Annotated in this window: 50 protein-coding genes, 1 pseudogene and 1 other annotated feature; of the genes and pseudogenes, 16 read left to right on the forward strand and 35 right to left on the reverse strand. The window is 33.9% G+C overall.

Annotated elements, in window-relative coordinates; all coding sequences use genetic code 11:
* Positions 1–48: 48 nt before the first annotated feature.
* The 3 genes from DES36_RS12530 to DES36_RS12540 all read right to left on the reverse strand — a co-directional run bounded on the left by DES36_RS12530 (position 49) and on the right by DES36_RS12540 (position 3,524).
* Entirely contained in the window at positions 49–1,080 is a 1,032-nt protein-coding gene (locus tag DES36_RS12530) for an ABC transporter substrate-binding protein (RefSeq protein WP_113921554.1), read from the reverse strand.
* A 274-nt stretch (positions 1,081–1,354) separates the two neighbouring features.
* Positions 1,355–1,600: a binding site (T-box leader), on the reverse strand.
* A gap of 96 nt (positions 1,601–1,696) precedes the next feature.
* A complete protein-coding gene (locus DES36_RS12535) occupies positions 1,697–3,043 on the reverse strand; it encodes a citrate synthase (RefSeq protein ID WP_113921598.1) in 1,347 nt (448 codons plus the stop codon).
* Positions 3,044–3,047: 4 nt separating this feature from the next.
* Entirely contained in the window at positions 3,048–3,524 is a 477-nt protein-coding gene (locus tag DES36_RS12540; protein ID WP_113921555.1) for a MarR family winged helix-turn-helix transcriptional regulator, read from the reverse strand.
* Positions 3,525–3,786: 262 nt separating this feature from the next.
* Here DES36_RS12540 and DES36_RS12545 point away from each other — a divergent pair, with 262 nt between their 5' ends.
* Positions 3,787–4,527: an SDR family NAD(P)-dependent oxidoreductase gene (locus DES36_RS12545; protein WP_113921556.1), complete on the forward strand. Its 741-nt coding sequence runs from the start codon at positions 3,787–3,789 to the stop codon at positions 4,525–4,527.
* Between the two features lie 143 nt (positions 4,528–4,670).
* On the opposite strand, the gene abc-f is transcribed toward DES36_RS12545, so the two are convergent.
* The 5 genes from abc-f to DES36_RS12570 all read right to left on the reverse strand — a co-directional run bounded on the left by abc-f (position 4,671) and on the right by DES36_RS12570 (position 12,377).
* On the reverse strand, positions 4,671–6,311 hold the full coding sequence (gene abc-f, locus DES36_RS12550; protein ID WP_113921557.1) for a ribosomal protection-like ABC-F family protein: 1,641 nt from the start codon (positions 6,309–6,311) through the stop codon (positions 4,671–4,673).
* A gap of 531 nt (positions 6,312–6,842) precedes the next feature.
* Positions 6,843–8,537 carry a methyl-accepting chemotaxis protein gene (locus tag DES36_RS12555; protein ID WP_170128299.1) on the reverse strand — a complete coding sequence of 565 codons (1,695 nt, stop codon included), beginning with the start codon at positions 8,535–8,537 and terminating at the stop codon, positions 6,843–6,845.
* Positions 8,538–8,805: 268 nt separating this feature from the next.
* Positions 8,806–9,444: a DUF3786 domain-containing protein gene (locus tag DES36_RS12560; RefSeq protein WP_113921559.1), complete on the reverse strand. Its 639-nt coding sequence runs from the start codon at positions 9,442–9,444 to the stop codon at positions 8,806–8,808.
* 148 nt (positions 9,445–9,592) lie between these two features.
* On the reverse strand, positions 9,593–10,603 hold the full coding sequence (locus DES36_RS12565; protein ID WP_113921560.1) for an aldo/keto reductase: 1,011 nt from the start codon (positions 10,601–10,603) through the stop codon (positions 9,593–9,595).
* A gap of 301 nt (positions 10,604–10,904) precedes the next feature.
* On the reverse strand, positions 10,905–12,377 hold the full coding sequence (locus DES36_RS12570; protein ID WP_423230763.1) for a protein adenylyltransferase SelO: 1,473 nt from the start codon (positions 12,375–12,377) through the stop codon (positions 10,905–10,907).
* Positions 12,378–12,670: 293 nt separating this feature from the next.
* Between DES36_RS12570 and DES36_RS12575 the strand changes: the two genes are divergently transcribed.
* Entirely contained in the window at positions 12,671–14,050 is a 1,380-nt protein-coding gene (locus tag DES36_RS12575) for a PhoH family protein (RefSeq protein WP_113921562.1), read from the forward strand.
* A 135-nt stretch (positions 14,051–14,185) separates the two neighbouring features.
* Here DES36_RS12575 and DES36_RS12580 read toward each other — a convergent pair whose 3' ends face one another.
* Entirely contained in the window at positions 14,186–15,589 is a 1,404-nt protein-coding gene (locus tag DES36_RS12580) for an MATE family efflux transporter (protein WP_113921599.1), read from the reverse strand.
* A gap of 289 nt (positions 15,590–15,878) precedes the next feature.
* On the opposite strand from DES36_RS12580, the gene DES36_RS12585 reads away from it, so the two are divergent.
* Complete coding sequence (locus tag DES36_RS12585; RefSeq protein ID WP_113921563.1) at positions 15,879–16,271, forward strand: pyridoxamine 5'-phosphate oxidase family protein; 393 nt, start codon at positions 15,879–15,881, stop codon at positions 16,269–16,271.
* A 259-nt stretch (positions 16,272–16,530) separates the two neighbouring features.
* The gene (locus DES36_RS14930) at positions 16,531–16,686 is read left to right on the forward strand and encodes a hypothetical protein (RefSeq protein ID WP_170128300.1); all 156 of its coding nucleotides are present in this window, start codon (positions 16,531–16,533) and stop codon (positions 16,684–16,686) included.
* A gap of 209 nt (positions 16,687–16,895) precedes the next feature.
* On the opposite strand, the gene DES36_RS12590 is transcribed toward DES36_RS14930, so the two are convergent.
* The 4 genes from DES36_RS12590 to DES36_RS12605 form a co-directional block, all read right to left on the reverse strand.
* A complete protein-coding gene (locus DES36_RS12590; protein WP_113921564.1) occupies positions 16,896–18,269 on the reverse strand; it encodes an MATE family efflux transporter in 1,374 nt (457 codons plus the stop codon).
* A 169-nt stretch (positions 18,270–18,438) separates the two neighbouring features.
* Positions 18,439–19,806: a SpoVR family protein gene (locus tag DES36_RS12595; RefSeq protein WP_113921565.1), complete on the reverse strand. Its 1,368-nt coding sequence runs from the start codon at positions 19,804–19,806 to the stop codon at positions 18,439–18,441.
* Between the two features lie 3 nt (positions 19,807–19,809).
* A complete protein-coding gene (gene yhbH / locus DES36_RS12600) occupies positions 19,810–20,982 on the reverse strand; it encodes a sporulation protein YhbH (protein WP_113921566.1) in 1,173 nt (390 codons plus the stop codon).
* A gap of 4 nt (positions 20,983–20,986) precedes the next feature.
* Positions 20,987–22,909: a PrkA family serine protein kinase gene (locus DES36_RS12605; RefSeq protein ID WP_113921567.1), complete on the reverse strand. Its 1,923-nt coding sequence runs from the start codon at positions 22,907–22,909 to the stop codon at positions 20,987–20,989.
* Between the two features lie 163 nt (positions 22,910–23,072).
* Between DES36_RS12605 and uvsE the strand changes: the two genes are divergently transcribed.
* Complete coding sequence (uvsE, locus tag DES36_RS12610; RefSeq protein WP_113921568.1) at positions 23,073–24,029, forward strand: UV DNA damage repair endonuclease UvsE; 957 nt, start codon at positions 23,073–23,075, stop codon at positions 24,027–24,029.
* A 119-nt stretch (positions 24,030–24,148) separates the two neighbouring features.
* On the forward strand, positions 24,149–24,625 hold the full coding sequence (locus DES36_RS12615) for a GyrI-like domain-containing protein (protein ID WP_113921569.1): 477 nt from the start codon (positions 24,149–24,151) through the stop codon (positions 24,623–24,625).
* Between the two features lie 86 nt (positions 24,626–24,711).
* Here the strand turns inward: DES36_RS12615 and DES36_RS12620 are convergent, their stop codons facing one another.
* Entirely contained in the window at positions 24,712–25,233 is a 522-nt protein-coding gene (locus DES36_RS12620) for a 3-isopropylmalate dehydratase small subunit (protein WP_113921570.1), read from the reverse strand.
* 16 nt (positions 25,234–25,249) lie between these two features.
* Positions 25,250–26,536 (reverse strand): 3-isopropylmalate dehydratase large subunit, encoded by a 1,287-nt coding sequence (locus tag DES36_RS12625; RefSeq protein ID WP_113921600.1) that lies wholly within the window; start codon positions 26,534–26,536, stop codon positions 25,250–25,252.
* 261 nt (positions 26,537–26,797) lie between these two features.
* Here DES36_RS12625 and DES36_RS12630 point away from each other — a divergent pair, with 261 nt between their 5' ends.
* Entirely contained in the window at positions 26,798–27,448 is a 651-nt protein-coding gene (locus tag DES36_RS12630; RefSeq protein ID WP_242981771.1) for a Crp/Fnr family transcriptional regulator, read from the forward strand.
* Between the two features lie 150 nt (positions 27,449–27,598).
* Complete coding sequence (locus tag DES36_RS12635; RefSeq protein WP_113921571.1) at positions 27,599–27,910, forward strand: DUF4491 family protein; 312 nt, start codon at positions 27,599–27,601, stop codon at positions 27,908–27,910.
* A 130-nt stretch (positions 27,911–28,040) separates the two neighbouring features.
* On the opposite strand, the gene DES36_RS12640 is transcribed toward DES36_RS12635, so the two are convergent.
* From DES36_RS12640 to DES36_RS12675, 8 genes are all read right to left on the reverse strand, one after another.
* The gene (locus DES36_RS12640; RefSeq protein ID WP_113921572.1) at positions 28,041–28,220 is read right to left on the reverse strand and encodes a hypothetical protein; all 180 of its coding nucleotides are present in this window, start codon (positions 28,218–28,220) and stop codon (positions 28,041–28,043) included.
* A 52-nt stretch (positions 28,221–28,272) separates the two neighbouring features.
* Positions 28,273–28,467 (reverse strand): hypothetical protein, encoded by a 195-nt coding sequence (locus tag DES36_RS12645; protein ID WP_113921573.1) that lies wholly within the window; start codon positions 28,465–28,467, stop codon positions 28,273–28,275.
* Positions 28,468–28,664: 197 nt separating this feature from the next.
* Complete coding sequence (locus tag DES36_RS12650; protein WP_170128301.1) at positions 28,665–28,964, reverse strand: late competence development ComFB family protein; 300 nt, start codon at positions 28,962–28,964, stop codon at positions 28,665–28,667.
* 119 nt (positions 28,965–29,083) lie between these two features.
* Positions 29,084–29,290, reverse strand: a complete 207-nt coding sequence (locus tag DES36_RS12655; protein ID WP_113921575.1) for a helix-turn-helix domain-containing protein — start codon at positions 29,288–29,290, stop codon at positions 29,084–29,086.
* 10 nt (positions 29,291–29,300) lie between these two features.
* Positions 29,301–29,780 (reverse strand): DUF2975 domain-containing protein, encoded by a 480-nt coding sequence (locus tag DES36_RS12660; RefSeq protein WP_170128302.1) that lies wholly within the window; start codon positions 29,778–29,780, stop codon positions 29,301–29,303.
* 11 nt (positions 29,781–29,791) lie between these two features.
* Positions 29,792–30,268 (reverse strand): DUF2975 domain-containing protein, encoded by a 477-nt coding sequence (locus tag DES36_RS12665; RefSeq protein WP_113921577.1) that lies wholly within the window; start codon positions 30,266–30,268, stop codon positions 29,792–29,794.
* A gap of 201 nt (positions 30,269–30,469) precedes the next feature.
* Positions 30,470–30,856 (reverse strand): bacteriohemerythrin, encoded by a 387-nt coding sequence (locus tag DES36_RS12670; RefSeq protein WP_113921578.1) that lies wholly within the window; start codon positions 30,854–30,856, stop codon positions 30,470–30,472.
* 166 nt (positions 30,857–31,022) lie between these two features.
* On the reverse strand, positions 31,023–31,607 hold the full coding sequence (locus tag DES36_RS12675) for a hypothetical protein (RefSeq protein ID WP_113921579.1): 585 nt from the start codon (positions 31,605–31,607) through the stop codon (positions 31,023–31,025).
* Positions 31,608–32,755: 1,148 nt separating this feature from the next.
* Between DES36_RS12675 and DES36_RS12680 the strand changes: the two genes are divergently transcribed.
* A complete protein-coding gene (locus tag DES36_RS12680; RefSeq protein WP_113921580.1) occupies positions 32,756–33,049 on the forward strand; it encodes a DUF3892 domain-containing protein in 294 nt (97 codons plus the stop codon).
* 167 nt (positions 33,050–33,216) lie between these two features.
* Here the strand turns inward: DES36_RS12680 and DES36_RS12685 are convergent, their stop codons facing one another.
* Together DES36_RS12685 and DES36_RS12690 are read right to left on the reverse strand one after the other, a co-directional pair.
* Positions 33,217–34,551, reverse strand: a complete 1,335-nt coding sequence (locus DES36_RS12685) for a S41 family peptidase (protein ID WP_170128303.1) — start codon at positions 34,549–34,551, stop codon at positions 33,217–33,219.
* 509 nt (positions 34,552–35,060) lie between these two features.
* Positions 35,061–36,638, reverse strand: a complete 1,578-nt coding sequence (locus DES36_RS12690) for an MAC/perforin domain-containing protein (RefSeq protein WP_170128304.1) — start codon at positions 36,636–36,638, stop codon at positions 35,061–35,063.
* A 170-nt stretch (positions 36,639–36,808) separates the two neighbouring features.
* Between DES36_RS12690 and DES36_RS12695 the strand changes: the two genes are divergently transcribed.
* Positions 36,809–37,459: a TetR/AcrR family transcriptional regulator gene (locus DES36_RS12695; RefSeq protein ID WP_113921583.1), complete on the forward strand. Its 651-nt coding sequence runs from the start codon at positions 36,809–36,811 to the stop codon at positions 37,457–37,459.
* A 148-nt stretch (positions 37,460–37,607) separates the two neighbouring features.
* The gene (locus DES36_RS12700; RefSeq protein WP_207657470.1) at positions 37,608–37,802 is read left to right on the forward strand and encodes a hypothetical protein; all 195 of its coding nucleotides are present in this window, start codon (positions 37,608–37,610) and stop codon (positions 37,800–37,802) included.
* Positions 37,803–37,941: 139 nt separating this feature from the next.
* On the opposite strand, the gene rbr is transcribed toward DES36_RS12700, so the two are convergent.
* The 8 genes from rbr to DES36_RS12740 form a co-directional block, all read right to left on the reverse strand.
* Positions 37,942–38,604, reverse strand: a complete 663-nt coding sequence (gene rbr, locus DES36_RS12705) for a rubrerythrin (RefSeq protein ID WP_113921585.1) — start codon at positions 38,602–38,604, stop codon at positions 37,942–37,944.
* 178 nt (positions 38,605–38,782) lie between these two features.
* Positions 38,783–40,336, reverse strand: a complete 1,554-nt coding sequence (locus tag DES36_RS12710) for an ABC-F family ATP-binding cassette domain-containing protein (protein WP_113921586.1) — start codon at positions 40,334–40,336, stop codon at positions 38,783–38,785.
* Positions 40,337–40,494: 158 nt separating this feature from the next.
* A complete protein-coding gene (locus DES36_RS12715; RefSeq protein ID WP_113921602.1) occupies positions 40,495–41,358 on the reverse strand; it encodes an AAA family ATPase in 864 nt (287 codons plus the stop codon).
* Between the two features lie 147 nt (positions 41,359–41,505).
* Positions 41,506–41,856, reverse strand: a complete 351-nt coding sequence (locus DES36_RS12720) for a DUF2200 domain-containing protein (RefSeq protein WP_113921587.1) — start codon at positions 41,854–41,856, stop codon at positions 41,506–41,508.
* 305 nt (positions 41,857–42,161) lie between these two features.
* Positions 42,162–43,247, reverse strand: a complete 1,086-nt coding sequence (gene rsgA, locus DES36_RS12725) for a ribosome small subunit-dependent GTPase A (protein WP_113921588.1) — start codon at positions 43,245–43,247, stop codon at positions 42,162–42,164.
* A gap of 385 nt (positions 43,248–43,632) precedes the next feature.
* Complete coding sequence (locus tag DES36_RS12730) at positions 43,633–44,229, reverse strand: ATP-binding cassette domain-containing protein (protein WP_113921589.1); 597 nt, start codon at positions 44,227–44,229, stop codon at positions 43,633–43,635.
* On the reverse strand, positions 44,213–44,974 hold the full coding sequence (locus DES36_RS12735; RefSeq protein ID WP_113921590.1) for an ABC transporter permease: 762 nt from the start codon (positions 44,972–44,974) through the stop codon (positions 44,213–44,215). Before DES36_RS12735 ends, DES36_RS12730 begins: the two co-directional genes overlap by 17 nt.
* On the reverse strand, positions 44,961–45,983 hold the full coding sequence (locus DES36_RS12740) for an ABC transporter substrate-binding protein (protein ID WP_113921591.1): 1,023 nt from the start codon (positions 45,981–45,983) through the stop codon (positions 44,961–44,963). Before DES36_RS12740 ends, DES36_RS12735 begins: the two co-directional genes overlap by 14 nt.
* Positions 45,984–46,204: 221 nt before the next feature.
* Between DES36_RS12740 and DES36_RS12745 the strand changes: the two genes are divergently transcribed.
* The 4 genes from DES36_RS12745 (at position 46,205) to DES36_RS12760 (ending at position 50,354) form a co-directional block, all read left to right on the forward strand.
* On the forward strand, positions 46,205–47,017 hold the full coding sequence (locus DES36_RS12745) for an alpha/beta fold hydrolase (RefSeq protein ID WP_113921592.1): 813 nt from the start codon (positions 46,205–46,207) through the stop codon (positions 47,015–47,017).
* A 650-nt stretch (positions 47,018–47,667) separates the two neighbouring features.
* Positions 47,668–48,033, forward strand: a complete 366-nt coding sequence (locus DES36_RS12750) for an iron-sulfur cluster assembly scaffold protein (RefSeq protein ID WP_113921593.1) — start codon at positions 47,668–47,670, stop codon at positions 48,031–48,033.
* A gap of 4 nt (positions 48,034–48,037) precedes the next feature.
* Positions 48,038–49,471: a HesA/MoeB/ThiF family protein gene (locus tag DES36_RS12755; RefSeq protein ID WP_113921594.1), complete on the forward strand. Its 1,434-nt coding sequence runs from the start codon at positions 48,038–48,040 to the stop codon at positions 49,469–49,471.
* Positions 49,472–49,856: 385 nt separating this feature from the next.
* A complete protein-coding gene (locus tag DES36_RS12760; RefSeq protein WP_113921595.1) occupies positions 49,857–50,354 on the forward strand; it encodes a hypothetical protein in 498 nt (165 codons plus the stop codon).
* Between the two features lie 97 nt (positions 50,355–50,451).
* Here the strand turns inward: DES36_RS12760 and DES36_RS12765 are convergent, their stop codons facing one another.
* Complete coding sequence (locus DES36_RS12765; protein WP_170128305.1) at positions 50,452–51,465, reverse strand: GGDEF domain-containing protein; 1,014 nt, start codon at positions 51,463–51,465, stop codon at positions 50,452–50,454.
* 588 nt (positions 51,466–52,053) lie between these two features.
* Here DES36_RS12765 and DES36_RS12770 point away from each other — a divergent pair.
* Positions 52,054–53,112 carry a GGDEF domain-containing protein gene (locus tag DES36_RS12770; RefSeq protein WP_170128306.1) on the forward strand — a complete coding sequence of 353 codons (1,059 nt, stop codon included), beginning with the start codon at positions 52,054–52,056 and terminating at the stop codon, positions 53,110–53,112.
* 143 nt (positions 53,113–53,255) lie between these two features.
* Here DES36_RS12770 and DES36_RS12775 read toward each other — a convergent pair.
* Positions 53,256–53,372, reverse strand: a pseudogene (locus DES36_RS12775) (phosphomethylpyrimidine synthase ThiC); the annotation flags it as partial.
* Between the last annotated feature and the right edge of the window lie 481 nt (positions 53,373–53,853).

Genomic DNA, 53,853 nt, shown 5'->3' on the forward strand with positions numbered 1-53,853 from the left:
AAACAACCTAAAATGCTGTGCATAACACTTTATTTTTAGGTGAAAGTATTATGTTGCAATGGATTTATGCCATTTATGATGTGCGAAGTTTGAGTTAATAATATATTTTTGCAAATCTTCAGGAATTTTTATACCTATTTCTTCTGCAATTTCACCATTTATAGCAAAATTAAACTGTGTTGATTTTTCAACAGGCATACTAGCAGCCTCTGCTTCCCCTTTTAAGACTTTAACGGCCATTTGTCCTGTTTGGTATCCCAAATCATAGTAACTGATTCCTAATGTCGCTAATCCTCCATTTTGAAGCATAGCTTCTTCACCACAAATAACAGGAGTCTTTGACTTCGTAGTGATTCCACTAACTACAGGCATTGCAGAAGAGAAAACATTATCTGTAGGAATATAGATCGCATCGCATTTATCTACTATAGCCTGAGTAGCTTGTTGTACATCATTAGAATTGGTTACTGTTACTTCCTCATATTTAAGACCTGCTGCTTCAATAGCTTCTTTTGCCATATTAGCTTGTAAAATAGAATTGTCTTCACTAGAAGTATATAAAACACCTACGGTTTTTGCCTCAGGTACAAGATCGATCAAAAGATCAATTTGTTCTTTTATAGGATTCATATCTGAGGTTCCTGTTACATTTCCTCCTGGTGTATCATTTGAATCGACTAATCTAGCTGATTCAAAATCCGTTACTGCAGTAGCGAGTATTGGAATCTCTGTAGTCTTACCTGCGATGGCTTGAGCTGCTGGCGTAGCAATAGCTAATACCAAATCTACCTTATTGCTTACAAAGCGGTCACTAATACTTCCTAAATTACTTTGATCCCCTTGGGCATTTTGCAGGTCAATGGTCATATTTTCTCCATCCTTATAGCCATTATCCTTTAATGCATCAATAAATCCATCCTTTGAAGCATCTAAAGCAATATGATCCATGTACTGAACAATCCCCACTGTTACATTTTCTTTTGAATCCGATTTTTCTTGCTCTCCATTAGAGCAAGCAACACTAAATAGGATAGATGCCGTGATTAACAGAATTGAAATTCTTTTCGTTATCTTTTTCATAATAATTCCTCCTTTTATTTTTAATTTTTATGTATATGTAAAGCTATTCCTAGAGTCTGAACATACTAGTTCATCTATACCTCGAAATCGACTATGCCGATTTCGAGGTCGCGCTACTCGCTAAATAAAAGCTAAAGCTTTCATTTACGGATTCGGTTAACTGCACATCCAAATTGGCAAGCCATTTGTCTGTGCAGTTAACCGAATCCTGCGAAAGCTCCACTTTCGCTTAGCTCGTTAGTTCACGAAAAAAAGGCCCCCGTTATAGTAATATAACAGGGGCGAATAGTATTCGCGGTACCACCTTGTCTTCGATGTTTGCACATCAATCTCAATTAAGCGACCATCATCGCTTCTCCATGGTATCGGTTGGATTCCGTCACAGCCTACTGAGCAAAAGCCTTTCGGTGCGCAGCTCTCAAGATGTATTCACGATGAATATCTTTACTTTCTCACACCTACCGAAAGCTCTCTCTAAAGATATATAGTATCGTTACTAGTTCTTGGTCATCACTTTTTTGTATTGATATAATTATAATTACCTTATTAGGGTTTGTCAAGAGAATATATCTTACTTTCGACATCTTTTTTAGATTAAAAAGTGTTATATTTGTATCTATCTCTCACACATAGGAATATAGTTTTTTTCTTCTGATACGCTTTTATAAGCGGGTCGAATTATTTTATCTACATTAATTAACTCTTCAATGCGATGAGCACTCCAGCCTACAACTCTAGCTATGGCAAATATAGGAGTAAATAATTCTAATGGAATGCCTAACATACTATATACAAAACCGCTATAAAAGTCCACATTAGCACTTACACCTTTGTACATATTTCTTTTTTTCTCTATTATTTTTGGAGCTAATCTCTCAATCATAGAATATAAAGCAAATTCCTCGTGATTTCCTTTTTCTTCAGACAACTGTTCTACAAAGGTTTTAAATATTGTAGCTCTTGGATCAGATAAAGAGTAAATTGCATGACCGATACCATAAATAAGCCCTTTTCTGTCAAATGCTTCTTTATCTACTAATCTTTCTAGATAAGCTCCTACTTCCTCTTCGTCCTCGTAACGAGTAACGTGTTGTTTTAGGTCTTCCATCATTTCAACTACTTTTATATTTGCCCCGCCATGTTTTGGCCCTTTTAAAGAACAAAGAGCTGCTGCAATAGAGGAATAAGTATCTGTTCCAGAAGAAGACACTACATGAGTAGTGAATGTAGAATTATTTCCTCCACCGTGTTCCATATGAAGGACTAAGGCTAAATCTAGGACTTTTGCTTCAAGCTCGGTATACTTCATATCAGGTCTAAGCATACGCAGTATATTTTCTGCTGTAGATAAGTTAGGATCTGGCCTATGAATGTACATGCTCTTATCTCGGTCGTAGTGATTATAGGCATGATAACTATACACAGCTAACATTGGAAAGACACTTGTCAACATCATACATTGCCCTAAAACAGTTTGAATAGATACATCTGAAGCATGTTCGTCGTAAGATGAAAGTGTCAGAACACCTTTTGCCAATGAATTCATAATATCTTTACTTGGAGCCTTCATAATTACGTCTCTTACAAAATTTGTTGGCAATGATCTACTACTTGCTAATAGTTCCTTAAAATCAGTAATTTGCTTATTATTAGGTAAATTACCAAATAACAATAAATAAGCTGTCTCCTCGAAGCCAAACTGATTATCTTTTAAATAACCATTTACTAAATCGATAATATTATATCCCCTATAGAGTAGCTTTCCTTCACAGGGAATTTTTTGATCATTCTCGTATTTATACGCTTCTATACTTGAAATATTCGTAAGTCCTGCTAATACACCGACACCATTTTTATCTCTTAATCCTTTTTGTACATCATACCTTTTATATAGAGAAGAATCTATTTGACTATTTTCTCTGCATAATTTTGATAGATCATCGATTTTGTTTTTCCAATCCATTCGTTCAATCAATCTGATCAGCTTCCTTTCTAATATTCTTCCGTATCTTGCGAAGTACGGAAAGAAAAACCTTTAATTCGTCTTGGCTTATATCCTTTTGTAATGACTTATAAAATTTTTCTTCGATTTTAAATAATTTGTTTGTAATTTCTTTAGCATCTGACGATAATTTTAAATGTATAAAACGACGATCTTGTCTATCTTGTACAATACAAAGTAACCCTTTTCTTGATAAACCATCTACAGATTTGCTTATTAATGATCTAGATAGGTGATGATATTCTGCAATATCTCTAGCCGTATCATACTTTTCATTTTTCCATAAAAATAGAAGCACATCGATCTCATTTTGCGTTAAGTCATATTCTTCCATAAAACCAGAATACATATTCTCATATATTTTTTTTACTTCAATAGCTGAAATAATGAACTTTTCTCCAGCAGTATGGTGACTCATAATATCATCTGTTATATTTTTCATTTAACCTTCCTAATATTCTAATAATAGATAGTTCAATTTTTAATTATTAATAATTGAATTATATTCTAACTTTCTTATTTTGTCAATATTGAAAAATGACAAAACTCTTTAATATCAGCCATTCTCATGACAATTATGTTATTTTTTTGTTAATAACTAATCATGATTGTGCATTTTAATGATTGTGAAAAAGGTATAGAATTATATCAAACATCAAACAATATCTATCATCATAATAAATATCATCATAGGAGGAATTAAAATGAAATTAAAAAATAAAGTTGCTATTGTAACAGGATCTACATCTGGAATGGGAAGGGCTACAGCTGTATTATTTGCTCGAGAAGGGGCTAAAGTAGTCATTTCTGGTAGAAATGAAGAGAGAGCAAAAGAAGTCGTAAACCAAATCAAAAGCGAAGGTTTTGAGGCTATGTATGTTCTTATAGATACATCAAAGATTGATGACATGAAAGTCCTATTTGACAAGACCATGGAAACATACGGAACAGTAGATATTCTATTTAATAATGCAGGAGCACTTAGTACAAAACCTGTGCCAGAAGTTTCTCTTGAAGAATGGAATAGTGTATTCAATGTAAACGTAACATCTTCGTTATACTTAACACAATTAGTCGCACCTGTTATGAAGGAAAAAGGCAAAGGTGTTATCATCAATACATCTTCTGTAGCAGGTTTTGGCGCTCATCATGGTTCTGTAGCTTACGTATCTTCAAAACACGCTATGAATGGTCTTACAAAATCTATGGCATGGGAACTAGGTCCTGAAATTCGAGTAAACGCGATTGCACCAGGTTTAATACATACAAAAATGGTCGATGACTTTGGAGGTCTTGGAATCTTAGAAGGAATGATCCAAGGTAGTCCTCTAAAAAGACATGGTGTACCTGAAGATATTGCCAATGTAGCATTATTCTTAGCAACAGACGACTCTTCTTTTATAGATGGTCAAGTTATCAAAGTGGACGGTGGCGTAGAGATATAATTTCCTACTTTCTTATAGTAAAGGATCATTCATTACATGAGTGGTCCTTTTTTATTCTTTGAAATATTCTGTACATCACTTTGCTCACAAGTACAAGGTAGGTATATACTCTAAATACCTACCTATGGCACATGAAGATTTTTTTATTTTGGTAGCATTTTTAGCTCACCTAATATCTGATAATATTCTATATCTAATTGAGCTACATCGTCTTCTTTTGAGGGCATAGATAATTTGCTGATTACTTCAGAAAGACGATTCTTTAGAATTATTTTTCGCATTTGGACTTCTTCATCTTGTTTACATTGATCTTTATCCTTACTATTTAAATACTCCGAATAATTCCCCGTAAACATAATAATTTTTTGGTTCTCAATAGCAAGAACGTGATCTGCTACTTCATCTACAAAATGTCGATCATGAGAAACAAATAGTATGGTTTGTTCATAGTTTTTAAGGGCGCCCTCTATTGCCTCTAAACCATCTATATCCATATAATTAGTAGGCTCATCTAATACAAGTAGGTTAATATCCTGCAACAAAATCATGGCAAAAGAGACCTTTACCCGCTCTCCACCACTTAAGACGTGAATCTTTTTATGCACATCGTCTTCTTTAAAAAGTAAACTAGCCAATAATGTTCTTGCTAAATGTTCGGGATAAATGCTTTCTTCCATAACATTTTCTAAAATAGTTCGATTCGCATTTAATATATTTAAATCCTGATTAAAATACCCGAGTTTAGCACCTTGAGCAATTTTAATAGATTCATCATTTTCCGTAATCATTTTTATTAATGTGCTCTTTCCACATCCATTAGGTCCTATGAGAGCTACTTTTGATCCATTCTTTATATGAAATCTTGCGCTTTTAAAGAGCTTCTTTTTACCAAATGATTTATTGAGATTTTCTCCTTCTACTATTATCTTGCTATAGAGTCTATCCCCTTCAAGCATATTTAATTTTATGCCAGGTAGTTCTTTAGGCTTTTCCTTCACTTCAAGGTGTTCGATTCTCTTTTCCACATTTTTAGCCATTCTTTCAAGATTTGTTTTTGCCTTTTGTCCACCCATCTTATGAAGCCTAGCCTCAGAACTCCCCATCCTTTTAGGTGCTCTTTTAATGCTTTTCACTTTATCCTTTGTTTGATGTACGACACCTTCAAGACGTTTTTTCTCTTTTATATATTCATTATACTCAAGCTCTGCTCTCTGTCTTTGTTGGATCTTTTGATCTTTATAATCTGAATAATTGCCACTATATACTTTTATCATGCCATTTTCTATTTCCAGAATTTTATTGCACAGTGTATCTAAGAAATTTCGATCATGAGAAACCAGAAGTAAAGCTCCTTTGTACCCTTGAAACATTTCCTCTATAAGTGTAATGCCATCCATATCTACATTACTAGTTGGTTCATCGGCAAATAATATTGAACTGTTATTTGTCAAAGCATCTGCAATCTTAAATCGAGTCTTTTCTCCACCGCTCATATGCTCACTCCAAATAGCTCTGATTTTAAATGTAGAAGCTATTTCTTGAGTTGTTTCTTTACATATTGGTTCCTCTAGCTGTGATATATAAGAAATACTTCCATGACATTTCACCAAACCTTCATCTGGCTGAATTCGCCCACTCAAAATATTCATTAAAGTTGTCTTCCCTACGCCATTTCTTCCTACAATTCCTATCCTGTCTTCTGCATATATTTTTAAATTGTCTAGATTGAATATCAATCGATCTCCATAATATTTTTTTATTCCATTACCCTCTATTAACAACATAAAAAATCCTCCCTTGAATTGAGAGGATAGTATTGCAGTATTTTTATCTTAATAATCAATAATACAGAGCATTAAACAGATTTTAAGCAACCATAGTTATCAAATGCATGTAATATACACTTATATACCCATAAGCTCCTCAGCCAAATTTATAAGCTATTAATCCATTTTATCTTATTTCTATTACGGTTGCTTACAATCCCTTGGCCCGTTACTTCGGTGTGTTTAATACTTATATAAGATTAACAAGTTTTCTGCAATAAAACAATACTATCCACTCATCGATTTAAATGTACATAAATAGAACCTATATTGGCTTATCTTTGCTACATTCTTAAAACAAATCTTTACAAGTGAATTAAATAATCATTTCTGCAGTTACCTTGCCTTTCCTATAATATTTATCTATTTTCTTTTATTATATAAGGAGTATTCTATCTTGTCAAATATAGATTAATTCTTGTAACACCAAGGTTATAATCCATATCCTTTCATACACAAAACTATTAAAGTAATATATTCTTTTACATCTTATAACTGAAAGAATCCGACCATTTCATCTAGTTGTTCTGCACTTCTTTTATTTTCCATTGTTTGATGTAATACATCGTCTATTTTCGAAGAAATATCAGTTATTCTAGTTGCTATTTCCGTTGTGCCATGTGCTCCTTCCTCTGTTGCTGTTGTAATTTCTTCGATAGCTAGTTTTATTTGCTGTATTGTTTCGTATAATTGCTCTGAAATGGTATTAATTTCAGTCACTATTTGATGTATTGTATCTGCATCTTGATTATATTGAATGCTGGTATCTACGAACATTTCGTAATCATTTACTACCTGATTATCAACAAAGTCTAGAAGCGCCTTCGAATCTTGCACAACACTTTCCACTGCTTCGGAAACATTGTATGTAACGTCATTAATTCTTGATACTGCATTTTTAGAATTTTCAGCTAACACCCTGATTTCATCTGCGACGACTGCAAATCCTTTTCCTGCTTCACCCGCTCTAGCCGCTTCAATCGAAGCATTTAATGCTAGTAGATTTGTCTGAGAAGTGATTTGTAAGATAGCCTCAGAAAGCTCTTTAATTTCTTCTATTGCTTTCGTCTTTATTATAGACTCTCGTAATTGAGTATTGGTTCTATCATAAATATCTATTGCATTTTTCTGTGATATTCCGGTTTCTAATTTAAGCTTTCCTGCTCGTTGTTTGATTTCATTTGATAGTTGCTCTCCATGTAAGGTTCTTTCTTTCATGTTTGACACTTCATTTTCTATTGCATAAGTAGATGCATTCATTTCTTCTGTTGATGCAGATGTTTCTTCCATTCCAGCTGACAGTTCTTCTGTTGTTGCTGATATATCTTCAATATTTCCATGAACTTCTTTCATTCTTGTTAATGATTTATCTGCAATTGTTTTTACATTTTCCGATTCTGCTTGAATATTTTTAATGATACCTGCAAATTTCATCTGCATATTTTGCGATGATTGTGCAATTACTCCTACTTCATCCTTTCTATTTAATAGTTTTTCTTCAAACTGGAAATCGAATTTTCCTTCTTCCATAAGTTGAAGTCTATTCTGAATCATATTGATTCCTTTAGCGATAGTATTTCCAAGAAAATACGAAACAATTATTCCTGTAATCATTAATGCTCCTGCTAGAAGCACAATCATTATGACAGTAGCATTAATCGTCTGTGAAACTACATCAGTATATATTCCTACAAACCACATTCCAATTACAGCATCATTACTATCCTTTAGAGGTACATAATATGTTTGAGCTGACTTTCCTAAAATATCAGCAGTTCCAGAATATGGTTTTCCTTGAATAAGAACCTGCTCAATCACCTCATCTGAAGCTTGCGTTCCAATCATACGTTTTCCACTTTCATCCAGAATATTGGTGGTGATTCTGGTATCATTCTGGAATATTGTAGATTGCACACTGGTTCCTTTTGTAAAATCATCAAGCACTTCATAATTTTCATTAATTCGTACATCACCTTTGTAAAGCTCTCCATCTATAACGGACCAATCGCCATCATACGCAATATCAAATAACTGCAAGCCCATATTGGAATAATTTTGTAATTCTTCAGTAGTTTTGGAAAGAATAAGATCATTTACCTTAAAGTTTGTAAATGAGACTATTGATAATGTTAGTACCACAATAATACTAACTGATACTAGTACAATTTTCCACTTAATTTTCATTTTTCTGTTCTCCTTCATTTTGCATTATCTATCCTCACTACATAATTTAAAGTGTTTTTGGAACTACATAGTAGTATAGAAATACAGATTTTATCTTTGCTTGTCACATATTTATATCGGCACTTTGTTCATAATTTTAAGGATCCTATTAATTATTACGAGGACTTTAATTTAAAAGTAAGCAATAAAAAATGCAGGTCAGGTCCACAATGTGGCTTGAGTCTGCATATATACACTAATGTAGCAACAAATCTTTTATGTAAATAGATTAAAAACTGTACATCCCTAGTTCCCTTGGTATATAACCGTATAAAAAATATTCTATCGCCACATCTACTACAACCGCTAAATCTTCTGCATTATAATAATCTTCTATATTTTGATCCATCAAGATATTAGCTGATGCATCAAATTCTTCGTCTTCATCATAAAATACAAACAAAAAATTTACATTTTTCATAAAGTCAAAAGAAAAGGACAGGTCGCCTTGTTCTAGGAATTTTGCTTTTACTAACTCAGCATTTTTTCGGAATACTTCTTTATTTTCACTATACAATTGAGATAATCTTAAAATCGTTCTCTTATAAAAATTAGGATAGTAAATTTGCCCATCCTTTATTTCTTTATACGTAATGTATTTTCCTGTTAAAGAAGTCCCCTTTCCATTGACTAAATACCTTACAATAATGGTCTTAAGCACATAAGAAGTAATCTCTTCTCCTGACGCGGTATATACCTTACCACTTGGATAAAAGACTTTATAGGTTTCCTTCATCATTTCTAATTCAAAGGATTTGTTCGTCTCATTATAAGGAATTCCTAGTGTTGTGGCAATTACATTAGGGTCCATTTTTGAAAACTTGTCTACAATATAATCAAAAGGCACTTTTTCTTGATGCTCGCGCATTTTTTTCTCCTCCCGCTGTATCTATTTTTATATTAGAAAAGTTCTATTTTTTAACTTAGCTAATATCTAAACCTTTTTTATATAAAGATTGAATCTTTGACCTATGATACTTGACCCTATCACTGGTCGCTGAAATTTTATAGCACTTTTATTGATTTATGTCATTGTACAGTTTGCGATATCGATCTAATTCTCTCTTCAACAGATTTGGCGTATCCAACTCGTAGGGGCATCTACTCTTGCATTTTCCACATTCAATACAATCATTGATTTTTTCCATTTTTTGAGCAAATTCTTCTGTAAGATAAGGTTCTGCTGGAGATCTCGTCATAAGTAAGCTGATTCTAGCACTTTGGGGGATATCGATTTCAGCGGGGCATGGTAAGCAATAGCCACAACCTCTACAAAAATCACCTGATAAACCCTCTTTAGACTTCTCTATTGCGTTTTTTAAGTCTTCATTATACAATGGTGGATTATTTGCTAAAGATATAAATTCTTCTAATTCACTAAGGCGTTGTATGCCGTAAATGGGCACTACATTTTCGTATTGTTCCATAAAACCAAAAGAAGCCCGGCTATCATTAATAAGGCCTCCCGCCATAGCCTTCATAGCAATAAATCCAGTATCTGTTCTTTTACACTCTTCTACTAATGCGATCTCTTTCTCTTGTGATAATAGAGAAAAAGGAAATTGCATAGTCTCATAAAGACCTGATTTCACTGCATCAAATGCCAAATTCAGTCGATGATTTGTCATTCCAATATGTTTTATTTTACCTTTTTCCTTTTCCTTATAAACTGCTTCATATATATCTTCTGAAGGAAGCTCATCAGGATTATGGAATTGAAAAATATCGATATAATCTGTTTGTAAACTCTTTAGGCTTTGATCAATATTTTTTAGGATTTTTTCCTTATCAAATACTTGGGATTTGGTAGCGATAACAATCTGATCTCGAACATCATGTAATGCGTGACCGATTTTCATTTCACTATCTGTGTACATATTTGCTGTATCGTAAAAATTTATTCCACTTTCAAAAGCCCTTTTTAGTATAGCATCGGATTCCTCTATACTTACTCTTTGAATGGGCAATGCTCCAAATGCCGTTTTCGACACATAAAGCGCTGTCCGCCCTAATCGGATTTGCTTCATATTTTCACCTCACGTAAGTTATCTCTTTATTTATATTATATATGGACTTGTAGTGGAATTCCAATACTAAATAGTGAAAAGCGAAAAGTTAGAAGCTGAAAGCTGAACTCGCCTGTAGGCGAGATAATATAAGATCCTTCGGCTTAAGCCTCAGGATGACCGTGCAAGGGCTGAGGTGTCAATAGAAGAAACGTCATTAACAATTGCGTTCCTACTGCCTACCAGTCACCTTCCCACTGTTTAACCATCGTTCAACAATGTAATTCACTTAGAACTTGGAACATGAAGCGCCTTCGGCGTTTCATGTTCCACAGAAAGTACGATATGAGCAGCTCGAAGCTGGTGGTAAGGTGGCGTATTCTTTTTGATCTGGGTTGTGATCATAGGGTCTTGATAAAACATCTAATAGTTTTTTTATTACGTTATAATCACCTTTTTCAGCAGATTCGAGAGCTTCTTCCACTCTGTGGTTTCTTGGTATAATAGCTGGATTGTTGTTTTTCATAAGATCTCTAATAGACTCTTTACTTTCACCTTGTCTACCTAATCTGCTCTGCCATTTTTTATGCCACTCTACAAATTCGGGCTTATCCATTAGAGCCATCCCCTCAATTTGATTGAAGGTTAAGGATACAAAAGTATTTGTATAGTCCGCCTTGTATTTATGCATTATAGAGAGAAGTTCCTCTACTAAAGACTCATCTTCAGACTCTATATTTGTTAGCCCTAGTTTCTTTCTCATACCTTCTAACCACTTCACATGATATAATTCATCATACTTTTCAATGGCTGCTTGAGCAAGTTTAATAGCTTTGTCTTGATTTTCATCTATTAATGGCAGCATGGCCTCTGCTAATCTACATAGATTCCAATTTCCAATAACAGGTTGATTTTCATATGCATATCGCCCATTCGTGTCAATTGAGCTAAATACAGTTTTAGGATCATAAGTATCCATAAAAGCGCATGGACCATAATCAATTGTTTCACCACTTATGGTCATATTATCTGTATTCATGACTCCATGAATAAAACCAACTAATTGCCATCTGGCGATGAGTTCTGCTTGCACTTTACAAACCTCTTCTAGAAGTGTAAGACTCGAATTGGCACTGGCTGCTTGGCTTGGATAATGGCGTTTTAAAGAGTATCTTACCAAAGCATCTAATTCTTCTCTTGATCCATACTTTGATGCAAATTGAATGGTCCCAACTCGAATATGACTTGAAGCCACTCTCGTAAGAATAGCTCCTGATAAATTTCTCTCCCTACGAACAGTCTCTCCTGTTGCTACCACTGCTAAACTACGAGTGGTTGGTATACCGAGATAATGCATTGCTTCACTAATGATGTATTCTCTTAACATAGGACCAAGTGCAGCTCTACCATCCCCTCCTCTTGAAAACTTTGTCCTACCGCTTCCCTTTAATTGAATATCATATCTTTCTCTTGCAGGGGTTATTTGTTCGCCTATTAACATAGCCCGTCCATCACCCAGGATGGTAAAATATCCAAATTGATGACCAGCATAAGCCTGTGCAATAGAGAGTGCTCCTTTTGGAAGTGAATTACCAGCTAAAATATGAATTCCTTCTTCCCTCTCTAAAGCATGTACATCTAAGCCTAATAAATTTGCTACAGACTGATTTAGTACGACTAATTTAGGTGAGTCTACTGGATTTGGCTCTACTTTAGAATAAAAAAACTCTGGTAATAAAGAATACGTATTATCAAAGTTCCAGCCTATTTCTAAATGTTTATCTTTTTCCATAATTTTTCCTGCTTTCATCTGATTTTCTAAAATATATACTTAAACTTAATTTGAGCATTACAAAAAGTTAATATTTTTATTATATGCTTCAATTATACCTTTATCCACTATAGTCAAAACAAGATTTGTATAAAAGGAATATATATAGCTCACTTAATACATTCGACAAATCGTCTCCATATTTTTAAATATTTTTTGCTTAACACTTGCATATATTATAAAAAACACCTCATATCTCTACAGATGACAGAATAATCAATACTTTATTAAAATGTATACAGATAGGAGAGAATTTGATGAACTCAAAAAAAACTTTTGTACTTGACACAAATGTTCTACTTCATAATCCTTATTCACTTTACTCATTTGAGGATAATAATGTTGTTATTCCTGCAGTTGTGATTGAGGAGTTAGATAAATTCAAAAAGGAGAGTTCGGAACTAGGTGCAAATGCAAGACATGTAGCTAGATTATTAGATAGTTTAAGGGAAAAGGGAAACCTTAACTCTGGTATACTACTTGATAATGGCTCATTTCTCCGTATTGAAATGAATTTTCATAATGTTGTATTAAATGAAAGCTGGCAAGGTAGTGTTAACGATAATAGAATACTTAAGGTATGTATAGGTCTCCATGAGAAAGGAGAAAAAGTATATCTTATTACCAAAGACGTATTTGCACGAATCAAAGCCGATATCTTGGGTATTATAGCTCAAGATTTTTTCACAGAACAAGCTCCTAATTATGAAGAACAGTATTCTGGGCGTCTTGATGTGTATACTTCAAAAGAAAAAATTGATTATTTCTACAGTTGTCAAAATTTAAATCCGGAGGACGTAAGTTTATACAAATATGGTAGTGTATTGACTGCAGAGGATTTCGTTATCAATCAATTTTTAATTCTTCATGGAGAAGGTAATGAGAAACAAACTGCTCTAGCACGATTTGATGGTCAAAAAATCGTCCCCCTTCGTTTTTTAAAAGAACGCCCCTATGGAGTGATCCCTAGAAATTCAGGGCAAAAATTTATGCAGGAAATATTAATGATGAGCCCTGAAACAGCCCCTTTAGTTATTATCAAAGGACCAGCTGGCACCGCTAAAACCTTTTTTTCACTTGCCGTTGGATTACATAAGATGCTAAGAGAAGAACCTCTCGTCTACCGAAAAATACTTATTTGCAGACCAAATGTAAAGTTTGATGAAGATATTGGTTTTCTTCCTGGAACGGAACAAGAAAAAATCGCACCCTTCTTAAGGCCAATTATGGATAATCTAGAAATTTTATTAGAACAAAGTGATAAAAGTCTTCTTGATTGTGACAAAAGAGTCAAAGAAAAAATTGATGAACTATTTGGAAATAATATCATCAATGCAGAAGCCATGGCTTATTTAAGAGGTCGTTCTATTGCTAATCAATGGGTTATTATTGATGAAGCACAAAACTTAACGCCAAAACAAGTAAAGGGCATTATTACTAGAGCTGGAAGAGGTACAAAGATTATTTTAACTGGAGACCCAGCACAAATAGATCAGCCATTTTTAGACAGCAGAACCAATGGATTAAGTTACGCTTCAGAAAAAATGAAAGGAAGTAAACTCTGTTATCAAATCACCTTAACAGATGAAGAATGTGAACGTTCTGATTTAGCTTATGAGGCTGCTTTAAATATGTAAGTAAGTTGTAAGTTCTAAGTAAAAGCTACTAAGGGCTATAAATGGACGACAGAATCGTCGTCCATTTAATATTAAAGTACGAAAAAGGGAAACTAGAAATAAAGTTCCGCTTTCCACATTCCACTTTCCACTACTTTAAAAATCTTTTAATATTTCATCGTTCTTTTTAAAACTATCCTCTTTATTCGAATTTTCTACTTCCTTCTTCATAAGACTCTGCAATTCAAAATAGATAAAAACACCTGTGATCATACTCGCTAGAAAATCTGCTATAGGTCCTGCTGTAATGACTCCTTCTAAGCCCATAAAATTAGGCAATATAAGAAGTAAAGGTATTAAGATTAACACTTGTCTAGACAAACTAAGCAAAGCTGAGTGGGTAGGCTTTCCAATGGCTTGAAAGTAATTTGATGAAACGATTTGAAAACCAATAAGCGGCAAAAATAATGTGAATCTCCTTAAGGCAATAATGCCAAAAGAAATCAACTCTGGTTCTGTATTATTAAATAATTTTATTAAAAAACCAGGAAACACTTGTATAATGATAAATCCAAATGTTGTTATAATCGTTGCAATGATAACCGCAAGCTTATAGGTTTCTTTTACTCGATTAAATTGTCTGGCACCATAATTATAACCAATTATAGGTTGAGATCCTTGATTAATTCCAAATAGAGGCATAATCATAAGAGTCAAAATACTATTAACGATTCCCATAGCAGATATAGCAATGTCCCCTCCGTATTGAACAAGGCTCTTATTCATAATAAAGTTTAACAAGCTAGCTGCGATTTGCATAAGAAAAGGTGCAAATCCCATAGCAAAGATGCTGCCAATAATTCTTAGCTCTAGTCTTAAATTTTTTCTACGAATCTTAATAGTGCTTTTGCCTCTTAAGAAATAACTAAACACCCATATGAAGGAGACAAATTGAGACATGATTGTGGCAAGGGCAGCGCCTTCCATCCCCCAACCAAATCCAAAGATAAATATTGGATCAAAAATCGTATTAATTACTGCTCCAATAAGCATGGTATTCATTGCCATTTTAGGGTTTCCATCAGAACGAATAAAATTGTTCATACCCATAGATGTAGATTGAAAAACGGTTCCTATTAGTATGATTCTTAAATAGGCCCTAGCATAAGGTAATACTTCCTTACTTGCACCTAATAATTCCAGTATAGGATCTAATAATACTAATCCAGTTATCGATATAATCGTAGATATTCCTATTAAGAGAACAACAGCATTGCCAAAAATCAATTCTGCTTCTTCTTTTCTTTGTTCTCCTAATCGAATAGCAACTAAAGCATTTGCCCCTACTCCCACTAGCATAGAAAACGCCATAATTACTAACATTACTGGAAAAGATACGGTAATTCCTGCGATTCCTAAGGAGCCTACTCCATTACCGATAAAAATTCGATCTACAACATTGTATAAAGCGTTTACCAGCATACCTACGATTGCCGGAATTGAAAATTTCAAAAGTAGTTTAGATATTTTATCTTCACCTAATTGTCTTGTACTGTCCATATTATTCATCACCCTTTTCAAAATGTCCTCCATTTACATGGATTATTCAAAGAATCTTTCGATTCTCATTAAGTATGACTATATTGTTTTTTTCTACTCTATATACATCATCTTCTGTAGAAAAAATGTTCTTGCTCATCTTCATAATAATTGCACGTACAATTATAACATCTACTTATATAAAATAAAAGTAATCTTATGTTATCTTAATATTGTAAATTAGTTTTGACTTTTAGTCTGAAAGTAGTAAAATATTACAGAAAATAAGAATATGAGAGGAGTTTTATGGATGAAAGAAGTATATGATTTTTTAAAGAATTGCGAAACGTATTACCTTGCAACTGTAGAGGGTGATCAGCCAAGAGTTCGACCATTTGGTACGGTTAATATTTTTGAAGACAAGCTTTATATTCAAACTGGAAAATCAAAAAATGTATCAAAACAAATGATGAAAAATCCAAAAGTAGAAATTTCTGCATGTAATGGTGGAGACTGGATTCGGATTGAAGCCATTGCAGTAGAAGATGATCGGGTAGAAGCAAAACAAAGCATGCTTGACAGTTACCCTTCTCTACAAGAAATGTACTCCGCTACAGACGATAATACACAAGTACTTTATTTAAAAGATGCAGTAGCTACATTTTCATCTTTTACGAAAGAGCCAAAAGTAGTTCGATTCTAAATAAATTCTACGTTAAAACACCTAAACTTTTTTTGGGTGTTTTTTTGTTACGTATAGAAATTCTTTTTTGCGGAAAGCGGAATGCTGAAAGCTGAAATTCAACTCGCCTTTAGGCCATTTAATACTTTTAAACTATTATTTAGCTATCGTTTAACCATTGCTCAACTACTGTCCAACGATCGTTCAAAAGTTGCTTTTCAATTAAATTCATCATATAATAAATGTTCATGAAAACATAGGCACAAAAAAGGAGTTACTAATGACAAATAATATTGAAGGAATGAAAAAACTTATCGAAAAGAAAAAGAAACAAAGCTCTGAGCAAGGAAATACTAGCACCAAGCCTAATAAGAAAAAAGTAAGCAGCCGTAAAGCCTTTAAAATTTCAAATGGTGGCGGATTCTTTGATAAATAATTCCTTTTAAGGTGGTCCGCCGTAGCTTGCAACCAATCGATTTTCGCTAACGCTCATCCTCTTGGGCAAGCCTAGCAGGGGTAATACCGATGGATTTTTCTCTCCCTTCGGTCAAGACAAATCGAGTATTACTCCCAGGTGGTCAGGAAAACTGTCTCGCCTCTAGGCGAGGTTGGTTTTCCTTTCCACATTCCACCTTCCACTTTCAGCTAATAAGTCACATTCTTAATCCACTTCCCAGACTTAATCCGCATAAAGGCAAGGATGCATTTAACAAGCTCTTCTACAAGAGCTAGAGCATATACTACATGTACGGGAAAACGAAATACAAAAGCACCTAGTATCGTTAATGGTACACCTATAAACCACATGGTAAAACCTTCAATAATAAATGCCCGTCCTGCATCTCCACCTCCACGCAGTACCCCTACTACCAAGACGATACCTATAACTCTAATAAAGAAAATAAAGGATATCATATATAAAATTGCTTGAGCGCTACTTCGTACACCACTAGAAACATTAAATATATCTAGTATAAATGGAGAGGTAACGGCTAGCATGGCTCCTAGGACAAGACTCATAAGAAAAGATATTACAATCATTTTCTTTGCATAGTCACGACCTTGACCCTCATCGCCTGCTCCAATGCTATTTCCAATCATAATGGATGCTGAACTTGATAATCCAAAGGTGATGACCATAAATAAATTGTTTACCGTATTACAAATTTGAATAACAGCTACAGCTTGAGCTCCCATATGGCCATAAACAGCTGCGTAAACTAAGCTAGCCAGGCCCCAACACATATCATTTAAAATAACTGGAAAAATGGTCTGGTAGGACTTTTTCATAAAATTAAAAGTAAAATCCATCAGTTCCTTTAAAGATGCCGCCAATACGCTTTTACTTAAATAAACAGATATTAATAAGAGAAAGGTCTCTACGATTCGAGCAATTACCGTAGCTATAGCAGCTCCTGCAACACCTAAAGCTGGTGCGCCAAATTTTCCAAATATAAATATGTAATTAAAAAAGATATTCGTAAAAAGGGCAATTATGCTTATGATCATTGGCAATGTAGCATTGTTTATCGATCTTAGAGAAAAATTATATACAAAAGAAATCCCTGTAAAAATATAACTAATCAGCACGATTTTCAAATACCTTTCGCTCAAGGCTGTAACCATTGGATCATTATTAAACAAACTAATAATTTGTTTTGGCACTAAAAAACCAACAATCATAAAAATGAGAGCAATAATACTTGCAGATAGTAAACCAATACCCAATATCTTTTTAATATTTTTCTCGTCTCGTTTACCCCAATATTGGGAAATAAACACGCTGCATCCTCCGCACAATCCAATAAGAATCATATTAAAAAAGAAAAAATACTGATTGGCAATTCCTACCGCTGCAATCTCTACCTCGCCTAGTTTTCCTACCATTGCCGTATCCATCATATTTAATAGTGAGGATATGAGATTTTGAATAATAATAGGTGTGGCAATCATAGCCATCTTGCGGTAAAACTTTTTGTCATCGAAAATACTTCCTACTAGCTGTGTGATTTTCGTCATGTAAACCTCCATATAATAACTATTCTTTATGATAGCGCTTTAATCCTTCTTTATGACAAATTTTAGACCCCCTTATTAGGGGGTCTAAAATTTCCACGCTCTCAACTTCTTTGTTTATTATAACATATAAATCGCTTAATATATAAAAGTTCATTATTTGTAGAGATCTTTAATAGAATTTTATATTTTTCTGTTCATCACATAGTATAATAGCTGATTCATTTTTATGTTTCGTCTTTAATAAAACCTTTCGTCCCCACAAATCTTGAACATACCTTAATGTCTCCTCTAGGTATTTTGCTTGTAATTCTCTCCCATCATATACGTGTTCTAAAGTCAATATTTTCTCTTTTTTAGACATATCTATAACTCTTATATATGGAATGCTTCCCATGCCTGCAGAGTCTGCCAGAGTATTTCGAATGAGCTCCCAGCCATCTTCATCAGCAACTTTTTCTATTATATACTCATACCCTTGCTTGCAATATTCAAATAGATTCAGTTTCTCACAAATCTCTTGTGTTAAGTAACGCCTAATAAAAGATGCGTCCCGATCAAATTCTCGTACCTCAAATATTTTCTCTTCTCCGTATCTCTCTTTTAGATCACAAAAGATTTCAAAACCTAAATGATAAGGATTCAATCCACCTAAAATTGGCCTAACTACATCATTGTGACGCTTTATAAACTCTAGATGAAGGGGTGGAGGCAATTGTAACTTCTTAAGTATATTATAATGCCAGTAACTAGCCCAACCTTCGTTCATGATCTTTGTTTCTATTTGAGGTGCAAAATACTGGGATTCTTCACGTACAATATTAATAATATTCTTTTGCCAATCCTCTAAATCACTATATACGCTAATAAAATACAGTATATTGTCTTCAGATTGTAATGGGATTTTATTAAAATCAGGTGGTTCTACTTCTACTCTAGGCTCTAAGATACTATAGTGAGTGCTACTTTCTTTGTAATCATCAATCATCTCTTGTCTCAAGATGTGATTCTCTTTTCTTTTTTGCCCCATTGTCCTAGAAACTTGAAATCGAATAGAATGTGCTGCATTAAGCATCTTTTCCACATTATCATAACCAATACTTGGATCATTGATGTAATTTCGTATCATCATTCCATGATTTTTAAACATCTCTAAAGTATTATAGGCCTTCGTACCCTCCTTAAATAATCGATTATTCTTAAAAAAATCATTATGCCCATACACATGAGCCATGGTTAATATCTGAAGAAGTAAAGTATTATCATTCATAAGATAAGCAATACAAGGATCTGAGTTTATGACCATCTCATAAGGAAGACCAGTCAAATTATATTTATGCAATGTCTTTGTCTTCTCAAAGGATTTTCCAAAGCTCCAGTGAGGGTACCTTGATGGCATACCTGAGTAAGCCTCATAGGCAATCATCTCATTAAAATTGACAATTTCAAACTCTTGAGGATAATAGTCTAAATCAGATTCCTTAGCAATAATTTCGATCTTGTCATTCCATTTTTCTAAATCATTTATCGTATAATCCATAACTTAACCCTCTTTTATGTCCATTTTTAATATATTTTTAAAAACCTGCCATACTTCCTCTTTTCTTAGAATGGATTGGGTTACAAACCGTTCATGCTGAACTCTCTCTAATAATAATTTTTGAATGGTGCCATTGAAGAAATAAGGCATAATCTCTATGTATCCAAACATATTACAAAGGTGGCAAAGTTCATTTGCAGTTTCTATGGCTTTTTCATTATCTTCTGACCAGTTATCTCCGTCACTAGCATGAAAAGCATAAATATTCCAACGCTTAGGATTATACTTTTCTTTAATTACGTGAAGTGCCATTTCATAGCCAGAGGATATATACGTTCCCCCAGACTCTACTTTATGAAAAAATTCTTTTTCAGTAACTAATTTTGCTACTGTCGAATGAGATATAAAAACTACTTCCACATTGACGTATTTCATCTTTACAAATTGATACAATAAAAAGTAAAAAGACCGAGCTAAATATTTTCTCGTTATATCCATAGAGCCAGAAGTATCCATGATACAAATAATGACTGCATTGGATTCTTTTCTTTTTGTCTCCTTTATTCTGTGATATCGGATATCATCTTCTTTAAATGGAAATCTTCCTATATCTTCCTCTATGCCTTCTTCCTTTAAAAGCCTTTTCATAGATTGCTTTCTCATTAATTTTTGAATAACCGTTCGTTTTTTTGCCAATCTTGGAGGTATGCCCTTTCTCTGATATCCTGATTTTTTTCTCGAATGGTCTGTTACCACTTCTGAAAACCTTTTCTTATCTAAATAGGGTAAATCTAAATCCTCAAACAAATAGTCCACAATTTCTTCAATGGTAAGCTCCGTTTCGTAGATGTCCTCACCCTCGCTATTTCCTGCCCCATTATTCCCCTTGCCTTCTATTTGATTTGAAGAATCCTCTCCTACTTTGTCTCCCCTTTTTTCTGTTCCATCACCACTAGCAATACTAGGTGAATTCTTTCCATATATAAACTGATATTCCTTTAAACCTCGTATAGGCACTTTAAACTTTTTATTACCATTTCCTCCAATGATCCCTTCCTCTGCTATAATATCGGGGAGATTCTTCTTTATTGAATCCTCTACAAGATGACGATGACGACGTCGATCTTCTGCTGATCTATCCGTATTAAATGGCTTGAAATCCCTAAATATCGCCATGGCTTTAATCCTTCCATAGATTATTCGCCGCATACTTAAGTATTACGTCACAGCAGTGATCACAATATCCATTTACCTTTAGCTCTTGAACCATAGCATTATACTTTTTGTCTTGTTCTTCATCTCGAACTTTCGCCTTTGTAATAATACGAGATAATTCCCTAACAGATGTGGTCAGTTTTCTCTCCACTGCATCCTTTAATGGCTCGTAGCAGGTATAGTCCATTTTGCTGCCCTTCCTTATAAGATAAAACATATATGAAGTCACATCTTGCCTAAAGCCTTTAGCAGAGCTTTCAGATACTCCTATATGTTCTTCAATGGATCTCATAAAGATCTCATCAGGATGTAACAGTTCTCCAGTTGCCGTATCTTTGAGTTTTGATTGATTCAAAAATGCTTCTGCATGATCTAGATAATTATTGAATAAGCTTTCTGCTTGTTCTCTAAAACTATGTATAAAAGCTTTTGTGATTTCTTTTTCTAATGTTTTATTGTACTCTTTGCGAACAGTATCTTGCAGAAAGTTTAAATACCTCTTTTTTTCGTCTTCGCTGATATCCATTTCTTTTACAGAACAAATTAATGCCTCTAAAACACTTAATGGATTAATACATCCCGTTTCAGAATTAGCGATGGCATTATCAATTGCTTTGATGGTAAATCGGGTAGATGCTCCTGATAATCCTTCTCTTGTTCCTGCTTCTTCTTTTAATTCTGTAATATCAATGCGAACAGTCGTACCTTGCTCTACAATTTGTGCCCCATTGTAGATCTTTAATTTTGTCAATGGATCTACCTTAGCCGATGGCTCTAAACGAGTTAGTATAGCAAACATAGAAGCGATTTCCATGGTGTGAGGAGCAATATGAGCATCAAAAGTACTTGTCTTTAATATTTTTTGGTAGATTTTTAATTCTTCATTTAATTCAAGGCAATAAGGTACTTCTACTTTTACAATTCGATCTAAAATAGCTTCATTTGTATGATCTGATTTAAATCGATTCCATTCTGATTCATTAGAATGGGCAAGAATGATCCCATCAAAATAAATCATGGAGCCTTTACCAGGAGATGGAATGGATTTTTCTTGAGTTGCCGTTATAATGGTATGGAGGTATTCTACGTCATTCTTAAATACTTCAATAAACTCTACAATCCCTCGATTTCCCACATTAAAGGCACCATTTAAGGATAGCGCTCGTGGGTCATCCTCAGGATATAAGTCTAATTTTGAAATATCTACACTACCCATAAGTACTGACGTATCTTGATTATTTGGATCAACAGGAGGTACTACACCTATACCTTTTCTAGATCGTATGGAAAAATCCGTACGGATTACTTGAAATTTTTCATACTCTCCATGATATTCTTCTTTTAATCGATATCTGCAAATGGGGCATAAATCTCCTTCAATAGGAATTCCGAGAATCTCTTCTAACTCTTTTCTTAAATGCTTTGGTATGAGATGTAAAGGCTCTTCTCTCATGGGGCATCCCTTAAGTGCATAGATAGGTTGACAATCTTCTAAAGCTATTTTTAAAGCTTCAACAAGGGATGATTTCCCTGATCCTACTGGCCCTACAAAGTATAATACCTGTCTTGCCTCCTCACCTTTCATAGCAGCTGAACTAAAATAGTTCATGATTTTCATAATGGTTTTGTCAATGCCAAAAAAGTCATTTTTAAAAAAATTGTATCTACGTATTATTTGATTTCCGTGTATCTTGCGAACGCGCGCATCATCTTCCGGCTTAATCACTTCATATCCTTTTTCTATAATAGTGTCATACATTCTTTTGTGAGATAATTTTGCAAAGTCTGGATTTTCCTTTAGAATTTCAAGATATTCTACTAAGGTACCTTCAAATTCTTCCTTGTTCCTCGTTGCTCTATCTTTATCAAATATCGTCTGAAAGTTCATGATACCTCTCCTCCTTACTTCTATAATAATTGTTAATAGTACATTATATTCTTACAAAATATATCTAAAACTAAAAAGTCATTATTTGTTCTTTCTCTTTTATCTCATCTAAATAATGGTTATACTAAAAAGTAGTGTAAACATTTTTTTAAGGTTGTGAAATATGAAAATTAGATTGGGCTATGTAGCCATTACATTGGGTTTACCAAAAGTGACATCTTCAAGTACAGTGACCTATACCAACTATCAAAAACTTCAAACAGAGGAACAACGATATGAAAAATTAAAGAAATTCACACTTTCTAATCTAGTAGACTTAAGACAAATATTAGAATACAATGTCGTGCACCAAATTCACTTTTACCGAATTACTTCCGCACTGGTTCCACTTGCTACCCATCCAGAAGTGAATTGGGAATATCGAGAATTGTTTAGAAAAGAATTTGAGTCCATTGGCAATTTTATAAAAGAGCATAATATAAGAGTAGATACTCACCCTGATCAATTTAACGTAATAAACAGTGTAAACGATCATGTGGTGAAAAATACTTTAAATAATTTATATTTTCATTCAAATCTTTTTAAAGACTTAAACTATGAACAAGGAAAGATGGTCCTACATGTAGGTAGCGGCGCAGAAGGAAAGGATCTTGCCCTTAAGCGATTTATAACGAATTTTGAAACCTTCCCTGAAGAGATAAAATCAAAAATCATTTTAGAAAACGATGACAAGGTTTTTACAGCGAAGGAAACATTGAGACTTTGTAAGGAAATTGCCACACCCATGGTCTTAGATGTACACCATCACTTATGTAATAATGACGGTACACCTATTGAAGAACTGTTTCCTCAAATAGTCCAAACTTGGAGCAAAGAAAGCCTACCACCAAAATTTCATTTTTCTAGTCCTAGAGAAGGTGGATTAGATAAAAAGCACTCTGACTTTATTAATGTAGATGACTTTATCTCCTTTATTGAGAAAATAAAAGAATACAATGTAGATATGGATATTATGCTTGAAGCCAAGAAAAAAGACTTTGCCTTGTTTGATTTAGTAGATCATTTAAAAAAGGTGCGACCGAATTGGAAGTGGTTAGATGCTTCCACATTTATGTGTTGATCTCCTGCCCATTAAATGTTTTCATAATTAAATGATGGTTTATAATTACTAATAAATACAAACTCATAATTGAATGATATTTTTATGGGTAAATAATAAAATAAAAAGGAGGCAGAGAAATGCACGCTATGGAATTAGTAAGACAAGATACCCAAGCGGTGCTTGCGATTCGGACGAGGACCTCTTTAAAGAATTTATCTATAACTATTAGTTATAAGTGCAAAGAAATCATGAATTATTTAAATGAGTTAAAAGATTTTCCCACTGATGCTCCATACACTGCATACTATAATTGGAATCGAGATGACCTGGATATAGAGGTGGGTTTTCCAGTAAAAAAGGTATACCCTTCCAAAGGAGAAATCTTTGGTAAAGAGTTGCTAGCATGCAAAGCAGTAGTTTGCATTCATAAAGGATCGCACACTAAATTAAAGGACCTATACGCGGAAATCACAGAACTAGTAGATAATAGCGAATACGAAATAGAGGGCATATTCTATGAGTACTATTACAATTTACCAGATGAAGTTCCTGCAAGTGAACTTTTGACGAAGGTAGTTGTTCCTTTGAAAAGAGAAGAAAATTCTTGCTGTTAATATCTTTATAGTTGGGTATGCTTATGTAAAGTTAAACGTAAAATAAGGCCTATAAACAAATTGCTCATAGGCCTTATTAAATTATTTTAATAATTCTTGTCTGCGTATCCTACCCAGCCGCCTTCTTTGACTAGGGTTTTATCGAATTCACCGATTTTAAAATTGATATTCTCTATATCTCCACCACAGTTTATGATAATCTTGTCATCATCCACATCTACTTCTATAGATACATTCTTTCCTGCATAAGTATTAAAAAGGTAGTCTATTTTTTCTTTTGGAAGCTCGATGGCTAGCATTCCACAGTTATACATATTCTGTCTAAAGATTCGTGCAAAGTTTTCTGCAATGACTACATTGATTCCATTGACTTCTAAAGCCCATGGTGCATGCTCTCTTGAAGAACCACAGCCAAAGTTTTCTCTTGTGATGATTATAGCTTTGTCTTCCGTATCTTCTTTTGTAAATCCAGGAAGAACTAAATCCTCCAATAAATAAGGTTTTAGAGCTTCTTTTGTAATTTCAGTAAGGTATTTTGCAGGTATGATTTCGTCTGTATTAATATCGCTTCTATCTAAAAATAGTACTCTCCCACTAAATGTCTTCATTTTTTACCTCCATCTACTAAGCCTGATATAAATCAGCGTTTATTATTTTTCCTTCAATTGCAGTTGCTGCAGCTGTTGCAGGGCTCATTAGGTGTACCATACCACCTTTACCCATTCTACCATTGAAATTACGGTTTGTGGTAGATGCACATACTTCTCCCTCTGCAAGAACACCGTTGCTCATACCTAAACAAGCTCCACAAGTTGGGTTTGTCACACAGAAACCTGCATCTTGGAAGATTTCAATAATACCCTCTTTTAATGCCTGAGAGTAAATAGCTGGAGTTGCAGGACTTACAATAGCACGTACATCCTCGCTAATTGTTTTGCCTTTTAAAACTTCTGCTGCAATTCTTAAGTCTTCAATACGTCCATTGGTGCAAGATCCTATGTAGATTTGGTCTACTTTTGTTCCTTCCATTTCTTTAACGCTCTTTACTTGGTCTGGCTTGTATCCAAAAGTTACCATAGGTTCTAAGTCGGAAAGATCGTACTCATATACTTTTTCGTACTCCGCATCTGGATCTGAAGTCCATTTTGAATACTCCTCTAGTGCAGCTTCCTTAGAGGCAAATTCATCTTTAATAAAGTCCCATAAATATTCTACCGTAGTTTTATCTGGATAACAGATTCCGCTTGTTCCACCTGCTTCGATAGCCATATTACAAAGAGTCATTCTAGATTCCATGCTCATCTCATCCACCACAGGACCAGTAAATTCGATGACCATATTTGTAGCGCCATTTACAGTTAACTCTTTGATGATAAATAAAATGACATCCTTGGCGTATACACCTGGCTTTAATTTACCATTTAGAATAAACTTAATCGTTTTAGGAAAGTGAAAAGCACATACCCCTTTTAAGATACCTACTTCAAGATCTGTTGTACCAATACCTGCTGCAAAGGCACCAAAAGCGCCATGAGTACAAGTATGAGAATCGCCCATGATTACAGTGTATCCTGGTCTTACAAATCCTTTTTCTGGGAATATCGCATGGCATACACCATTTTTTCCGATATCAAAAAAGTCTTTTATGCCATGTCTTCTCGCCCAATCCCTTAAAATCTTGCCTTGCTCTGCTGTTTTAGAATCTTTTGCAGGGGTAACATGATCGATGACCGCTTTGATCTTAGTAGGATCAAATACACGGTCCATGCCCCGCGCCATTAAGTCAGTAATAGCAATAGGTGTTGTGATTTCATGACAAAAAACTCTGTCTAGCTTTAATACATGTGTATCAGGAAACGGCTCAGCTACTCGGTGAGCATCAAATATTTTTTCAGCAATAGTCTTACCCATTTTTTCTCCTCTTTCTATATCAAAATTTGTGTTATGTCTTTTAGTAATCACTTGAAAGTTATTTTCTGTAATAAACATATTATACCACAAAGGCCGCAGATCGCCTCGACCGTTTCACGGTTGAGATCGTTGACACTTGCTAGTACGGAAATTATATCAAAAAACATAGCAAAAGAATGTAAAGCATGATACACTCTTGTAAAATAATGAGCGAAAATATATCACATTTAATGACCCAATAAAATCGTGGAGGGATAATCATTGAGAGAAAATGAATTTTTAGTGAGTCACAAAATAGATATGCCTACAGAATTATTTAAGGCATTTAATACAAAAGAGGCAAAATTATATAAAAGCAATAGCCTTATTTATCGCCAAGGGGAAAAAGCAGATAATTTTTACTTTTTAAAAAAGGGAAATGTAGAAGTCTTTGTCATGTCGCCAGAAGGCGCTGAGAAAGGCTTGACCAATTATAAAGCTGGAGAAGTATTTGGTGAAGCTTCTTTTTTTGATGGATATCCTAGAATTTCTACAGCTAAAACAATTACAGAATGTGAGATCATCACTATTACAAGAAAAAATATCGAACATTTTTTCAAAGAAGATCCTTCCCTTGCGCTAAAGCTGATTGAACTTTTATCAAAAAAAGTTCTCAGACTATCAAGAGAAATCGACCATATTTCTTTTATGTCCGCTGAAAAGAGAATTGCTGAATATTTGCTTAGTAGAAGCCAAGGAATAAATGGGACGATTATGTGTACTCAAGATGATATTGGCAATACTGTTGGAGTTAGCCGAATTACCGTAAGCAGAACATTAGGAAAGTTCGTTAAAGACAATTGGATCCGCACAGGATATAAAAAAATTGAAATCATCAATACCAAAGGACTTATGGAATTTCTAGATGATTAAAGAATTACCTCGTAAAAATTTTCTTATGAAAATCTGCATTTCTTCACTTTGTTCGTAATCTTCGTTTATTTTGTATGGTAATAAGGTAAGAATAAGAATATATTGCTTTATATAACAAAATATACTGAATGGAAAAGGAGTAGATTGCAAGTGAATTTTCAAGGAATCATTATTGGCATTATATCTTTTATTATTATTGGAGTTTTTCATCCCATCGTGATCAAATCAGAATATTATATTGGCAAAAAAATATGGCCTGTATTTTTAGTAACTGGGATCGCATTAATTGGAGTTTCCCTATACGCTAAAAATAATATCTTATCAACTATTATAGGTGTCACTGCTTTTACTTGTCTATGGAGCATACATGAAATTTTCGAACAAGAACAACGGGTTAAAAAAGGCTGGTTCCCTAAAAATCCAAATAAAACAAGTGCAGATAATAATGCTACTAGTAATTAGACAAATAAATATACCTACAGCTCTAAGTTGCAGGGATGTAGGTATGTTTTTTGAGTTTTCCCTATACTATAGTGATCGCAATAACCATAGTATAGACTATTTAAGGTATTCTTCTACTTTCTACTTTTCACTAATTCTTATACTGCTCCAACTGATGATTTGCCGTATTTAATGTATTAATAATTTCTTGAGACCAATTTCTATTATCTGTTCTATCCATGTAGTCTTGTGCTGTTTCAAGTATATGAATCGTTTTTTTAATAGTAGACATGCTTTGCTCTACGGATTGTTTTACATTTATTTGCATCATTAAGACCTCCTCGTGTTCTAATCAATGTGTTCTTCGTATATATTTCAGTACTCTAATCTATCCCATTTCGAACATCAAATCTTTTTGATAATTGTTCACATGCAGAATTTAATGAATCAATTGCTTGTTCGAGTTTTTGTCTTTTGGTTTGATTTTGAACTGCATTTAGCGATTGTTGCAATGAACCGATACAAGTTTCTAATGATGAAATACTTTCACTAATAACCTTTTTTGCATTTCCTTGCATGAAAATTCCTCCTCTTATGAACACTATTAATAGTATTAGCATAATCAACGATAATATTTATGCTCTAAAAACAAATAGAGGATGATGTGGTTATAACTATATTTTACGGTTACAGTAATTTAACTGGTAATTCGTATTACAGATTGCTTTGATTGATGTTAATGGTCTCTTCCTCGTGTCGTAGGTGTCTCGTTTTATCAATATTTAACCGCTTCTTCCGGATTGTGGGAGCAATGTTCGCTCACGGTCATGATGGCTTTCATCACTTCTTTCATTACATCTACCTGTATCTGATTTCTGAAGTTGTTGATTTTAGTATAAACTTCTCCTTTTGTCGTAACAGTATATTTAGAAGGTAAGTGATTTAAAGCTATTGCCTTGGTATCATAATAACACCTTTGACATTTACATATATCTTCCATTTCAGACCAGAGTTTCTCTATAGCTTCATCTATTAATATCTCGGTGTAATTTTTTAAATGGAGGTTATTTTCCATAGTATACATGCTCCCCTTTATACATAATTAAATTTGTATTCTCCAGTTGTAATTTTATCAGAAAAATCAAATAAATTCCACAATTCCTTTCATAGGATATCTTGCTTTATTGATATTTCCTATTCTTCATTTACATATTCTAGAATATCACCAGGTTGGCAATCTAAGGCTTTGCATATGCCATCTAATGTACTAAATCGTATGGCTTTTGCTTTACCATTTTTCAATATCGAAATATTTGCTATGGTAATCCCTACTCTTTCGCTTAATTCAGTAACACTCATTTTTCTTTTTGCTAACATAATGTCTAAATTTACAATTATCATAACCTATCACCTATACTGTCAAATCATAATCATCTTTGTAAATCATGGCTTTTTTCACTATACTTCTAATTAACATAATCACTGCTGCAATTATCCATACTAGAAAAATTACTCCTATCATTATCAATGATAATAAAGGACCAGGCCCTCCAAATGTATTCATATACTTTAGTAAAAATAATATTCCCATAGAAGCTATGATACACATTCCTATTAACACCTCTAGTCCTCGAGTAAATGTTAGACTAAATGTCTTACCACGATCAAATGTTTTGAGTAGATACATTACAATACCTATTCCAATTAACAGTAACCCTAATAATAATTCACAAATAATAAGAATAGGTAGTTTTGTATACCTAAGTTCAGGATAAATGACTACCATTTCTTCTGCCATTACAGGTAAAACATAAATGCCAAGAAAAATTGCCCCTAAAGCAAATAGAATTAGCAGTATTTTCAATATATTTGATGCTATATCAGTTTTCACCATACTCCACCTCAAATTGTCAAATCGTTATCCGTTTTTATATCAATAGCTTCTTTTAAAAGTTTTTGAAGCACTGCAGCAAAGAGCGCACCTACTAGAGAGGCAAAAACAAAAACTATACCAATTAAAATGATTCCAGGTGCATCATCCACTTCTGCTAATAGATAAAACAATGGCATCATTAATGCATATAAACCACTTATAGTGAACGCACAGAACTTAATAACTTTAAGCGATTGAACAGATAAATCTGAAAAGGATTTATTCCGATCAATGAAATTTAATAACTGAATAGCCTGGTATAATGCAATAAAAAAGGGAACCACTGTCAAATATAAACCAAAAATAATTGGATAAAGTATAATGGAGTAATATGGGTTTACAGGGTTATTGATTAGCCAAGGCAATCCTAAGATACATAAAACAAAAATGGGTAGTCCAATAAGAAAAATACTTATTTTTAAAAATGTTGTTGAACTTCGTTTCATAAACACACCTCACTGATTAACAATACCTTGAGTTTAACATAATACTTATTGATATTCAATAAATATTTATTGAATATAGGTAATTAAAAAACTCATTAAGATATGCACTGCATCATTTATATATTGAGATAAAAATAAATCATGACCACTAGCTCTTTAATGGTCATGATTTATATTCATTCTGAAACTATGCTTAATTAATCATATAATCGTTTTATCGGTTTGAAGGATATGTTTATCAATCCAGTTTAATGCAAATTCCAAAATATCTAGGAGGTACTGATCTTGTTTAGCATCTACACTCTCTAGGTCGATTTTAGAAACCTTTTCAAGAAAATCATCATGTTGCACCTTGTGAGATAGAAAACGTCTATAGCCAATTTTCTGCATATATTCCTCTTCTGTTTTAAAATGAAAAACTGCGTAATTCTTTAGGTCTTCGATAATAGCTATAATCCTATCATATTTGTCCGTTAAAAAATCATTTTTTAACAATGCGTAGGCGCTTTCGACTATTCGAAATAATTCCTTATGTTGTTCATCAATAACCTCGATACCAAGTAGGTAATCATCTTTCCACTTTATCACAATATTTCTCTGCCCCCTTATTTAATGTTAATTATAGCTTACCAAACAATATCTCTTTGAGCAAGGGGGGGGAGTTGTAGATTTATACAGAATTTCCAATTGTATTTGTATACAAAGAAACATTAGTTTGTTTCTTGTGGAATTAAACAAGTATCTATCTTCATTCCTATTGGGTACTTAGTTGAACGGGTCTAACTGTATTTTTATGTATATTCTTTTCAGATAATTCCAGTACTTTTAAATCGCCTTCATAGATAACTTTCCCGCCTACATACAGAAAATTTTGCGGGCGAACTAAGTTTCTAGAGATGTTTAGATCTAAAATATTGCTTTCCGCCAAAATATGATATACAAACTCAGAACATAAAAAACGATTTTCGCTGAGAGCTGGTTTGTTTAGAAAACTATGTATAAGACCCATATAATTATATTTGTACAAATATGTATTGGTAATAAATATATCAAGTATCGCTTTGGTTCTTTCGTACTGCTGCTGTGATACTTCTAGCTCTACAATAGCACCTGGCAAGGTATCACATAATTTAAATACACCTTCATTGATATCTTCTTTTCGAAATCTCCCTATAAAAGGATTATATGTATACTTCCTCCCAAAGCTATACATATGACGTAATTCCTTATCTAAGGAAATAGATGCATGAGTGTATTGGTCGTGCTTTATGCCTTGTATAAGTCTTGATATCATTGTGTTTGTTCTTGTTAATACTACATATATATTATATGTGGTCATAATGGTCCCCCTTAAGTGTCATTTATCTGTATATTTTTAGTAATACTACATTCTTAAATAATGATCTTCTATCTATTTATTATAAACTTTATTTACGTTTATTCAATTAATATAATCCTCTATTCAGCCAGCAACATTCTACAGTGTATAAAACAGATTTACATAAGATACGGTAGTATCATCATCTGTCCGCTGAATTCATTATAAATCATAGATGTAAAGAAAAGGTGAATGAAATTCTAAAAATTTTCTTAAGATTGCTAAATATTGAATCTCTTTTAGGCATACCATAATATTTAATTATAAAATCCCAATCAACGGCCACATCCTTTTTGTTGATTTTCAGCAAATCTTTAGATAATGTAGCTCTTTCAAATTTTTTCAATCTTAAAAAAGGAAAGAAGGTTTTTTATTTATCTTTCCATTGGTTCTTTTTGCGCTTCTTTTTTATTACTATAAAACACTTGGAAAATTTTCATATTCATCAATCCTATACTGGTATATATTCTTGTATAACCTCCGTTTAATTTTTCATATTATTTTACTTCACAACAAGTAGTTCTGGTGGATTCATTCAAAAAAGACATAAGGGATGATTACATATACTTCGTAATACATCCCTTATATCTCATACTCACTAGTCATGTAAATTTCCTTTCCTATGGCTAGTATTTACAAGGTCTAGGTAGTCTAAGGATGATTTTCTTATAAGCTTTTCATATAGGGTTACTCTTAGGGGGACTTGATTAAAATCTAATTTCTAGATAGTTTTGTCGTCATCCTTTATTGCCAATCTATATTATCAGATAAATACCTGGTATAAAGTTGACTCAAATATCATTAGGAAGTCAGTATATTTCTTATTAATCATTTCCCTATATCGTTTGCTTATAGATAAAAACCATAACCTTTTCCTATCCTTGTATTTCTTATATACCCATTATCTTTAGAGCTAAACATCTTATTCGATCCAAATAAACAAAACAATTATTGCATATAATACAGATTAGACGCAATGTCTAAAATTTTACTTTATTCGAAAAGGAGAATCTGAATGTATCCAAAGGTTCCAAATCACATACCCCCTAAACTATTTCTTAACATTTTGAGTTTGCTAAAGTTACTGAGTGAATTGGAGGAAATAATAGATGGATAATAATAACTTATCAAAGCTACCCATGATGGCCCTCAAGGATATCCCAAACCCTAATGCTGATGCAAAACAAATAGTTGCATTAGTAAAGGAAGAAGGACGTGTTGTTGGTTACAAATTATCTGATGGGCAGGTTCTAGACAAAGACGAAAGTATCAAACTTGCAAAACAAGGTGGTATACGGGGAGTTGGTATTGCAACAAGAAAGGGAAACGAATATTTGAAATCCCTTCCAGATGAAATTGAAGGTAATAATTTAAGCAATTTGCCTTCGATCACAAAGAAATGAAGATGTAAAACAAAAGGACAAAACTTTTTTATAAAAAGTCTCGTCCTTTTACATACCAGTATTTATCTATAGTGAATGCGGCTAGATTGATATCTATAATAGCTAATATTCACTCCATATCTCAGTCACATTTTTTCACTTGAAACCACTTCAAATGTTCACTATAATTATGAGTTGTGCCGAATCATCTCAATTGTTGTCTCTAGTGCGTCATCAGAAGTTTCTATATTAGGGATAAGTGGTAATTCAGATTTTTCAGCATCTGGCCGTACAAAATACTTATAGGATATAGTAAATGCGAGCCTTGCATGTGGTGTTTGAAAAATCAAGATATCACCATAAGATGAAGGCATATTTCCTGGTATTTGCCCTACTACTGTACCAAAATCATTATCTGAAAGAAGTGTTGCAAAATCCACTGCTGAACTAAAGGAGTCCGTGCTGGTTAGAGCATACACATTCCCATGGAATGTTGGTTCTGTTTGTTGATTCTCAACTAATTGAGGCTTATTATGCCATATTATAGGTCCAAAGCGCACATCCGTGTTACCTGTCTTGTATTCCTTTACTGGAAGATAGCGAAGGAACTCATTGCCGACCATTGAGTTTCCCCCAGGGTTTCCTCTTAAATCTACAATGATATTTTGTATACCGTTCTTTCCTACGGATTCAAAGAAGCTTTTCAACGTGCTTCTATACTTCTCATCATAAATACACTGGCGTAAGGTAAAGATACCCACATTATTCCCTTTGTCTATCTTAAAATCGACAAAGGGTTCATCGATCTCCATTCTATCTAAGTTGCCAGACTTAAGAGGAAAGGTTTTTCGAATGACGCCCTCACCATCTACTTGATTCATAAGAATTTCCACGTCCTGTGCAGTCTTAACGCCAACAAATTCTAGGCAATCACTGCGATTAATGTTTTTTGCAAAAGAGTATCGGGCGTAAGCTTCAAGTTCATATGAAAACTGTTCTAGGAATCGCTCATTAAGCTCGGAGACCTGAACGCCACCTATTTCTGAAATGATGTACCCACTATATTCCCCTCCTAAACAAATTAGATCATTATCATATAATGAAAAGGAAAATGGTAAATAGGATACATCTTTATAATAGGCTTTAACCGCCGTATGTCCATCCTCTAGAGCAGAAAGAATTCGTGCAGAGCTCTGCCACAATGATAATACGGATACCCTATCTGACTTACTAATAATCACACGCTCTTGTTCATATGTATCTTGTACTGCTTTTGGCAATCCTTTTATACAGGCGGGATGTCTCTCTAATAAGCCTTTAACGATAAAATCCATATCCTTAATTGCCTCCTCGGAAGTCAGAAGAGCGTCAAGACTTTCTGATGATTCTAATATCTTTACTGTTCCACGGTAAGGATCTAACCAAATTTGCCATATCGCCCATAATACAATGATAAATCCGAGAAAAATGCCAACTCTCTTAAACCATTTTCTTTGTAACATAATATTTTGATTGTGAGACATGATTTTACCTCCAAACATCGACTTGAGGAGTTCCTCAAGTTCAGATGCTTTCAAAACGCAATTTTTTTATCTTTGAAGCAACACAAATAATACTGCTGAATTTTATCATAAAAATATATAATATTATTAAAAAACTCTACGTCCTACATGGAAAAGAGGAACATTTAATCCATTTTTACTATTTTATCTTATCATATATTCAATAACAAATTACAATATTTTTATAAATTTCCTCTAAAATATGTGAGCCCTTTATATATGGTAAATATGTGTTTACTAACAATACTAAAGGAGGCTTACCATGTCCATTTATGATTTCTAGAAAAACAGCAAATCCTTTTACTTAAGTGAAAAGGGAGAGTATACAGATATACTAGATATAGACAATATGCATTAGCTGAGTAGTTTCTGGCAGGCAAAAATCCTCCCAGTAGTGATTGCTTCAGTCTCTAAATCAGTAATAAAGTGATTCAAACAGAACGGTCCCATATATATAGGTACTGCCCCATTCAACTTTTCCTCACCATAAGGTAAATATATTTTCCACCAGCTCCTGAGTTTAAATCCTTTGTAATACTAGGCTGGCTCCAAGCTGCTGGCAACGAATTAATTTTATTATATTGTCCTCTGATTTCACGGATAAATTTCGTTTCAGGATTTATTGCTTCATCAAGTGTTGCATTTTTATAGTACAGATACACATGCTCTCCGCCCACATTTTTATTTAAATCTTGCTCAATCTTGGTATACCCTTCATGGGTTCTATTTTTACCGAGATCCACTATAATATCTGTGATAGCACCGTTTTTTGATTTTGTCGTTTTGTATGCAATAAATATGTAATGTTTTCTCCCTTTATTAGCATCCAAAATTTCATCACCGTCAAAATTAACGCACACAAATTTATAGTCCTTTGGTACCAAAGCCTTCGCTGCACTTTCCGTACTGGCATCAACCACGATGATATCCGAAATATAATCGTTTTTATCATCAAGAAAATCCAGTTCCCCTAAAAATAATGATTTTCTTTTGGATTGCTCTACAAATTCTTTCTCTATTTTCAGTTGTGCTGATTTGTATTCTGTATCATCAAGAAGTTCCCAAATAGGTATAAGCGATCGTTCAAAATCACCTATGCCACAGATCGTTTGATTTTCTGCAATGGATTTTGTCCAGTCTTTCATTTGACTTGAAATCTCCTTTACAGACATACCTGTAATGTGATTACCCCCAAAGCTTTGGAAACGCATATTGGCGACTGATGCAAATTCTTCCAATGATTCCTTTTTGCTTGCATCTACCTCTGTGGTAACAGCATTATAGGTCGCTTTTGCTTTGGTTTTGATTTCGCTCTCTTTCATGTTATTTTCATTCGTATATGCGAAATTAAGCCTTACTCTCCCACCTATGTAGTATTCGACAATTAAGTGTGTACCATATTCCTTAAAAAGATTAGAGACAGCCATGGCATTTTCATCGACTTTTTTCACATCATCAAGAAATCCCTTTGAGAGCATTTGGGTTAAGTCCTCAGTGGTTCCTGTGAATTCTACTCCTGATATAATATGTTTCTCCATCCAGGTCATAAAAATTTGATTGCTAGAAGTTTGTTTGCTCGTACCATACTCAGTTCTAATATTTCCAGAAAAAGCTGCATTTTTATAACTAACGTCTGACGAAGCATTTATTTGCGAATAAATATTGCTCATTTTTTCAACATAATAATCATCGATATCGGAGCCCTTCAAATCATCACTTATTTCTTTATATTTTGATGCATCATATTTCGCTTCATCCAGTATAGCCTTACTTTTTACTTCTCTTGCGTTGATGTATGAAGAATTAAGTACATCATAACCATACAGATTATAGTTCTTATTTAACCCCTGTAAAACACTGTCATCTTCCTCGTTGAGGTTATTGATAGGGACTTCACCAAGTTCTATTTCGTTATCCGAGAATGTAGTGCTAAGTACACCACTATTTTCAGATGTACTCGTACCTGCTCGAGTGCATGCAGAAAAATTGAAACAAAGAAAAACTATGGCTAAACTTAAGCTTATTGTCCGATACAAACATTTTTTCATACTCTTTTCCTCCAATTTTTTGTTGATTTTTATTGCCATCAAAATGAAGGCATCTCCTTGCAAAAAAAAAACTCTTGTTTTATAATAAATATAGCCAATGACCTAGTTCAATGACTATGGTCATTATACTATTTCTTTGCACACGATGTCAATAAAGGAGGGATTTTTTAGTGCAACAAAAAAACAGAATCAGCAGAAAAGAAAAAGCAGTTCAGACAAAGAACAAAATATATACAAGCGCTGAACAGCTCTTCAATAAACACGGTATTGAGAATGTCAACGTGGACGATATCGTTAAACAAGCAGGAGTGGCAAAAGGCAGCTTTTACGTCCATTTTGAATCCAAGGATGCACTAATCGTCATGTTAATTAACGACTATGTAAAAAAGGTAGATACAGATTATAAAACCTATCTCGAATCCCTTCCTACCGATATGCTGCCACGTGAGGTGTTCCTTTCCCTCGTTGGAAAGATCGCGGATGTGATTACTGAAAGTATAGGTTATGAAAATATGAAAATTCTATACAGGATACAAATCGGGAAGGATATCTCTGATAGCGCCGCGATTAACTATGGCAGAGAACTTTATAAAATGTTTTTTAAGATCATCGACAGCGGGATTTCTCAGCGCAGATTCCATTCAGATTTATCCGCAGATGAAACGGCAAAGCACTTTGTCATGGCTTATCGGGGCGTGGTTTATGAATGGTGCGTCCGCTACCCAGAGGTCAATTTGAAGGATCTAGCCTTGCGGCATTTTCGAATTCTTCTGGCAGGTATAAAAGGAGAAGATGACGGTGATACAGCAAATCTCATATAAAACAACTAGTTGGTAGCTATTCTCCGGGGAGGGCATATAGGGAGGGCATATAGGGACGGTAACCTTTATCTCCTAAAATTTGGAGTAATTTGTCACCGTCGCCAAATACCCAAATGCCCTGCACGGTACATATATTATTGGCTTTAGCGTGGCAAAACATCATATAGCGTTTGCCCCTGAAAGAGTTGAAATCCTTCGCTTTTCCGAAGAAATAGTCAAATCAGGATACAATCATAGCAAGGAGCTCGTGCGCATCCCATGGGAAATGCTAGTAGATTTTTCACTCATTGAAAAGATCATTGAGTATAATATTATGGATAAGGCAGACACTTCTACCTTCTAGCGAAAGTAAAAGATTAATGATTAATGCATTAAAAATAAGATATAGCGCCATATATAAAAATCCTCCCACTATCTTGCAAAAATAGTGGGAGGATTTATTTAAGTAGCAGATCATTGAAATATGTATTTATCAGTCTCTATTAATAATTCTCTCCGTGAACTTGAAAGAAGGCTTGAGCGTATTTACATACTGGACATACTTCAGGAGCTTCTTTCCCAGTCACTTGGTAACCACAAATACGACATTCCCATACGGTTTCTTCTTCTTTTGCAAATACGTGTTTGGTTTCTACATTATCTTGTAATGTACGGTATCTCTCTTCATGTGTCTTTTCTACGCCTCCAACTTTTCGGAATCGTTCTGCTAAATCGTGAAAACCTTCTTCTTCTGCATCCTTAGCAAAACGAGCATACATATCTGTCCATTCATAGTTTTCGCCTTCTGCTGCTTGGAAAAGATTTTCAGGAGTAATACTTAATTTCCCTAGCTCTTCAAACCAAATTCTAGCATGTTCCTGTTCATTTCTTGCTGTTGATAGGAAGATTTCTGCGATTTGATCATAACCTTCTCTTTGCGCTATTTGTGCGAAAAATGTATATTTATTTCTTGCTTGACTCTCCCCTGAAAAAGCTTCCATAAGGTTTTTTTCAGTCTTTGTACCAGCATACTTATTTACTGATTCTTTCTTTTCTTCAACTAATTCAAATGCAGATGCAGGTTGCTTACATCTTGGACACTTGAAATCCTCAGTTAATTCTCCTTCGTGAATATAGCCACAAATAGTGCATCGATACTTTTTCATTTTGTTGTTCCCCTTTTCTTTTTTCTCTATTGAATAATTCTGTTATTTTAATCATAACACAAATAAGTGAAGTTTTTATCAAAAATGTGTTACCAACTCGCCAAAATTAAATTAATAGCCATTTTAGACATTGTAAATACTGCAAAATGCAGCTAATTGTTTAACATTTTGCTAGATTTTAAAGCTTTGTTGTGTACTGCTCAAGATTCCAGATTTCAGTAGCTACATCATGGTAGAATTCCGGTTCGTGAGATATTAGTAGTATCCCGCCTTTATAGTCCTTTAAAGCTCTTTTTAATTCCTCTTTTGCATCTACATCTAGATGGTTTGTAGGCTCATCTAGAAGTAATATATTCGTCTCTCTATTTAATATCTTACAAAGTCTTACCTTGGCTTGCTCCCCACCACTTAACACCATCACCTTAGACTCAATATGGTCAGTAGTTAGTCCGCATTTAGCAAGCGCTGACCTTATTTCATGCTGGTTCCAGCTAGGAAACTCTTGCCATATCTCCTCTATACACGTCCTATGATTCTTTCCCTTGATCTCCTGCTCGAAGTATCCAATTTCCAAAGTATCTCCCAATTCTACTTCACCTTTACAAGGCTTTATTTGCCCTAATATAGATTTTATAAAAGTAGTCTTACCAATACCATTTGCCCCTACTATGGCGATTTTTTGGCCTCTTTCCATTGTAAGATTTAATGGTTTAGACAGTGGAGAATCATATCCAATGACTAAATCTCTAGTTTCAAATATAAGCTTTCCTGCAGTTCTTCCTTCCTTAAATTTAAACTCCGGCTTTGGTTTCTCCCTTGCCAACTCTATAATATCCATCTTATCCAACTTCTTCTGTCTGGACATAGCCATGTTTCTTGTTGCAACCCTAGCTTTATTTCTAGCAACAAAATCCTCAAGCTTTGTAATCTCCTGTTGTTGTCTTTTATATGCTGCTTCTAGCTGAGATTTTCTAGCTTCATAAACTCTTTCAAAATCGTTATAATTTCCTACATAGCGGGTTACTTCTTTACCCTCTATATGATATATAAGGTTTACTACGCTATTTAAGAATAGAATATCATGAGATATAAGTAAAAAGGCATTTTCATACTCCTGAAGATATCTCTTAAGCCATACGATATGTTGCTCATCTAAAAAGTTGGTGGGCTCGTCCAACATAAGGATATCCGGTTTTTCTAAAAGTAGCTTTGCTAAAAGGACTTTAGTTCTCTGACCACCACTTAAGTCGTCTACATCTTTTTCTAATCCTATGTCATCCAGTCCCAGTCCTCTAGCTGTTTCTTCTACCTTTGAGTCAACAATATAGAAGTCATTATGCTCTAGGATATCCTGAATGGTTCCTACCTCTTCCATTATAGCAGCTAATTCATCCTCAGATACCTCGCCCATCTTCATATATAAATCCTGCATTTCCTGCTCCATGTCGAATAGATACTTAAAAGCACCTCTAAGGGCATCTCTGATGCTCATACCCTTTTCAAGAACAGCATGTTGGTCTAAGTATCCAACTCTAACTCTCTTTGCCCATTCTATCTGGCCCTCATCAGGTTCAAGCTTACCTGTTATTATGTTCATAAAGGAGGATTTACCTTCGCCGTTTGCTCCTATTAAACCTACATGCTCCCCTTTTAAAAGTCTAAAGGATACATCTTTTAAAATTTCTCTGCCACCATAGCTGTGATTCAAGTTATTTACTGTTAATATGCTCATTTAATCACCTTTCCGATTCGTTCACAATTCATCATGCAGTATTTTGCTTTTATATCTTACCTGTTCTAAGGTTAATTAACAATAGTTAAGTATAGAAATACATTTTTGGGGCAGTAAACATAGCATCGACAAAAAACTTGAGCTAAAACATATCGTGTTTATTTCTTCTCAAATTTATCTTTATGCTTTTGAAAAAAATCATAATAAATGCGAATATTCTCCAATTCATGCCAGGGCCTAACTGTCACTGGACTCTCATCTAAGTCGTATATTTTAGCCCTTTCTATTGCTAGCAGAAAAGGGGAATGAGTTGAAATGATAAACTGGCAGTCAAAATATCGTGCGGCCTCTCCAATATATTTGACTAATTTAAGTTGATTTTCTGGAGAAAGACTATTTTCCGGTTCATCTAATAGATACAAATTATTCTCTGAGATTTTCTCTGTAAAATATAAAAAGGCACTTTCACCATTAGAAAGTTCACGAATGTTATCCATAAGCTTGTGGCGTACATATTTTGACTGTGTTCTTCGACGTGTTTGGTTGACTTTTTTCAGTTCTTCGTAATCTTCTAGAGAAGTCATCTTAAAATCCGAATATTTTGTATCCAGATAATCCTGGAATATTTCTTCCCTCTTGTTATCAATTTCCTCATTAATCATACGGATGCTGAGCATATAATCAAAAACATCATCACTTGTAATAATTCTACTTGCACCAGGCACATCTTCAATGATACTAATCTCGCATAGGTTGAGATAATCATCAAAGAAATTTGATTTATTAAAAGGAGATTCTCTTAAGATTTTTAGTTTTTCGGCTATAATATTTAAAGCTGTCGTCTTTCCCGAACCATTACCTCCATATAAAATGGTTATAGGCTCGAAGTCAACCCGTTGGAATTCTTTCCTAGATAAAACTTTAAATGGATAATAAGAATCATAGCAAGTTCTCTTTTCTTGCATGAGAAAATCAAACTCAGTACCATCATCTGGGAATTGAAAATATTCTAAATAAATCATTAAATCACAAACCTTTTTGTCCCATAAGGAACACATCTCATTTTTTTATTATTTTATCTTATCATAGTTATCCCCTACAATCATATAAGGAAACATTATCTTTTCTTCCCTATTGTAAACTGAATCCTTAAATATTCTACCTTTACTTTATTTCCGCAAAATCTTTTCCATCTTTTTACCCTTTGCTAATTCATCGATTAACTTATCCAAATAACGAATTTCCTGCATAATCGGCTCTTCAATATCTTCTACTCGGACACCGCAGATCACACCTTTAATCAGAGACCGGGAGGGATTCAGTTGGGGGGCTTCTGAAAAAAAAGTCTCAAAGTCTGTCTCTTTTTCTAAATGCGCATCTAATTCTTCCTGACTGTACCCTGTCAACCAGCGGATGATTTCATCGACTTCGGCTTTTCTATGTCCTTTTTTCTCCGCCTTGGTAACATAAAGAGGATAAACTTTTGCAAAACTTGTTGTATAAATTCGATGTTCGGTCATAATACATTCTCCCTTATAATAAATTCTTAAAATGTGTCCCTTATCGCATGAACAACTAGTAAAATGGATCATAAAAAACAGCTAGAGAGCTCCACTTTAATAGTGAGGGCTCTCAGACTAACATCATGGCTCTATAAAAGGAACATAGTGGCTCTCTTGAAAAGTATACTGCTATCTCTTTTAAAACATTATTTATAAAGCACGAATATGTTCCCTATTGTATGTCGAGAAAGTGAATTAACTTATAATTGATGCTATAGATTCGTGTACTTTCGGTATTTTTGAGGTTAATAGTCCCAAAAACTTTATCTTCTTTTCTTTCTGTTCTGTTCTTTGATAAATTTCCTGGCGTTTTTCATTCCACCCATACCACTAAACATTTCATTCACTTTTTCTTTTTCAATCATTTTAGAATTCAAGCCTTCATATCTCGTTTCCTTTTGAAGTTTCCAATAGCTTTCTAATCTTTCAGCTGACAAAGTACCATTTTTAACTGCTTCTTGCACTGCACAATTAGGCTCATTTTTATGGGTACAGTCGTTAAATCTACATTCAGAAGCAAGCTTATCAATATCAGAAAAGGATTTTGTTAAATCCGCACTAATAATTCCAAGTTCCCTCATGCCAGGAGTGTCAATAACAACCCCCAAATTCGGCAACACCATTAGTTCACGCCTTGTAGTCGTATGTCTACCCTTATCATCATTTCTTATCCCATTTGTGCCTAGTATGCTTTCACCAAGAAGACAATTGATTAAAGTGGATTTTCCAACTCCAGATGATCCAATAAATGCAACGGTCTTACCACTAGAAAGATATTTTTTTAATGATTGGTACCCTTCATCAGATGTACTTGTTGTAACAAGCACATCTACACCTATTGCAATAGAATATATTTCGTTAAGTCTAATGTCTACTTCCTTACATAAATCTGATTTTGTGAGCACAATAACTGGTGTTGCCCCGCTATCCCAAGCAATAGCAAGGTAACGCTCTAGCCTACGAAGATTAAAATCATTGTTTAGTGACATACAAATTAATACAGTATCAATATTCGTAGCCACAACCTGAATATCTTCCTTAGAACCTGCAGTTTTACGTATAAAAGCACTTTTTCGTGGAAGTATGTGATGAATAATCCCGTTTCCTTGTAAATTATCTGTTCTATCAATCATAACAAAATCCCCAACGCTAGGGTATTCCGAATGCTCTTTAACATTATAATGAAATTTACCTGAGATCTCAGCGACAATTTCACCATTTTTCGTAATCACTTTAAACACATTTTTATATTGTGATGAAACTCGGCCAATATAAAGATCTTTATATATTTTAGAATCCTGTACAAATTTTTCAGTAAGTCCTATATTTTCCATATTAATTTTATTCAATTTTATTTCCTCCTAAAGTTTAAATCTAACCTATGGGAGGCTCTATGCACGAATTTATTTTGCACATACCTCCCCGCTTGTTACAATATCCAAGTTTTTCTTGCTATACATAAAATGAACATCTCCTTTCATTGCTTATAAAATTATTATATCATAATACTTAACAATCTAGGATTTACAGAAGGCTAATAATTTCTCACAGATTTTATCTGACATATCTTCTTGTATATTATATCTTTCATATTACATGAAAGTGAGCACAAACAAAATTAAGTCTTACAGGGAGCATATCAAAATGTCAAGTCCCTTGTGAATCTCTAAAACTTTTAGCGAGAAGCTATATGAAAAAACTGTCCCTAAGCCAGCAATACTTAGAGATAGTTTTTTATTGAATTATATTACTTTCTATGTCAATTTTATGATCTCCAAAGCGCTCCATTTCATATAGGTTGTGGGTAGATAAAATGACCGTTTTGCCTTTTGTCTTTTCTTCAAAATAATCTAGACACTTTAGATAGGTTTTCTCATCTAACTCCTTAAATGGTTCATCTAAGACAATGATATCGTAATCCGCTAAGATGGCTCTAACTATGGCAAGGCGCCTCTTCATTCCACCGCTGTATGTATACACGGGAAGGTGCCTACTATTATACAATCCTACATTTTCAAATTCCTTTAGTATTTCTTTCTCTTCTCTTTTATTACCTAATACCATGTTTATATTTTCTAATCCAGTAAAGTTTTCTAGGAGTCTGTTTTCTTGAAATACACATGAAAATCTCTTTCCTTCTATTCCTGTAATCTCCCCCCTATCGTAGCCTTCTAGACCCATAAGCATCCGTAATAGTGTCGTCTTGCCCATACCTGATGGACCAGTTATACAATTATATTTTTGAGAATAGAAGGTACAGTTATAATGATTAAAGACGACGATTTCTCCATAAGTTTTATATAGATTAGATACCTCAATTTCTACTTTCATAAGAAACTCCTTTCTCAAAGCCTTTTATGAAGCGAATAATTACTTTTTCCATAACGATACTAATACCTACGATAAATAGAGTATAGGCAAATAGAGCTGGCGTGTTCAAATAGACTTTTGAATAGTACAAGGCCTCCCCAATCGTATTGACAGGTTGTGCAAGCACTTCTCCAGAAATACCAGATTTCCATGAAAATCCTAAACTAAAGCTTACTGCTGGAAGCAAAAATTCCATAACCTTTGGTAAATAGATGTATCTAATTCTATTTCGCTTATTCATCTTAAAGACAAATGCCATCTCTAACAGTTTAGGATCTACCTGTTGAAGACCTTTTAAAGTATTGCTGTAAATATTAGGTAGTACGACTAAAAGAACTAAAACTACAGAAAGGTTTTTCGAAGTAATCCAAACTAAGAGGAGGATGATTATAGAGGCCATAGGTGTGGCTTTGATAACACTTATCAAGGGATTAATGATAAGTCGAAACAGTTTGCTCATATGAGAAAGAACAGCAAAGATCATACCAAGTGCTACACCAAGGACAAATCCCAGCACAATTCGCATTAATGAATTACTCACATTCAACCAAAAAACTTTGTCATAGATGAGCTGAATGAGCGATGTAAATACGGCAAGGGGGCTTGGTAACAGCAGTGGATTATTGATTATTGCACATACAAAATACCATATACCACCCCAAAATACAATTGGGATGGTATACATTATAACTTTATTCTTTTGCATAATAAAATTCCTCGTCAGGTAATTTTCCTCCTATGGATTGAGGATTTGCTTCATGAAGTATATCTAGATATCCTCCTAGACTTTGTACCAATTTAGAACCATCGACATAAGAAATATTGCATTTAGGTATTGCAGTTTTTGCTACACCTTCTTTTATAATTCCATATTTGTCGATTAATGCTGCAGCCTCATCTATATTGTTATTGGTAAATGCTATTGACTTTTCATATTGAGTCAAAAATTCATCAAACTGCTCCTTATTGTCTTTGAGAAACTCATCTCTAACCACAAGCACACCAGTTACGAGAGAGCTACCGTCTTCATCTTGCAATTTACTCCATTCTTCTGTCATATCAAACACCGTTCGAATACGGTCATTGTTCATCTTTGCTGATGTAATAAAAGGTTCTGGCAACACAGCTACTACATTTTCTTCACTGGATAAGATTGTAGCAACTTCAGTGGACTCAGATTTAAACTCAATGGTTACGTCTTTATTCGGAACAAGTCCATTTTGCGTTAAGAGGTAGTTTAAAACAAGCTCTGGTGCTTGACCTTTTCCTGTTGTGATTATGGTCTTTTCTTTTAAATCCTCAAAATCAGTGACAGTCTCACCATTTTCCACAATATACAAAACACCTAGTGTATTAACTGCAGCCACCTTTATTTGCCCTCCTGTTTTATTATACAAAACAGAAGCTAAATTTGCTGGTAATGCTGCAATGTCAATTTCGCCAGTTGAGATACCTGTAACGATTTCATCAGCCATTGTCACAATATTAAATTCATAAGAACTGTTTTCCTTTTCTTCTTCGTCATTTATTAATTTTACTAGGCCCATAGATGTAGGTCCCTTAAGAGAAGCGACCCTCACAGGTTCTTTTGAATCCTCAACCTCATTTACTTGTTCACCCTCCCCCTCATCACCAGGGGCAACTTTATCTGTAGAGCATGCAAACATAGAAAACCCCATGATGCAAATTAATAATACTATAAATGATTTCTTCATTTGTTTCCTCTCCTTTTATGTATTCGCAATTTTTTGTTATAGATTCACATATATCCCATAGGGCACATCTGTGAATTTTTTATTATTTCATCTTATCATATATCCAACAATATATTACAACATTTTTATAATCATTTTGCTATATGGTCTACCTATATTTAATCATAAGCTCCTGCTTAGGTGAATAGATTATCAATATAATTATTTGTGGAGGGATTTTGATGGGATATTATATTACCGTAGAATCAAATATAAAGCTTTATGTAGAAGATCTAAATCCAAAAGGTAATAAAACAATTGTATTTCTACATGGTTGGCCTGGAAGTCATGAATTATTTGAATATCAATTTGATCACCTTCCTAAAGGTGGATACAGGTGTATTGGTATAGATCAAAGAGGATTTGGTAAATCAGATAAACCGTGGACAGGGTACGATTACAATCGGTTAGCTGATGATGTTAGAGAAGTAGTTGAGAATCTGAAATTAAGTAATTTTGTTTTAGCAGGTCATTCAACTGGTGGAGCAATAGCTATTAGATATATGGTTAGGCATAATGGATATGGAGTATCTAAGCTCGCTCTTTTTGCAGCAGCAGCTCCTAGCCTTATTAAACGTCCTAATTTCCCATATGGGATTGATCGAGAAGTAGTGACCAACATCATTGAGGGAACGTATACAGATCGACCAAAAATGCTGAGTGATTTTGGAGATATTTTTTTCTTTAAATACATAACTACGCCATTTTCTTATTGGTTCTTACAATTAGGTTTACAGGCAACAGGATGGTCAACAGCTGCTATTGCAAATACCTGGTTACGTGAAGAACTATTTGGTGACTTAAAAACTATAGATGTGCCAACACTAATCATTCATGGAATTCATGATAAAGTTGTTCCATTCCAACTAGGGGAAATACAAAATCAAGGGATACGAAATTCTAAGCTCATACCGTTTTATTATAGTGGGCATGGGTCATTTTATGATCAGAAATATGAATTTAATAAAGAATTGATTGATTTTATAGAGGGATAATTCTTTAGGATAGAATCTAAGAAATACCGTATTATTCAGAAATCGATTTTATTTTAAATTCCTGTGCAAATTCTTCAGTAAACCCTACATTTTCCATATTAATACTATTCAATTTTATTTCCTTTTAAAGTCTAGATCTAACCTATGAGAGGCTCTATGCATAAATTTATTTTGCACATACCTCTCTGTTTATTGCAATATCTAATTTTTTCTTACTATACATGAAATGAACATCTCCTTAAGCATGCCAGAAGTGATTTCATAAGATAAAAAATTCTCTAACTATAAGTATCCTAGATATTTACAGTTAAATTTACCTCATTTCGCAAATATCTACCTCAAAATTTGTTGCTTTTCTAGGAAACTTTGATATAATTTTGTTAATAATATTCTTAATCATATTGGATGCTTTCTAGGCTAGAGGCCATATATGCAGATGAACTAACTGATAGGATTACGGACATTATGCCTAAGAATCTAAAAAGGTATTATATTTAAATACAATACTCAGACTGCTGGCAATAGTTTGAACCGAATGGCTAGTATGGACGTATAGGTACGGAATCATAATTACTATGAATTAAACAAAACAATTAGGAGTTCATACATAAATGATACTATAATAACTAAATAATGGGGTGCTTATCAAAATGTATAATGACATTGTTCTAGACCATTTTTCAAATCCCAGAAACACAGGGGAAATATCTAATGCTGACGGAATCGGCAAAGTAGTAAACGCATCAGATGGTGATAATATTACTATTTATATTAAAGTTATTAATAATGTATTAACAGACATAAAGTTTAAGACTTTCGGATGTGGAGCAGCAATTGCAGCAAGTAGCATGATTACGGTAATTGCAAAGGGGACAACATTAAATGAAGCTTTACTTATTACAAATGAGGATGTTGCAAATGCATTAGGAGGCCTTCCACCGGAGAAGTTAAAATGCTCTAACACTGCTGCAGATGCACTTCATAATGCTATAGTCAATTATAAGTCAAAGGGGTGATGTAATGATATTAGCTAAGGAACAAATCAGCAGATATTTAAGACATATCATTATGCCTGAAATAAGTGGTCCTGGACAAAAAAAACTTTTAGAATCAATTGTACTTGTATATGGAGAATCAATGAAGGAATTGTCTCCAATGATTTATTATTTGGCTGCCTCAGGAATAGGTAAAATATATTGTTCTCTAGATGATGAAAATAATTTTGATGATTTATTGGAAAATATTCATGATTTAAACAATGACATCGAAATTTGTCTTATTGATTCAGAACACTTAGTAGAAGAAGCAAATTTTAAGATAATATTAGGCTCTGATGACTTCTTCAGTGAAAAAATTAGTATCATGAAAGATAAGGCTTTTATTCCAACTGTTGTCGCAATTACAACTGAGTGGAAAGGCTTTTTTCAATCATTTGATGAAGAAAAGATATATAATCAATTTATTTCAATGTTTCAAAAATTCAATAAAACAAAGAAAAACGATATTAAACATAATTCCTATGGAAAATTAATTACGGATTTTATTTTGGGAACTATATGTGTTGTTGAGGGAATAAAATTATGTTTAAAATTAGATGATGTACTAAATGACTTGCTATATTTTGATATCCTTACAATGGAAGTGAATAATATTAGGCTAGATAAGATAGACATGTATATTAGGGATAATAAAGATGAGAGGATAGATATCGATTATAATGATATAAACGAAAAATTGTCTAAATCAAAGGTGCTTATAATTGGTACAGGAGGTCTAGGCTCACCTGCAGCCTTTGCACTTGCATATGCTGGTGTAGGGACAATTGGTTTGGTTGACAGTGATGTTGTTGAAATCAGCAACCTTAACAGACAGATACTTCATTCTGCTTCTAGAATAGGGATGCCAAAAGTCGAATCAGCTAAATTGTTTTTAAATGCAATTAACCCTTATATCAATATCAACACTTATAATATAGATTTTAACAAAGAAGTATCTGATATGGTAAATGATTACGATATTGTGATATCAGCCGTTGATAATATTCAAACCCGTTACCTTATTAATGATGCTTGTTACTTTGCAAAAAAAATTGATATTGAAGCAGGGGTTCTAAGGTTCCACGGCACAAATACGACTATTGTTCCTGATAAAGGGCATTGTTATAGATGTTTAACTCCGGATATTTCAACCAATGGATTATCTTGTGCTGAAACAGGAGTTCTTGGGCCTATCCCTGGAATCATGGGCTTTATACAAGCTGCTGAAGCTATTAAGTTGATTGGAGATATAGGTGTAACTCTTAAAGATAAAATACTTATGTATGATGCTTTAGACAGGGATATCACAATAATCAATGTTGACAAGAACCCTGAATGCCCCTTGTGCGGTGAACATCCAACAATTGATGAAATTAAGGAGTATAGGCTTTCCTGTAATGATAATGTACTCGATTAATCAACACTCCTCCATTTCTGCATGAATTAATTCATTTCTGTTCCTATGTTTTACTAGGCTGAGGGTTAACGCTAAATCCTAGTGGACCCTCGACCATCATTTGTATAGCAAACGATCTTCAAGTAATCTCTCTTACTTGGATTCCACCTTAGCAGCGCACGAAATGTGTCCCCTATTTGTTACTCTGATGAATTTAAACTTTCTGTAATTATAGATAATTATGCGCAATAAAAAAGGGCAAGCCCCTGATAGTTCGCTGGTATCATGTGGTCTCGTCCCAAGTGTTTGTCGTCTCTCAAATATATATACCATTTTCGGGGTTCCTTCCCACGTGTTTGTCTCATATACTATATGGCAAAGTATTCTTATATATGGAGGAATAAAGATGACAACTTTCCGTTCATTCCAAGGCACTCTTATCATGATTAACGATTTTTTTACAAGCACTGGAGAATTAATAGGATGTAATAAACTAATGACTGTTCAAAACAGCGAGGGAGATATCGTTAACTTCGTAATAACGCCAGCAACCTACTTCGTAAACCATGCACAAATGAAAATAGGATATACTGTTATAGGATTTTATGATGCAAATGCTCCCGTTCCTTTAATTTTCCCACCGCAATATCAGGCAATTGTTATGTCAAGACTTGTACCTGATATAAATGTGAAGGTAGATTATTTTGATAATCAGTTAGTAAGTAGTGACGGTACTTTAAAACTAAACCTTACACCATTTACTCAGATAATACTAGAAAATGACCAATTCTTTACTAACAACCCTGCTAATCGTAATCTAATCATTGTATACGGACCAACTACAAGAAGTATACCTGCTCAAACTACACCATATCAAATTATTGTTATATGTCCTAAAGTATAACAAAACAAAGCCTATGCTCTACTAAATATTAGTAGAGTATAGGTTACTACACCCACTTTTCCCCATCCCTAGCGAGCCGTTGATACTTGCGCTTTAATCATTGACTGCATTCCTTTTTGCGCCTTTTCTTAAACTGATACATTTTTTTATCTGCACTATAGATAACGTCATCAATGTTGTCACCTTTATAGTATCTTGAATATCCTATTGATACTAAAGGTAATTCTTTTATATCTTTACGACAGTCTGTAAGTTTATCACAAAATGCACTGTTTATAGATTCAATTCTTTCAGTATTGTGAAATAACAATACCGAAAATTCATCACCGCCAATACGGAAACAAAGCCCGTAATCACCATAAACCTCTTTTATACAATCTGCAACGCAGATTAAGCATTTATCTCCCATCTGATGCCCATAGGTATCATTTACTTCTTTAAAACGATCAATATCAAAAACCAACAACATTGCATCCCTATTAAGAGTATATATTGTATTCAGATAACTTTTATGATTTAAAAGGCCCGTTAAGCCATCAACCTGCTGCCACAGCTCATTACAGTAGATGTAGTAAATGCTAGAGAGAAGGGTGACACAAAGCCAGGTAACATGAACATCTGGATTTATAACCTGTATCGTTGTACCAAAGACTAATAGTAAGAAAATCAGATACGGTAATAGTCGATTTTTATTCTGATATTTCTTCGTCAAATGGATGATTTCAAAAAGCAGATAAACAATGCCCAACATATATATTACAAGGTACAATCCAAATAATTCTCCACGAAAGTATATATTGTCTTTACTTACACCGAATATCCAACCAAAGGGGATGGAGATCGCTAAAAATACATCGTACGCCACAAATATATAAAATAAGGCTTTTGATTTCCTAAACCCACCAATAGCAGCCCCCAGTATGAATGCGACCCAGGGAGTCAGGGCAAATCCAAGATAGTTTGAAAGTATATTTATCCACCAAAACTTCTGCGGATTCCCGTCTGCCCATACAGAAATAACTTCCATAACGGAAATGATTCCGATGAGAATAAACGATAGAATAAAACTATTCTTTTGCTTTTGTTTCATTAATGCGTTGGAATGAGCCATGACGCTCATTATCAGCAGTACAGCAAAATCAATTATGGTGATATATAATATATAGTAGACGTCCGTACTGGCTCCTCCTATTCTTAATAAGGTCCGTGTCTTATTATCAATTTATTTTTCTATGAATCAATAATTATAACGTTTTTAATTACCATACGAGATTAATTTGTATAAATCTCTATGTAACGACAACAAATATGTCCCCAATAGTACTTCTATTGTATTATTATCATACATCCAACAATAAATTACAATATTTTCACAATAATTCTTGTACATTATTTTGTTTTGTAAAAAATATCAAATCACTTCAAAGTGTACCTATTGATGTGTTATTTGTGATATAATCAACTCAACTTTTCCACCTTAAGTTTGGAAATATTGCCCAAATAAGGACTTAATACTCATCCTATATTGTAGTTTACTTTTAATCACATTTGGATATCAGCTGTGAACATATTTATCAAGTATTCAGCACACTTTTATTGGTAGGAAAGTTGAATAATTAAGTTTATTTAAATATTTTTGAAATCCGTTCTGATCGCTAAAAAAGATCTTCCTCTTTCACAGAAAGGAATGGCCAATACCATGATAGAACGTTTAAAGCAATTCTTGATACAAAATTACTTTGGCAAACAATTTTCATTAGAGTATCGAGTATACATGATTTTTTTCTTTGAAAGTTACTTTCTGTCAATTATTTCAGGCATAACAAATACCCTGCTTAACAAAGGGCTATTTGGTCAAGCCCTGCAATGGTCTTATATTATCTTTTGTACCATTATAATATTTGTAATCCCACGTATCCGCTTAATCATATTAAAGCCACATTTGTTATTTATTGCTTTTATCTATATACCATTAATGTATTTTCAAACTGCTGGATATGACGGCACTGCCTTGTTATTTGCTCAGCTAGCCCTTTTTTTACTAGGTATCGTTTTTTCTGGCAAAACTCGCATGATTATTATAGTATTAAATATATTAACTTGGTTAGTATGTATCATAATAAGCTTTCAATTCCCTCAAACAGTCACCTTCCATCGCAGTTCCTATGACCTACTAATCGACCTGATAGTGGCACTTATCCTGACCTTTACTGGTTTATCGATTTTAACCACATTTATTAGCAATATTTTTGCAGATAAAAATGATACCTTAGCTGAACTAAGTATTCGCGACGCACTGACAGGAGCATATAATAGGCGGTTTATGACATCTTTTTTGCAGTGCGAATTGGATACATCAAGGCAAACAGGGAATGCAATTTATGTACTCATGCTAGATATTGATCACTTCAAACAGGTTAACGACACTTACGGACATGGGTTTGGAGATCATGTATTACTTGCTTGCGTACAAGGTATAAAAAGTGTACTAAGAAAATGTGATGTAGTGGTGCGATATGGTGGAGAAGAATTTGTAATAATTTTACTCACTCAAATTCCTACGAATGCTAGTCAAATTGCCGAGCGTATTCGTCACGCAATATCCTCATTGCGTTTTCATTATGACGTTAGCATTACGGTTAGCATAGGGGTAACAGCCTCCCGATTTGAAGACACAATAGAAGATATACTCGATAGAGCTGATCAATGTCTGTATAAAGCTAAACTAAATGGGCGCAATCAAGTAGTAATGAAATGATATGCCATTTCTAAATCCAAATTGTAAAAACAGCGAATTATCAAGTAGTGTCCCCTATTAGTACTCTAAAAACTGAGGACACAAAAAACTTTGTGTTGGTCGTCCACAGCGAAAAGCTGAAGTTTTGTGCTTATATGTATTTAACAACCTGCTTCTTCTGCAATCTTTAATTTTCTCGCTTCCATTGACATTTGATCTCGATCACTAGATGTTCCAAACAGTGCGTTTACTTTAATATCTAATCCTCTTCCTATGCCACAGATGTTTTTACGATCCCTTCATGCGATTACCGTGAATCGTTTTCCTCCTTTTGTAGATTTTGTAGCTATGCTACATTTATAATTAAGGTTTAACTTAATTCATTGGTTAAACGGAACAAACAAGCTACTTTGCTTGTCAAGGAGCGTATCGACGTAGAGAAGCATTAGTAATATCCATGGCAGACTTGCCCAAGAGCACCAGTAATGCGAAAGACGATTGAATGTAAGCTATAGCGAAATATTTGTGAGCAACCATTTGGCTCGTTATTTCACGATAAAAAAAAGTCCACAGTCTACAGACTGTGAACTTTACCGTTATTCACATATTTATAATTATCTGGCAGGTCTCCTGACTGCCGAGTCATTGGTCTTCTGTCAAGAAAACGGACAACAAAAACTTAATATATTCATGAATCGATTAACCAGCATTTATTTTTTCAAAATCATGTGGTGAAGCCATATTGCAATGACTGTGAATTCT

The sequence above is a fragment of the Alkalibaculum bacchi genome, assembly GCF_003317055.1.
GTDB classification, from domain to species: domain Bacteria; phylum Bacillota; class Clostridia; order Eubacteriales; family Alkalibacteraceae; genus Alkalibaculum; species Alkalibaculum bacchi.

What these genes read in the sequence shown, in the direction of transcription:
- DES36_RS12530 (WP_113921554.1), bottom strand. Translation starts at nt 1,080, where the DNA reads ATGAAAAAGATAACGAAAAGAATTTCAATTCTGTTAATCACGGCATCT.
- DES36_RS12535 (WP_113921598.1), bottom strand. Translation starts at nt 3,043, where the DNA reads ATGGATTGGAAAAACAAAATCGATGATCTATCAAAATTATGCAGAGAA.
- DES36_RS12540 (WP_113921555.1), bottom strand. Translation starts at nt 3,524, where the DNA reads ATGAAAAATATAACAGATGATATTATGAGTCACCATACTGCTGGAGAA.
- DES36_RS12545 (WP_113921556.1), top strand. Translation starts at nt 3,787, where the DNA reads ATGAAATTAAAAAATAAAGTTGCTATTGTAACAGGATCTACATCTGGA.
- abc-f (WP_113921557.1), bottom strand. Translation starts at nt 6,311, where the DNA reads ATGTTGTTAATAGAGGGTAATGGAATAAAAAAATATTATGGAGATCGA.
- DES36_RS12555 (WP_170128299.1), bottom strand. Translation starts at nt 8,537, where the DNA reads ATGAAAATTAAGTGGAAAATTGTACTAGTATCAGTTAGTATTATTGTG.
- DES36_RS12560 (WP_113921559.1), bottom strand. Translation starts at nt 9,444, where the DNA reads ATGCGCGAGCATCAAGAAAAAGTGCCTTTTGATTATATTGTAGACAAG.
- DES36_RS12565 (WP_113921560.1), bottom strand. Translation starts at nt 10,603, where the DNA reads ATGAAGCAAATCCGATTAGGGCGGACAGCGCTTTATGTGTCGAAAACG.
- DES36_RS12575 (WP_113921562.1), top strand. Translation starts at nt 12,671, where the DNA reads ATGAACTCAAAAAAAACTTTTGTACTTGACACAAATGTTCTACTTCAT.
- DES36_RS12580 (WP_113921599.1), bottom strand. Translation starts at nt 15,589, where the DNA reads ATGGACAGTACAAGACAATTAGGTGAAGATAAAATATCTAAACTACTT.
- DES36_RS12585 (WP_113921563.1), top strand. Translation starts at nt 15,879, where the DNA reads ATGAAAGAAGTATATGATTTTTTAAAGAATTGCGAAACGTATTACCTT.
- DES36_RS14930 (WP_170128300.1), top strand. Translation starts at nt 16,531, where the DNA reads ATGACAAATAATATTGAAGGAATGAAAAAACTTATCGAAAAGAAAAAG.
- DES36_RS12590 (WP_113921564.1), bottom strand. Translation starts at nt 18,269, where the DNA reads ATGACGAAAATCACACAGCTAGTAGGAAGTATTTTCGATGACAAAAAG.
- DES36_RS12595 (WP_113921565.1), bottom strand. Translation starts at nt 19,806, where the DNA reads ATGGATTATACGATAAATGATTTAGAAAAATGGAATGACAAGATCGAA.
- yhbH (WP_113921566.1), bottom strand. Translation starts at nt 20,982, where the DNA reads ATGGCGATATTTAGGGATTTCAAGCCATTTAATACGGATAGATCAGCA.
- DES36_RS12605 (WP_113921567.1), bottom strand. Translation starts at nt 22,909, where the DNA reads ATGAACTTTCAGACGATATTTGATAAAGATAGAGCAACGAGGAACAAG.
- uvsE (WP_113921568.1), top strand. Translation starts at nt 23,073, where the DNA reads ATGAAAATTAGATTGGGCTATGTAGCCATTACATTGGGTTTACCAAAA.
- DES36_RS12615 (WP_113921569.1), top strand. Translation starts at nt 24,149, where the DNA reads ATGCACGCTATGGAATTAGTAAGACAAGATACCCAAGCGGTGCTTGCG.
- DES36_RS12620 (WP_113921570.1), bottom strand. Translation starts at nt 25,233, where the DNA reads ATGAAGACATTTAGTGGGAGAGTACTATTTTTAGATAGAAGCGATATT.
- DES36_RS12625 (WP_113921600.1), bottom strand. Translation starts at nt 26,536, where the DNA reads ATGGGTAAGACTATTGCTGAAAAAATATTTGATGCTCACCGAGTAGCT.
- DES36_RS12640 (WP_113921572.1), bottom strand. Translation starts at nt 28,220, where the DNA reads ATGATGCAAATAAATGTAAAACAATCCGTAGAGCAAAGCATGTCTACT.
- DES36_RS12645 (WP_113921573.1), bottom strand. Translation starts at nt 28,467, where the DNA reads ATGCAAGGAAATGCAAAAAAGGTTATTAGTGAAAGTATTTCATCATTA.
- DES36_RS12650 (WP_170128301.1), bottom strand. Translation starts at nt 28,964, where the DNA reads ATGGAAAATAACCTCCATTTAAAAAATTACACCGAGATATTAATAGAT.
- DES36_RS12655 (WP_113921575.1), bottom strand. Translation starts at nt 29,290, where the DNA reads ATGATAATTGTAAATTTAGACATTATGTTAGCAAAAAGAAAAATGAGT.
- DES36_RS12665 (WP_113921577.1), bottom strand. Translation starts at nt 30,268, where the DNA reads ATGAAACGAAGTTCAACAACATTTTTAAAAATAAGTATTTTTCTTATT.
- DES36_RS12675 (WP_113921579.1), bottom strand. Translation starts at nt 31,607, where the DNA reads ATGACCACATATAATATATATGTAGTATTAACAAGAACAAACACAATG.
- DES36_RS12680 (WP_113921580.1), top strand. Translation starts at nt 32,756, where the DNA reads ATGGATAATAATAACTTATCAAAGCTACCCATGATGGCCCTCAAGGAT.
- DES36_RS12685 (WP_170128303.1), bottom strand. Translation starts at nt 34,551, where the DNA reads ATGTCTCACAATCAAAATATTATGTTACAAAGAAAATGGTTTAAGAGA.
- DES36_RS12690 (WP_170128304.1), bottom strand. Translation starts at nt 36,638, where the DNA reads ATGAAAAAATGTTTGTATCGGACAATAAGCTTAAGTTTAGCCATAGTT.
- rbr (WP_113921585.1), bottom strand. Translation starts at nt 38,604, where the DNA reads ATGAAAAAGTATCGATGCACTATTTGTGGCTATATTCACGAAGGAGAA.
- DES36_RS12710 (WP_113921586.1), bottom strand. Translation starts at nt 40,336, where the DNA reads ATGAGCATATTAACAGTAAATAACTTGAATCACAGCTATGGTGGCAGA.
- DES36_RS12715 (WP_113921602.1), bottom strand. Translation starts at nt 41,358, where the DNA reads ATGATTTATTTAGAATATTTTCAATTCCCAGATGATGGTACTGAGTTT.
- DES36_RS12720 (WP_113921587.1), bottom strand. Translation starts at nt 41,856, where the DNA reads ATGACCGAACATCGAATTTATACAACAAGTTTTGCAAAAGTTTATCCT.
- DES36_RS12730 (WP_113921589.1), bottom strand. Translation starts at nt 44,229, where the DNA reads ATGAAAGTAGAAATTGAGGTATCTAATCTATATAAAACTTATGGAGAA.
- DES36_RS12735 (WP_113921590.1), bottom strand. Translation starts at nt 44,974, where the DNA reads ATGCAAAAGAATAAAGTTATAATGTATACCATCCCAATTGTATTTTGG.
- DES36_RS12740 (WP_113921591.1), bottom strand. Translation starts at nt 45,983, where the DNA reads ATGAAGAAATCATTTATAGTATTATTAATTTGCATCATGGGGTTTTCT.
- DES36_RS12745 (WP_113921592.1), top strand. Translation starts at nt 46,205, where the DNA reads ATGGGATATTATATTACCGTAGAATCAAATATAAAGCTTTATGTAGAA.
- DES36_RS12750 (WP_113921593.1), top strand. Translation starts at nt 47,668, where the DNA reads ATGTATAATGACATTGTTCTAGACCATTTTTCAAATCCCAGAAACACA.
- DES36_RS12755 (WP_113921594.1), top strand. Translation starts at nt 48,038, where the DNA reads ATGATATTAGCTAAGGAACAAATCAGCAGATATTTAAGACATATCATT.
- DES36_RS12760 (WP_113921595.1), top strand. Translation starts at nt 49,857, where the DNA reads ATGACAACTTTCCGTTCATTCCAAGGCACTCTTATCATGATTAACGAT.
- DES36_RS12765 (WP_170128305.1), bottom strand. Translation starts at nt 51,465, where the DNA reads ATGGCTCATTCCAACGCATTAATGAAACAAAAGCAAAAGAATAGTTTT.
- DES36_RS12770 (WP_170128306.1), top strand. Translation starts at nt 52,054, where the DNA reads ATGATAGAACGTTTAAAGCAATTCTTGATACAAAATTACTTTGGCAAA.